This window comes from Pseudoalteromonas sp. T1lg10, from assembly GCF_002964545.1.
Classification (GTDB): Bacteria; Pseudomonadota; Gammaproteobacteria; order Enterobacterales; family Alteromonadaceae; genus Pseudoalteromonas.
Map to the genome: position 1 here is coordinate 1 of NZ_PQBV01000018.1, position 56,623 is coordinate 56,623.

General features: G+C 49.7%; 56 protein-coding genes (1 of these 56 cut by a window edge). 41 read left to right on the forward strand and 15 right to left on the reverse strand.

The features are described from left to right. From C2M17_RS06140 to C2M17_RS06150, 3 genes are all read left to right on the forward strand, one after another. The coding region (locus C2M17_RS06140; protein WP_267894409.1) for an EF-Tu/IF-2/RF-3 family GTPase at positions 1-505 on the forward strand (505 nt) is incomplete at its 5' end. A gap of 845 nt (positions 506-1,350) precedes the next feature. After that, the gene (locus C2M17_RS06145) at positions 1,351-2,124 is read left to right on the forward strand and encodes a hypothetical protein (protein ID WP_105199972.1); all 774 of its coding nucleotides are present in this window, start codon (positions 1,351-1,353) and stop codon (positions 2,122-2,124) included. A 1,029-nt stretch (positions 2,125-3,153) separates the two neighbouring features. Beyond that, positions 3,154-4,044, forward strand: coding sequence for an Abi family protein (locus C2M17_RS06150; protein ID WP_105199973.1), 891 nt, complete (start codon positions 3,154-3,156; stop codon positions 4,042-4,044). A gap of 390 nt (positions 4,045-4,434) precedes the next feature. On the opposite strand, the gene C2M17_RS06155 is transcribed toward C2M17_RS06150, so the two are convergent. Continuing rightward, positions 4,435-4,956 carry a PaaI family thioesterase gene (locus C2M17_RS06155; RefSeq protein ID WP_105199974.1) on the reverse strand — a complete coding sequence of 174 codons (522 nt, stop codon included), beginning with the start codon at positions 4,954-4,956 and terminating at the stop codon, positions 4,435-4,437. Between the two features lie 231 nt (positions 4,957-5,187). On the opposite strand from C2M17_RS06155, the gene C2M17_RS06165 reads away from it, so the two are divergent. Further along, entirely contained in the window at positions 5,188-5,718 is a 531-nt protein-coding gene (locus C2M17_RS06165) for a DUF924 family protein (protein WP_105199976.1), read from the forward strand. On the opposite strand, the gene C2M17_RS06170 is transcribed toward C2M17_RS06165, so the two are convergent. Further along, positions 5,715-6,083 (reverse strand): STAS/SEC14 domain-containing protein, encoded by a 369-nt coding sequence (locus tag C2M17_RS06170; protein ID WP_105199977.1) that lies wholly within the window; start codon positions 6,081-6,083, stop codon positions 5,715-5,717. The genes C2M17_RS06165 and C2M17_RS06170 overlap by 4 nt on opposite strands. A gap of 206 nt (positions 6,084-6,289) precedes the next feature. Between C2M17_RS06170 and lexA the strand changes: the two genes are divergently transcribed. The 5 genes from lexA to C2M17_RS06195 all read left to right on the forward strand — a co-directional run bounded on the left by lexA (position 6,290) and on the right by C2M17_RS06195 (position 11,366). Beyond that, positions 6,290-6,907 (forward strand): transcriptional repressor LexA, encoded by a 618-nt coding sequence (lexA, locus tag C2M17_RS06175; RefSeq protein WP_105199978.1) that lies wholly within the window; start codon positions 6,290-6,292, stop codon positions 6,905-6,907. A gap of 317 nt (positions 6,908-7,224) precedes the next feature. Next, positions 7,225-8,358 carry a cytochrome c oxidase subunit II gene (gene coxB, locus C2M17_RS06180; RefSeq protein WP_105199979.1) on the forward strand — a complete coding sequence of 378 codons (1,134 nt, stop codon included), beginning with the start codon at positions 7,225-7,227 and terminating at the stop codon, positions 8,356-8,358. After that, a complete protein-coding gene (ctaD, locus tag C2M17_RS06185) occupies positions 8,355-9,929 on the forward strand; it encodes a cytochrome c oxidase subunit I (protein WP_105199980.1) in 1,575 nt (524 codons plus the stop codon). Before coxB ends, ctaD begins: the two co-directional genes overlap by 4 nt. Further along, a complete protein-coding gene (locus tag C2M17_RS06190) occupies positions 9,930-10,472 on the forward strand; it encodes a cytochrome c oxidase assembly protein (protein WP_105199981.1) in 543 nt (180 codons plus the stop codon). An 18-nt stretch (positions 10,473-10,490) separates the two neighbouring features. Next, positions 10,491-11,366 carry a cytochrome c oxidase subunit 3 gene (locus tag C2M17_RS06195; protein WP_105199982.1) on the forward strand — a complete coding sequence of 292 codons (876 nt, stop codon included), beginning with the start codon at positions 10,491-10,493 and terminating at the stop codon, positions 11,364-11,366. Here the strand turns inward: C2M17_RS06195 and C2M17_RS06200 are convergent. Further along, positions 11,266-11,568: a DUF2909 family protein gene (locus C2M17_RS06200; RefSeq protein WP_267894377.1), complete on the reverse strand. Its 303-nt coding sequence runs from the start codon at positions 11,566-11,568 to the stop codon at positions 11,266-11,268. The genes C2M17_RS06195 and C2M17_RS06200 overlap by 101 nt on opposite strands. 29 nt (positions 11,569-11,597) lie before the next feature. Between C2M17_RS06200 and C2M17_RS06205 the strand changes: the two genes are divergently transcribed. Genes C2M17_RS06205 through C2M17_RS06225 form a run of 5 tightly spaced genes read left to right on the forward strand, consistent with a single transcriptional unit; the run spans position 11,598 to position 15,341 of the window. Beyond that, a complete protein-coding gene (locus C2M17_RS06205) occupies positions 11,598-12,329 on the forward strand; it encodes an SURF1 family protein (protein WP_105199984.1) in 732 nt (243 codons plus the stop codon). Continuing rightward, positions 12,316-12,819 carry a transmembrane cytochrome oxidase associated protein gene (locus C2M17_RS06210; protein ID WP_105199985.1) on the forward strand — a complete coding sequence of 168 codons (504 nt, stop codon included), beginning with the start codon at positions 12,316-12,318 and terminating at the stop codon, positions 12,817-12,819. Before C2M17_RS06205 ends, C2M17_RS06210 begins: the two co-directional genes overlap by 14 nt. A gap of 10 nt (positions 12,820-12,829) precedes the next feature. Continuing rightward, positions 12,830-13,819: a COX15/CtaA family protein gene (locus C2M17_RS06215; protein ID WP_105200288.1), complete on the forward strand. Its 990-nt coding sequence runs from the start codon at positions 12,830-12,832 to the stop codon at positions 13,817-13,819. A gap of 18 nt (positions 13,820-13,837) precedes the next feature. Next, entirely contained in the window at positions 13,838-14,746 is a 909-nt protein-coding gene (gene cyoE / locus C2M17_RS06220) for a heme o synthase (protein ID WP_105199986.1), read from the forward strand. After that, positions 14,736-15,341, forward strand: coding sequence for an SCO family protein (locus tag C2M17_RS06225; RefSeq protein ID WP_105199987.1), 606 nt, complete (start codon positions 14,736-14,738; stop codon positions 15,339-15,341). Before cyoE ends, C2M17_RS06225 begins: the two co-directional genes overlap by 11 nt. Here C2M17_RS06225 and C2M17_RS06230 read toward each other — a convergent pair. Continuing rightward, a complete protein-coding gene (locus C2M17_RS06230) occupies positions 15,319-16,359 on the reverse strand; it encodes a polysaccharide deacetylase family protein (protein WP_199776000.1) in 1,041 nt (346 codons plus the stop codon). The two genes, C2M17_RS06225 and C2M17_RS06230, sit on opposite strands and share 23 nt — an antisense overlap. Between C2M17_RS06230 and dinF the strand changes: the two genes are divergently transcribed. Next, on the forward strand, positions 16,339-17,673 hold the full coding sequence (gene dinF, locus C2M17_RS06235) for an MATE family efflux transporter DinF (protein WP_105199988.1): 1,335 nt from the start codon (positions 16,339-16,341) through the stop codon (positions 17,671-17,673). The two genes, C2M17_RS06230 and dinF, sit on opposite strands and share 21 nt — an antisense overlap. A 96-nt stretch (positions 17,674-17,769) precedes the next feature. Here the strand turns inward: dinF and nfuA are convergent, their stop codons facing one another. After that, the gene (nfuA, locus tag C2M17_RS06240) at positions 17,770-18,345 is read right to left on the reverse strand and encodes a Fe-S biogenesis protein NfuA (protein WP_105199989.1); all 576 of its coding nucleotides are present in this window, start codon (positions 18,343-18,345) and stop codon (positions 17,770-17,772) included. A gap of 149 nt (positions 18,346-18,494) precedes the next feature. Here nfuA and C2M17_RS06245 point away from each other — a divergent pair, with 149 nt between their 5' ends. Beyond that, entirely contained in the window at positions 18,495-21,050 is a 2,556-nt protein-coding gene (locus tag C2M17_RS06245; RefSeq protein ID WP_105199990.1) for a M14 metallopeptidase family protein, read from the forward strand. An 81-nt stretch (positions 21,051-21,131) separates the two neighbouring features. On the opposite strand, the gene C2M17_RS06250 is transcribed toward C2M17_RS06245, so the two are convergent. Beyond that, complete coding sequence (locus tag C2M17_RS06250; protein WP_105199991.1) at positions 21,132-21,821, reverse strand: ComF family protein; 690 nt, start codon at positions 21,819-21,821, stop codon at positions 21,132-21,134. Positions 21,822-21,908: 87 nt separating this feature from the next. On the opposite strand from C2M17_RS06250, the gene bioH reads away from it, so the two are divergent. Further along, entirely contained in the window at positions 21,909-22,655 is a 747-nt protein-coding gene (gene bioH / locus C2M17_RS06255) for a pimeloyl-ACP methyl ester esterase BioH (RefSeq protein WP_105199992.1), read from the forward strand. Between the two features lie 48 nt (positions 22,656-22,703). Here bioH and C2M17_RS06260 read toward each other — a convergent pair whose 3' ends face one another. The 3 genes from C2M17_RS06260 to C2M17_RS06270 all read right to left on the reverse strand — a co-directional run bounded on the left by C2M17_RS06260 (position 22,704) and on the right by C2M17_RS06270 (position 26,097). Then, the gene (locus C2M17_RS06260) at positions 22,704-25,031 is read right to left on the reverse strand and encodes a Tex family protein (protein WP_105199993.1); all 2,328 of its coding nucleotides are present in this window, start codon (positions 25,029-25,031) and stop codon (positions 22,704-22,706) included. Positions 25,032-25,166: 135 nt separating this feature from the next. Beyond that, positions 25,167-25,745 carry a CBS domain-containing protein gene (locus C2M17_RS06265; protein ID WP_105199994.1) on the reverse strand — a complete coding sequence of 193 codons (579 nt, stop codon included), beginning with the start codon at positions 25,743-25,745 and terminating at the stop codon, positions 25,167-25,169. Positions 25,746-25,782: 37 nt separating this feature from the next. Then, the gene (locus tag C2M17_RS06270) at positions 25,783-26,097 is read right to left on the reverse strand and encodes a hypothetical protein (protein WP_105199995.1); all 315 of its coding nucleotides are present in this window, start codon (positions 26,095-26,097) and stop codon (positions 25,783-25,785) included. Between the two features lie 77 nt (positions 26,098-26,174). On the opposite strand from C2M17_RS06270, the gene greB reads away from it, so the two are divergent. The 3 genes from greB (at position 26,175) to envZ (ending at position 28,797) form a co-directional block, all read left to right on the forward strand. Next, positions 26,175-26,657 (forward strand): transcription elongation factor GreB, encoded by a 483-nt coding sequence (gene greB / locus C2M17_RS06275; protein ID WP_105199996.1) that lies wholly within the window; start codon positions 26,175-26,177, stop codon positions 26,655-26,657. Between the two features lie 100 nt (positions 26,658-26,757). Further along, positions 26,758-27,477, forward strand: coding sequence for an osmolarity response regulator transcription factor OmpR (gene ompR, locus C2M17_RS06280; RefSeq protein WP_105188058.1), 720 nt, complete (start codon positions 26,758-26,760; stop codon positions 27,475-27,477). Further along, a complete protein-coding gene (gene envZ / locus C2M17_RS06285) occupies positions 27,478-28,797 on the forward strand; it encodes a two-component system sensor histidine kinase EnvZ (RefSeq protein ID WP_105199997.1) in 1,320 nt (439 codons plus the stop codon). Between the two features lie 163 nt (positions 28,798-28,960). On the opposite strand, the gene C2M17_RS06290 is transcribed toward envZ, so the two are convergent. The 3 genes from C2M17_RS06290 to hslR form a co-directional block, all read right to left on the reverse strand. Further along, entirely contained in the window at positions 28,961-30,499 is a 1,539-nt protein-coding gene (locus C2M17_RS06290) for a phosphoenolpyruvate carboxykinase (RefSeq protein ID WP_105199998.1), read from the reverse strand. Positions 30,500-30,770: 271 nt separating this feature from the next. Next, positions 30,771-31,619 carry an Hsp33 family molecular chaperone HslO gene (gene hslO / locus C2M17_RS06295; protein WP_105199999.1) on the reverse strand — a complete coding sequence of 283 codons (849 nt, stop codon included), beginning with the start codon at positions 31,617-31,619 and terminating at the stop codon, positions 30,771-30,773. An 8-nt stretch (positions 31,620-31,627) separates the two neighbouring features. Next, entirely contained in the window at positions 31,628-32,029 is a 402-nt protein-coding gene (gene hslR, locus C2M17_RS06300; RefSeq protein WP_233997924.1) for a ribosome-associated heat shock protein Hsp15, read from the reverse strand. A 267-nt stretch (positions 32,030-32,296) separates the two neighbouring features. Here hslR and gspC point away from each other — a divergent pair, with 267 nt between their 5' ends. The 13 genes from gspC to C2M17_RS06365 are packed head-to-tail and all read left to right on the forward strand — an operon-like array spanning position 32,297 to position 44,295. Beyond that, entirely contained in the window at positions 32,297-33,166 is an 870-nt protein-coding gene (gspC, locus tag C2M17_RS06305; RefSeq protein WP_233997925.1) for a type II secretion system protein GspC, read from the forward strand. 24 nt (positions 33,167-33,190) lie between these two features. Further along, positions 33,191-35,257: a type II secretion system secretin GspD gene (gene gspD / locus C2M17_RS06310; protein ID WP_105200002.1), complete on the forward strand. Its 2,067-nt coding sequence runs from the start codon at positions 33,191-33,193 to the stop codon at positions 35,255-35,257. A gap of 52 nt (positions 35,258-35,309) precedes the next feature. After that, on the forward strand, positions 35,310-36,806 hold the full coding sequence (gene gspE / locus C2M17_RS06315; RefSeq protein ID WP_325034846.1) for a type II secretion system ATPase GspE: 1,497 nt from the start codon (positions 35,310-35,312) through the stop codon (positions 36,804-36,806). After that, complete coding sequence (gene gspF / locus C2M17_RS06320) at positions 36,806-38,038, forward strand: type II secretion system inner membrane protein GspF (protein ID WP_105200004.1); 1,233 nt, start codon at positions 36,806-36,808, stop codon at positions 38,036-38,038. The genes gspE and gspF overlap by 1 nt, the downstream gene beginning before the upstream one ends. A 44-nt stretch (positions 38,039-38,082) precedes the next feature. Continuing rightward, entirely contained in the window at positions 38,083-38,505 is a 423-nt protein-coding gene (gene gspG, locus C2M17_RS06325; RefSeq protein ID WP_105200005.1) for a type II secretion system major pseudopilin GspG, read from the forward strand. 2 nt (positions 38,506-38,507) lie between these two features. Next, entirely contained in the window at positions 38,508-39,092 is a 585-nt protein-coding gene (gspH, locus tag C2M17_RS06330; protein ID WP_105200006.1) for a type II secretion system minor pseudopilin GspH, read from the forward strand. Next, positions 39,089-39,496, forward strand: coding sequence for a type II secretion system minor pseudopilin GspI (gene gspI, locus C2M17_RS06335; RefSeq protein WP_233997926.1), 408 nt, complete (start codon positions 39,089-39,091; stop codon positions 39,494-39,496). The genes gspH and gspI overlap by 4 nt, the downstream gene beginning before the upstream one ends. Further along, positions 39,496-40,269: a type II secretion system minor pseudopilin GspJ gene (gene gspJ / locus C2M17_RS06340; RefSeq protein ID WP_105200291.1), complete on the forward strand. Its 774-nt coding sequence runs from the start codon at positions 39,496-39,498 to the stop codon at positions 40,267-40,269. Before gspI ends, gspJ begins: the two co-directional genes overlap by 1 nt. After that, on the forward strand, positions 40,262-41,254 hold the full coding sequence (gene gspK, locus C2M17_RS06345; RefSeq protein ID WP_105200007.1) for a type II secretion system minor pseudopilin GspK: 993 nt from the start codon (positions 40,262-40,264) through the stop codon (positions 41,252-41,254). The genes gspJ and gspK overlap by 8 nt, the downstream gene beginning before the upstream one ends. Then, on the forward strand, positions 41,251-42,456 hold the full coding sequence (gspL, locus tag C2M17_RS06350) for a type II secretion system protein GspL (RefSeq protein WP_158683989.1): 1,206 nt from the start codon (positions 41,251-41,253) through the stop codon (positions 42,454-42,456). The genes gspK and gspL overlap by 4 nt, the downstream gene beginning before the upstream one ends. Continuing rightward, positions 42,453-42,923, forward strand: coding sequence for a type II secretion system protein GspM (gene gspM, locus C2M17_RS06355; protein WP_105200009.1), 471 nt, complete (start codon positions 42,453-42,455; stop codon positions 42,921-42,923). The genes gspL and gspM overlap by 4 nt, the downstream gene beginning before the upstream one ends. 2 nt (positions 42,924-42,925) lie before the next feature. Then, positions 42,926-43,690: a type II secretion system protein N gene (locus tag C2M17_RS06360; RefSeq protein ID WP_105200010.1), complete on the forward strand. Its 765-nt coding sequence runs from the start codon at positions 42,926-42,928 to the stop codon at positions 43,688-43,690. Continuing rightward, positions 43,690-44,295 (forward strand): UPF0149 family protein, encoded by a 606-nt coding sequence (locus C2M17_RS06365; RefSeq protein WP_105200011.1) that lies wholly within the window; start codon positions 43,690-43,692, stop codon positions 44,293-44,295. Before C2M17_RS06360 ends, C2M17_RS06365 begins: the two co-directional genes overlap by 1 nt. A gap of 35 nt (positions 44,296-44,330) precedes the next feature. Here C2M17_RS06365 and C2M17_RS06370 read toward each other — a convergent pair whose 3' ends face one another. Next, entirely contained in the window at positions 44,331-44,528 is a 198-nt protein-coding gene (locus C2M17_RS06370) for a hypothetical protein (RefSeq protein ID WP_105200012.1), read from the reverse strand. A 6-nt stretch (positions 44,529-44,534) separates the two neighbouring features. Then, complete coding sequence (locus C2M17_RS06375) at positions 44,535-44,876, reverse strand: hypothetical protein (protein WP_105200013.1); 342 nt, start codon at positions 44,874-44,876, stop codon at positions 44,535-44,537. A gap of 213 nt (positions 44,877-45,089) precedes the next feature. On the opposite strand from C2M17_RS06375, the gene ccoG reads away from it, so the two are divergent. The 4 genes from ccoG to C2M17_RS06395 are packed head-to-tail and all read left to right on the forward strand — an operon-like array spanning position 45,090 to position 48,806. Further along, positions 45,090-46,523 (forward strand): cytochrome c oxidase accessory protein CcoG, encoded by a 1,434-nt coding sequence (ccoG, locus tag C2M17_RS06380; RefSeq protein ID WP_105200014.1) that lies wholly within the window; start codon positions 45,090-45,092, stop codon positions 46,521-46,523. A 1-nt stretch (position 46,524) separates the two neighbouring features. Continuing rightward, positions 46,525-47,502, forward strand: coding sequence for a serine/threonine protein kinase (locus C2M17_RS06385; RefSeq protein WP_105200015.1), 978 nt, complete (start codon positions 46,525-46,527; stop codon positions 47,500-47,502). Positions 47,503-47,536: 34 nt separating this feature from the next. Next, the gene (locus C2M17_RS06390) at positions 47,537-48,157 is read left to right on the forward strand and encodes a thiol:disulfide interchange protein DsbA/DsbL (RefSeq protein ID WP_105200016.1); all 621 of its coding nucleotides are present in this window, start codon (positions 47,537-47,539) and stop codon (positions 48,155-48,157) included. A 16-nt stretch (positions 48,158-48,173) separates the two neighbouring features. Next, a complete protein-coding gene (locus C2M17_RS06395) occupies positions 48,174-48,806 on the forward strand; it encodes a thiol:disulfide interchange protein DsbA/DsbL (protein WP_105200017.1) in 633 nt (210 codons plus the stop codon). 52 nt (positions 48,807-48,858) lie between these two features. Here C2M17_RS06395 and trmA read toward each other — a convergent pair whose 3' ends face one another. Beyond that, a complete protein-coding gene (trmA, locus tag C2M17_RS06400) occupies positions 48,859-49,956 on the reverse strand; it encodes a tRNA (uridine(54)-C5)-methyltransferase TrmA (protein WP_105200292.1) in 1,098 nt (365 codons plus the stop codon). Positions 49,957-50,627: 671 nt separating this feature from the next. On the opposite strand from trmA, the gene C2M17_RS06405 reads away from it, so the two are divergent. From C2M17_RS06405 to C2M17_RS06420, 4 genes are all read left to right on the forward strand, one after another. After that, positions 50,628-51,683, forward strand: a complete 1,056-nt coding sequence (locus C2M17_RS06405) for an OmpA family protein (protein WP_105200018.1) — start codon at positions 50,628-50,630, stop codon at positions 51,681-51,683. A gap of 259 nt (positions 51,684-51,942) precedes the next feature. After that, positions 51,943-54,540 (forward strand): bifunctional aconitate hydratase 2/2-methylisocitrate dehydratase, encoded by a 2,598-nt coding sequence (acnB, locus tag C2M17_RS06410; protein ID WP_105200019.1) that lies wholly within the window; start codon positions 51,943-51,945, stop codon positions 54,538-54,540. Positions 54,541-54,773: 233 nt separating this feature from the next. After that, on the forward strand, positions 54,774-55,406 hold the full coding sequence (locus tag C2M17_RS06415) for a 2OG-Fe dioxygenase family protein (protein ID WP_105200020.1): 633 nt from the start codon (positions 54,774-54,776) through the stop codon (positions 55,404-55,406). Between the two features lie 9 nt (positions 55,407-55,415). After that, on the forward strand, positions 55,416-56,623 hold the 5' portion of the coding sequence (locus tag C2M17_RS06420; protein WP_105200021.1) for a cysteine desulfurase-like protein. The gene runs 31 nt beyond the window's last position; 1,208 of the gene's 1,239 nt are visible here — the first part of the coding sequence; the start codon lies at positions 55,416-55,418; its stop codon lies off the right edge, out of view.

The window sequence follows — 56,623 nt, forward strand, 5'->3', positions numbered from 1 at the left end:
TGTAACTGGTCGTGTTGAAGCCGGTATCATCAACGTGAACGACGAAGTTGAAATCGTAGGTATCAAAGAAACTACGAAGACAACTTGTACAGGTGTTGAGATGTTCCGTAAGCTTCTAGACGAAGGTCGTGCTGGTGAGAACATCGGTGCCCTTCTACGTGGTACTAAGCGTGACGAAGTTGAGCGTGGTCAAGTACTAGCAGCTCCTGGTTCAATCAACCCGCACACTAAGTTCGAAGCAGAAGTATACGTACTATCTAAAGACGAAGGTGGCCGTCACACGCCATTCTTCAAAGGCTACCGTCCACAGTTCTACTTCCGTACAACTGACGTAACTGGTGACATCCAACTACCAGACGGCGTAGAAATGGTAATGCCTGGTGACAACATCAAGATGACTGTTGAACTAATCTGCCCAATCGCGATGGACGAAGGTCTACGTTTCGCGATCCGTGAAGGTGGTCGTACAGTTGGTGCTGGTGTTGTAGCATCAATCGTAGAGTAATAGTTACTCTCGAGAAAAAAGGCCGCTTTTAGCGGCCTTTTTTGTGCCTGAAAGTTGAGAAGACCAGCTTCACGGCCGTGAATTGTAGGTCAGGCTTCAGCCTGACAATCCCTGTATCTCCCCACACAGCTTTTTAAGCGTGTTTATGTGAACTCTCACTAACCTTTTCAATTAAAACTCCCCACAGCTTTGCACAGTGAGTTCTTGTCGCGTTGGCGACGGCAACCAAAGGGAGAATGATACGATTCCCCCTTTGGAATCCCCCCGTACCCCGAAGCATTTGCTATTGCTTGCGCGTGTTGGTGCTGTTAACGCACCCTGCGAAACTCGACGTCCTGTCTCGATTCGCTTAACTCGGCATCCATGCCTCGTTGTACTATCAGCACCATCATGCTCAGCGCAAATGCACGGGGAATTGGGCAGAGACATCGGTGTAATGAGGCACTTTTATTTTGTTTCGAGCTCTTTGGAAACTCCAGGAACCCGTAATTCGCCAATGCTTACGAACTCAGGTTTTTGCTAAACGCTTAGCTTAGGCTGCGACACCTGCGCTTCAATTTAGGTTAACTTAAACTGTAAATTTGATTAGAGCTTAGTGGCCGTTGATAATTTTCGAATAAACCGTTTATGACGCAAATTGCGTACATATTCGGGAAAACGACCGAAGCGCTCGTTTTTATCCCATACACAATATTCTTATAGTGAATGAATCCTAAAAGTGGCAGCAACTTACATTGTTTGGTACAAATAGACCAATCATAAAAGCGAGCAATGTTTCGGTAGAAAAACGCGCGATTAGCTCGCTATAAACATGTTAGCTTGCAATGCCGTCACAAGGAGAGTTTGTGCATTTAAACGATAGACAAAAAGGCACTTTTGATTGGTGGCAGCAGCGTGTAATTGAATTAGAGTCAAAACGATTGCAAAATCAAGGTTCACTGGCTAGACATGACTGGTGGAGATTAGCTTACTACAAGCAACCATACCTTTTACTTGAAGATGATAAGGATATACTCGAACGATTTTCCGATTTGTTTACCAATAGCTTAGATATTAATCATGACGGTAAAATAGACTTCAGCCCAATGATGGAAGATGATGCTAGGCTTGCGCGGCTGTTTACTGAGGTTATCGAAGAAACAAACACCAGAGGAATATTGCATAGAGGCTCAATGGGGGAAGGGAAAGAGCAAATTCAAGCGTATTTTGAAAATGGCACTCCTTTAGGTGTCGAAATGTTCAAAGGATTTGAAAAAACAGAAGATAGTTGGTTGTTGAAATTTTCTCAAAAAGAATTCATAGATGACATGTATAAATATGGACGATTCAGGATTTCTCCAGCTTCATATTATGCAAAAGGAAGTCATATTCGAGCGGTGAAAGATCTAGAAACTGCACGAAATTATAGACTTAAAGCTATCAATGATATTCTGAAAGGAAATTCAAGTTTTGAATTTCAAGGGCAAAAAATCGACATCAAAAATGGCGTAGTACCCATTAAGTTTACGGTGAATGACTATTACTTATTTTGCACTTGTAAAGAAATTAATAGACGAATGCCAACTGATTTTGAAGCAGACTCAGTTTTGATTATTAAAAATAAAAAAGAGGTTTATTGAACGATTAAAGAATGAAATATTAATAAGTTACCCTGATTGGGAATTTCTTGAAAGAGATGTTCATTACTATGACCCTTATAATGATTTACCAACCGACCCAAATCAGGAATTTTATAAACATTTAGCATATGCCTACCAGAAAGAACATAGGTGTATTCTAAGACCTAAACGTCCAATCTCCGAGCCTCTTAAAGCCTTTTTTGTAGAGATTGGTTCTTTGGAAGATATAGCAGAAGTAGTTACGGTGTAATATTCATCGAGCAAGCTAACAAGCTACTGAAAAGGACGCAAAATGCTTGGCTTGTGCTTCTTCTTCGCTAATTTTAGCCAAGCATTTTGCGTCCATTAGTAGGGCGTTACTATAGTCCGCTTTTGGCACTTAGCACCTTCTCGGACACCTCACAACTAACAGGTATCGATCCCCCGTTTTGATTCGCGCTGTAGAAATCGGCTTTTGTTGTGGAGTGTGCTAGAGACAGCGAGATAGGGATATTGAGCTAGGTTTACCGAGGTAGGACACCTCGTTAAACCGTGTCGAAAGCTAAACGAAACGCTTAACAAAAACCCGAGTTCGGAAGCATTAGCGAATCACGGGTTCGCGGGGTTTCCAAAGGGGGAGTCGAATCACTCTCCCTTTGGGTGTTGTCGCCACCGCGACAAGATCTAAAATCAAAGCGCCTTTCGCAAGGCTAAAGCCTCGCCTATTTATTGTCAGACTGAAGTCTGACCTACAGGTAAACAATCCCGCATTAAAGGCCGGTGCCTTTTGACCTCTTCTCAACCACAGCTGCGGTCATCCTTGAAATACAACACAAATCGCCGGCGCTATTATAAATCTTAATCTCCCACACCGATGAGCGCTTGCCTAGGTGTGCGAGTTAGGTCACGGCTTTGAGCGTGCTGATACGCGATGCACTCAACTCAAATTGCAAAAGGCGATACACACTGTATAATTATCGGTAACAACACCCCTCCCGCTACCCATAAGAACAGCGCCCTGTGAGGGGTTAATTTTTTGGTGTGACGCAAATGGAATTTGATAAGCCACCTTTATCTTTCGAGCAGCAACTAGACCGTCTTATAGAGCGAGGTATGCGTGTTACCGATCGCCCTCGGGCACTTGCCTACCTTCGCCATATTAATTACTACCGTTTAGGTACTTATTGGTGGTCTTTTATTGGTGACCACAACACTCACCAATTTAAATCCGATACCAGCTTTGAAAGCGTTCTGAATCTGTATGTATTTGATCGGGAATTAAGGCTGCTTTTGCTTGATGCAATAGAAAGGGTTGAAGTATCGCTACGTACTCAGTGGGCCTATCACGTGGCCAAAGAGGGTGGGTCACACGCGCATCTAAACAAAGAACTGTTTAATGCGAAGGATTTCGCTCATGACTCCTTCTTGGATAACTTGCTCAGTGAAATAAATCGAACTTCCGACAGGAATATTAAGAAGCAGGCCCAAAAATACCAAGAAGCCACACCTGCTATCTGGATTATCAGTGAAGTTATGAGCTTTGGGTGGTTATCGCGTTGTTACGGCAATCTTAAGCGCCGCCGTATACGTATGGACATTGCGCAGGTTTATGATCTTAATGAAGCTGTGCTTGCTTCGTTCCTTCACCATCTAACCACTGCGGGAAATATCTGTGCCCATCATGCTCGGCTATGGAACCGAGATTTCACCTTTCGCATGAAATTGCCACATAATGGCCCTGATTACCTAATACAGAGCCTCAACGCTCATAGTCCCCGCGAGTTATACAACACACTGGTAATGCTAGCCTTTTTGTTGGATAAAATTAGCCCTGAACATAGTTGGAAGAGCAGGTTAAAAGCGTTGATAGATAATCATGATATTGACACAGCCCCTATGGGTTTTCCAGAACATTGGCAACAACTGCCAATGTGGCAATAGTTAAATAATTTACGCAAATCTCACCGCCATGCTGAGCCCCCTTACATTTGCGCTGAGTATGGTGGGGCGGGTAGCACAACGAGGCTGGACGCCGAGTTAAGCGAATCGAGACACGACGTTGAGTTTCGCTGTGTGCGTTGGCCGCCACAGCACGCGCAAGCAACAGGCAAATGTGGGGGTGTCCTAGGAGTTCTTAGAGGAAATGGACAAGCATTTCCTCTAAGTCGTAGTCGGCGACCCGACAAGATCTAAAATTGAAAACCCTAGCTAACAGAATGCAAGCAATTCGTCCCTGAAGCACTGTGTCGGCTCGTAACGAAGTTATCGACATCCGTTGTCTCGCGTTCGAGCCTAAAATAGCTCCACGTTTTCGCTATTTTCGGGCGGCTCTCACCCCTTTGACCGCTTCTCCACCACAGCCGCCGTCATCCTTGAAATACAACACAAGTCCCCGGCGCTGTTGTAGATCTTAATCTCCCATACCGATGAGCGGCCTCCCAGGTGCACGGGTTTGGTTACGGCTTTGAGTGTGCCGGTGCGTGAGGCTTTGAGGTGGTTGGCGTTGATCTCCTGGCCGACGCAATAATATTTATTGATGTCGACGGCGAAGTTGGCGGCGTAGCTGGCGACGGTTTCGGCCAATACTACGTATGCGCCGCCGTGGACTATGCCGATGGGGTTGTAGAGCTCGTTGTCGATCGGCATGGTGGCCACCAGGTAATCCGGGCCGATTTCGCTGATTTCAATGCCGAGTTTGGTCATAAGCGTGCCCTTGGCGCCGACGCCCAAGTCGAGCTTACGACACAGCTCAAAATCGATTTCCTGAGCCCAAATACTTTGGGTGTTTTCGCTTACACTCGAGTCTGGCTTTTCGGCGACCGGCAAATCGTTTTCGTGATTCTGAACACTCATACAGATTCCTTATACGGCAACATTTTATAAATGGGGTTATCTTACATCGCTTGGCAAGTTCGTCCACATAGTGCTGCACTTGCCTGGGCTTCTGCAAGCCTTTTACGATGGTTAGCGAGCGCAAACAGAGGAACAGGGCGGCGATATCTTCGGCGGCCTAGCTATCACCTGAGGGCCGGATTTGACTAGACTGTCAGTAACGACCTGGGTGTGAATGTTGAAGGAGGGTCTATGGACTTTCAATCCGTGTATGATTTTTGGTTTAACCAGTGCAACAGCGAGGACTGGTTTAAAAAGAGTGCGACCTTCGATGCCAGGGTTACCGAGCTGTTTGCCAAGACTCACCGCGCCGCCAGTCGGGGGGAGCTCTATCATTGGCGTAGCAGTGCCCACGGTGCCCTGAGTGAAATTATCGTGCTCGATCAATTCTCCCGTAATATCTATCGCGATACCGCCAGCGCCTTTGCCCAGGATGCTCAGGCCTTATGCCTGGCTCAGCATGCGGTAGAAAAGGGCTACGACCTGCTGCTCAATGAGCAGGAGCGTGGCTTTTTATACATGCCTTATATGCACAGCGAAAGTGCCGTCATTCATATGCTTGCCGAGCACCTGTTTCGGCCTTTGGAGAGTTATTCCTATGAGCTGACCCATAAGGCGATCATCGACCGCTTTGGTCGCTACCCGCATCGCAACGCTATACTCGGGCGTCGGTCGACACCAGAGGAAATAGCATTTTTAGAAACGCCCAACAGCAGTTTTTAATCGGCCTCACTCACCCAGTTACGTGCTTGCTCCATCTGGTCATATTGAAAGGCTCTGATTTCGGCACTGATAAAATGCGCCGTTAAATGCTCGCCGAGCATGGCCAGGGGAGAGTCGGTAACTACGGCTATCCTGCTGATTCTCTTGTGGTGGTCGCGGGCAAAGCGCAGGTGCGCCGACAAGGCTGCAAACGAATCCCAGCCGGGAAAGTGACGGGTGGCTATCATCAGCCCCTTGAGTCCACCATGACGCTCTATATAGGGATCTATAATACGTACGGCGGCTATAAAGTCGGCGGCAGACAACTCGCCATGGGGGGTAAATACGCCAATATCATGTTCATTATCTAGGCTGATACAGAGCATATTGGGTTCCTTCTTTCATTTAAAATGCTTCGATGCGAAATCGGCTACCTATAACTGTAGGCGCTTTTTTAAGTATTTGCGCAGTCGCTGATACAGCTTAGAAATAACTCCTGACTGTGGCAGCAGCAAAATCATTGAATATATTTGCGATTTTCTGACAACTGTATATACTCACAGTTAAATGTACTGTATGGAAAACCAGTTGTATGCGCCCTTTAACTAATCGCCAATCGCAAATTTTAGAGCTGATCAAAGTCTTTATTAAAGATACCGGCATGCCGCCGACGCGCGCCGAAATTGCACAAACATTAGGTTTTCGCAGTGCCAATGCCGCCGAGGAGCACCTTAAGGCGCTGGCCAAAAAAGGGGTGATCAGAATGAAACCCGGTGCCAGCCGCGGTATTCAGCTGGTTGAGGAAGAAGAGCCGGAGCAATTAGGCCTGCCGTTAATCGGTCGGGTTGCCGCCGGTGAGCCCATTTTGGCGCAGGAGCATATCGAGAGCCACTGCCAAATCGACCCCATGTTGTTTAAACCGGCGGCGGATTATCTGCTACGGGTTAACGGCATGAGTATGAAGGATATCGGCATTCTTGATGGCGATCTGCTGGCGGTACACCGTGCGCAAGTGGCCGAAAACGGTCAGGTGGTGGTAGCCCGAGTGGGTGACGACGTAACCGTGAAGCGCCTGGAAAAGGCCGGTCGCAAGGTTTTCCTGCATGCGGAAAACGAAGAATTTGCTCCCATCGAAGTCGATTTAGAACATGAATCCTTTGATATTGAGGGCTTAGCGGTTGGTGTAATTCGAAACGCCGACTGGATGTAGGTTTTATTCGGTATTTTTGCCCCCGATACGCCGTTTATTGGGGGTTTTACGGCGCTTTTCTCCTTTCTTTCCTTACGCGCTAACAGTTTGAATATCCCCCAAATATTTATTTAAAAAAGAAAAACAAAAACGCTTCATTTCTTGCTATTCGTTAAAATCTTGACTAATTGGTTATATTACAGGCTTTGCTGGTTGCTTTTTGCGCACTTTGTTTGCAGAAAATTGAATCGGCCAGTCCAAGCATAATAATAACGAAGATTGGCTAGCAGTAATTGCCTCTTCCCTTTTTGCGTTGCGCGTAGTTAAGGAGATGGTACATGAAGCAGCTTTGCTCCCTCATGTTGCTGTGTTTGTTTGCTCCCCATCTGGCCTTGGCCAACAGCAAGTACAACTTGCGCCCCGGGGTGACGGATATCAGCGAGAATGTTTACCAATTGCATATGACGATATTTATCATCTGCTGTGTGATTGGGGTGATCGTATTCTCGGTCATGTTTTGGGCCTTGCTCAGGCACCGTAAATCCAAGGGCGTTACCGCCGCCACCTTCCATGAAAGCACTAAGGTCGAAATTCTTTGGACCGCTATTCCCTTTCTTATCCTTATCGGCATGGCGGTGCCGGCGACCAAGACCTTGATCGCCATGGAAGACACCAGCAAGGCGGACATCACCATTAAGGTGACCGGCTCGCAGTGGAAGTGGCATTACGAATACATGGGCCATGATCTGGGCTTTTATTCGCTGCTGGCCACCCCTCAGGAGCAAATTCAAAATGCCGAGAATAAAGGCGAAAACTACCTGCTGGAAGTGGATAAGCCGCTGGTGATCCCAACCGGTAAAAAAGTGCGTTTTCTGATGACCTCGGACGATGTTATTCACTCCTGGTGGGTGCCGGACTTTGCGGTGAAAAAAGACGCCAACCCAGGCTTTATCAACGAGGCCTGGACCAAGGTTAACGAAGCGGGTATCTATCGCGGCCAATGTGCTGAGCTGTGTGGTCAGGACCACGGCTTTATGCCCGTGGTGGTTGAAGCGAAATCCCCTGAGGAGTTTGATATCTGGCTGGCGGCGCAAAAACAAGCGATGTTGGACCAGGCCGATGCCGATGCTGCCTTACTCGACCAAACCTTGTCTCATGACGAGCTCATGAGCACTGGTGAGAAGATCTATATGACCCGCTGCGTAGCCTGTCACCAACCGACTGGTCTCGGCGTTCCCGGAGTATTCCCGGCAATCAAGGGCAGCCCAATCGCGACCGGCGAAATCAAAGACCACATCGATATCGTGGTACACGGTAAACCTGGCACCGCCATGCAGGCGTTTGTTAGCCAGCTCACTATTAAAGAGCTCGCGTCCGTTGTTACTTACCAGCGTAATGCCTTTGGTAATGACACCGGCGATACGGTGCAACCAAGTGCGATCCAGGCCTTTATTGATGGGGAAGAACAATGAGTACAGCAGCTGCAACACACGAACATCACGGGCCTGCGACTGGCATTAAACGCTGGCTCTTTACCACTAACCATAAAGACATAGGCACGCTATACCTGCTGTTTTCGCTGCTGATGTTTTTAACCGGCGGCGCCATGGCCATGGTGATCCGCGCCGAGCTGTTTCAGCCGGGATTACAATTAGTCGACCCGCACTTTTTTAACCAGATGACCACGGTGCATGGCTTGATCATGGTCTTCGGTGCGGTGATGCCGGCCTTTACCGGCCTAGCCAACTGGATGATCCCCATGATGATCGGGGCGCCGGATATGGCCTTGCCGCGCATGAACAACTGGAGCTTCTGGATCCTGCCCTTCGCCTTTGCGATCTTGCTGATGTCGCTGTTTATGGATGGGGGCGGCCCGGCGTTTGGTTGGACCTTCTACGCGCCGCTGTCGACCACCTACAGCAACGACAATACCGCGCTGTTTGTGTTTGCCATCCATATTATGGGTATCAGCTCCATTATGGGTGCCATTAACGTCATAGTGACTATCGTCAACCTGAGAGCGCCGGGCATGAAGTGGATGAAGCTGCCGCTGTTCGTATGGACCTGGCTGATCACCGCCTTCCTGCTGATTGCGGTAATGCCTGTGCTGGCCGGGGCGGTGACCATGGTACTGACGGATAAATACTTTGGCACCGACTTCTTTAATGCCGCCGGTGGTGGCGATCCCGTGATGTTCCAGCATATTTTCTGGTTCTTCGGTCACCCCGAGGTGTACATCATGATCTTGCCGGCATTTGGTATTATCTCCACCATAGTGCCCACCTTCTCGCGTAAAAAACTCTTTGGCTACTCCTCAATGGTGTATGCCACTGCGTCCATTGCCTTGTTGTCCTTCGTGGTCTGGGCGCACCATATGTTTACTACCGGCATGCCGCTGGCCGGTGAGCTGTTCTTTATGTACTCCACCATGCTGATATCCGTGCCCACCGGGGTCAAGGTGTTCAACTGGGTGGCGACCATGTGGCGCGGCTCCATCAGTTTTGAAGCGCCCATGATGTTTGCCATCGCCTTTATCGTGCTCTTTACCCTGGGCGGTTTCTCCGGCCTGATGCTGGCGATTACGCCGGTGGATTTCCAATACCATGATACCTACTTTGTGGTGGCGCACTTTCACTATGTGCTGGTTACCGGTGCGGTGTTCTCCATTATGGCCGCGGCCTATTACTGGCTGCCGAAATGGACCGGGCATATGTACAACACTAGGCTGGCGAAGTGGCACTTCTGGATGTCGCTGATCAGCGTCAACGTGCTCTTCTTCCCCATGCACTTTGTTGGCTTGGCTGGCATGCCCCGTCGTATCCCAGACTATGCGCTGCAGTTTGCCGACTTTAACGCCATTATCAGTATCGGCGGCTTTGCCTTCGGTCTATCGCAGCTGCTGTTTGTGGCCGTGGTGTTTAAGTGCATCAAGGCTGGCGAAAAGGCCCCGGCCAAGGTGTGGGACGGAGCCGAGGGCTTAGAGTGGCAGGTGGCTTCACCGGCGCCTTATCACACCTTTGAAACGCCGCCCGAGGTGAAATAAATGAACCATATGCCGCTGTTAAGAAAGCTCTTATTAGGCACCCTGGCGATGTTCGCCTTTGCCTTTGCGCTGGTGCCCTTGTACGACGTGTTCTGCGATGTCACCGGCCTTAACGGCAAACCCTCCATGGAGCAGGCGCAACAAAGCGAGCGAGTGGATAACAGTCGTGAGGTGACCGTGAGCTTTACCACTCATGCCCAAAGCGGTGCGCCCTTTAAGGTCAGCGCTAAGCAGCAGTCTGTGGTGGTTAAGCCTGGCGAGATGAACCTAGTGACCTTTGCGGCGGTCAATACCAGCGATCAAGCCCGGGTGATGCAGGCCATTCCGTCTGTCTCTCCTGGGTTAGCGGCAAAATACCTACATAAACTGGCGTGCTTTTGCTTTGACCAGCAAACCTTGCAGGCCAACGAACAACAAGAATATCAATTAAGATTTTATGTCGATCCGGCGTTGCCCCCCGAATACGAGGAGCTAACGCTGTCATATACGCTTTTTGATATCAGCGCCAAGCATAGCGAGTCGTTAGTGGCGGCGGCGCGATAACCCAAATGAGGCATGAATATGAGTGAAGAGTATCAAAAGTACTATGTGCCGGCGCAAAGTCCCTGGCCTATAGTCGGTGCAGTGGCCTTGTTCTTTATTGCCGCCGGTGCCGGTTTAACCGTGATGCAAATGGAGCAGGAAAGCAGCCATGGCCATTACCTGTTATTTGCCGGTATTGCCGTGTTGCTGTACATGCTGGTGGGCTGGTTTCGTAATGTCATCAGCGAGTCCCATGGCGGTCTCTACTCGATGCAGATGGATCGCTCCTTTAGACAGGGCATGAGCTGGTTTATTTTCTCCGAGGTGATGTTTTTTGCCGCCTTCTTCGGCGCCTTGTTCTACGCCCGTATGTTGGCGGTGCCCTGGCTCGGTGGTGATGGCAATAATGTGATGACGGGCGAAGTGTTATGGCCGGAATTCACATCTGCATGGCCGCTGGAAAGCACTCCGGATGGCACCAGCACCCAGGCCATGGGCTGGCAGGGGCTGCCGCTTATCAACACCATTATCCTCTTGGTGTCGTCGGTAACCTTGCAGTTTGCTCACACCGCCATAGAAAAAGATAAGCGCACGCCACTGACCCTCTTCCTGCTGTTGACCATAGTTCTTGGTATCTGTTTCTTGGGCCTGCAAGCCTATGAATATGTGCATGCCTATCAGGATTTAGGACTGAAGCTGGATTCCGGCATTTACGGCAATACCTTCTTCTTGCTTACCGGCTTTCACGGCCTGCACGTAACCCTGGGCACCATAATGCTTATTGTGGTCTGGATCCGGGTGTTAAAGGGCCACTTTAGCAGCGAAAAGCATTTCGCCTTTCAAGCGGCGGCCTGGTACTGGCACTTTGTAGATGTGGTGTGGCTGTGCCTGTTTGTATTTGTGTATGTGTTGTGATCGGTGATTGATTAAAGCGCAGCAGACCAAACTGCTGCGCCAGCAAAATAATAATAAGTACCAGGATGCACAGGGCAACGCGTTTGCCCAAATAGCGCGACATAGGCACCTTGTTATCGGCTTTTATCATCGCCAGTAAGGCGCGGAAAAGGGTGTAAATGACGGTCAGCAAGAGCGCAATAATTATAATTTTAATAAGCAAGATACGGATACTCCGAGGTTGGTGGTTGAGTGTTTACAGCTAAGCTTAGCGCAATTTTATGGATAGGGCTGGTTATCCTCGCGGTAACTGTTTGTACTCGCTTGGGTTTTTGGCAACTTGAACGGGCAGAACAAAAACAGCAAAGACAACAGCTGCTGGATTCCTGGTCGGCTCAGGGCGTTATGCCTTTGACCAAGGCGCTGCGCTATATCGAAAGCGAAGATGCCACCGGTTTGCAGGTGCGCTTTGATGCTCAGTTGCAGAGCGATTACTGGCTGCTGGACAATCAGGTGTATCAGGGCCGGGTCGGCTATGATTTGCTGGTGCTGGCCTTGGCGCCTGGCGCCAGTCACTGGCTGTTGGTCAATCTCGGCTTTGTGCCGGCACCCAGCAAGCGCAATGAACTGCCCACTATAACCTTGCCATCAGGGATCACCCTGACTCAGGCGTTGGTCAAAGAAGGCCCACTGGCGCAGTTTACCCTGAGCGAAACTCAGGCCCCGCAAGGCTGGCCCAAACGTATTCAAGAGATCGCTATCACCCAGATGAGCGAGCAAACCCGCAAACCCATATATCCCTTTATGGTCTATGCCCAAGATGCCATTGATGGCATAGGCGCCATCCCCCATTACCAGCCGGTCACCATGTCCGCAGACAAGCACAAGGCCTACGCCTGGCAGTGGTTTTTAATTGCCCTGGCGGCCTTGGTGATTGCTTTAAGTGCCTATTGGCGAGCAAGGAGAACGCATGCAGCTACCTAAACCCCTTATGTTATTTATCGGCTGCTTTTTGCTGCCCATTGTTGCCGCTGTGGCGGTTTTGTATTCCGGCTGGCTGCCCGGCCATAAGAGTAATCAAGGGCGGCTGATGAGCGAGCAGGTAGAACTGAGTGATTGGCAGCAATACCCGCCATCGCCCTGGACCATAGCCCTGGTTAATACCGAGCCCTGTCAGGGCTGTGCGCAGCAATGGCAGGACCTGCAGTCGCTCTATGTGGCTCTGGGTAAAAATAAAGACAAGGTGCGCATTGCCGTCTTGGGCGAAGCAGCACCCAAGGCGCAAGACATGCCCAGTATTCATATTAACAGGGCTCCGGCGCAGCTGAATGCCGGCAGTCTGTATTTAATCGACCACCATGGTTTGGTGGTGCTGGAGTATGACTTTGCTCCACAAGCCGACGCCAATCGCTTGGTACACAAGGGATTGTTGAAGGACTTAAAAAAACTACTTAATTATGCGCGTAGCAGTTAAAGAGGCCAGTATGACAAAAAACTATAAATTTCTGGTGTTAACTACGGCTTTATTGGCCGTGTTGGTGGTGGGCCTGGGGGCCTATACGCGATTGAGCGATGCCGGTCTGGGTTGCCCCGACTGGCCCGGCTGTTATGGCTTTTTAACCGTGCCCGATAAGGCCCATGAAATCGCCGCGGTGGAGGAAAACTTTCCCGGTATGGAGGTGGATCAGGGTAAGGCGTTGAAGGAAATGGTGCATCGTTACTTTGCAGGCACCCTGGGGCTGTTGATCCTCGCCATTGCCCTGTATGCGTGGCGTTATGGCAAGCAGGTCCGTATGCCAGTGCGTTTGCCCATGGTGCTTGTGCTCTTGGTGATCTTCCAGGCCATGTTGGGTATGTGGACGGTGACCATGAACCTGCAGCCTCTGGTGGTGATGGGCCACCTGCTCGGTGGTTTCTCCATTGCCAGCCTGTTATGGCTCTTGTATTTGCGCAACCACAGTCGCCCCGTGCCCGGTGGCGACCCAGGTGCCAAGAGCTTGCAGGGTTGGAGCATGGCAGCCTTGAGTATGGTAGTGGTGCAGATTGCCTTAGGGGGCTGGCTGGCGGCCAATTATGCCGCCGCCCATTGTGTTGGTTTTCCCCTGTGTGAAGGCAGTGAGGCCTTTTCCCTGGCCGAGGTGTTCCACTTGCCTATGGAGCACGCCAATTACGAGTATGGGGTGCTCTCCTACGAGTCGCGCATGTCCATTCACCTGCTGCACCGCTTTGGCGCCCTGATGACACTCTTGATTGTCGGTGCGGCCATGTGGCGGGTATATAAAGCTGCCTATTCGCGCACCATTAAAAACGCGGCCTTAGCGGTCGGTGCCGCCCTGGCGACCCAACTCACCCTGGGAATTGCCCTGATCTATTTGCAGATCCCCTTGTTGATGGCGCTGGCGCATAACCTGATGGCCCTGCTGTTGCTGCTGACCCTGGTGCGGTTGTGCTATTTACAAAAACGAAAATGTTAGGCGCGAAGGAGAATAATTATGAGTAAAGCAATAACCTTAACCCCCTCTCTGTCGCACTGTGCAAGCTGGCGCGATTATCTGGCCATGTGCAAGGGCAAGGTGGTACTGATGCTGGTACTGACCGCCTGGGTTGGCCTGGCCCTGGCGCCGGATATGGGGCGCTCCTGGGTGCTGCAGCTGATCAGCCTGATCGGCATTGGCCTGCTATCGGCGGCGGCGGCGGTGATCAACCATATTGTCGACCGCGAAATAGACTCCAAGATGGCGCGTACCCGCCATCGCCCGGTGGCCCAGGGTAAGGTCAGTGAAGGACGGGGCTTTGCCTTTGCCGCGCTGCTCGGTGGCATTGGCTTTGTTGCCCTAGTCGGCGCTGCCAACTGGCTGACCGCCTTGTTAACCCTGCTGGCGCTGGTGGGCTATGCGGTGGTTTATACCCTGTTTCTTAAGCGGGCAACGCCGCAAAATATCGTCATTGGTGGTTTGGCCGGCGCCATGCCGCCGTTATTGGGCTGGGTGAGTGAAACCGGGCAGCTGGCCGCCGCGCCTTGGCTTTTGGTGATGATTATTTTTGCCTGGACGCCGCCGCACTTTTGGGCTCTGGCCATTGCCCGTGAAGCGGATTACCGCCGCGCCAATATTCCCATGCTGCCGGTCACCCATGGTATCGATTTTTGTAAAACCTGCGTGCTCGGTTATACCGTGCTCTTGGCTCTGGTCTGTGTGTTGCCCTATCTGATCGGCATGTCCGGGCTCTTCTATCTGCTGGCGGCATCGGCGCTTAACCTGATGTTTATCGCCTATGCCTGGCGCTTAAAGCGCGAGCCTCAGCATCAATCGGCAATGCGTGTTTTTAAGTTCTCTATCCTGCATTTAATGTTACTCTTTGTCGCATTATTTATTGATAAGTGGGTATTTTATGTCGCTTAAGTGGTGGCTGATTGGGGCGCTTACAACCTTGACTCTGGGTTGTAGCAAGCCGGAATTGCAGGTGGAGGCCTTGGTGTATGAGCAGCCACGGGTGATAAATGCCTTTAGTCTGGAAGATCAGCATGGCGAGCGAGTTGGTGTGGCCGATTTACAAGGGCAGTGGGATCTGCTGTTTTTAGGCTATACCAGCTGCCCGGATGTGTGCCCCATGACGCTGGCGAAATTGCGTCAGGTCGAGACGCAAGTAAAAGATCATAACCTGAATGTGTGGTTTGTATCTGTGGACCCTCAGCGGGATACGGCGGCGAAACGTCGCCAATATATCACCTACTTTAACCCTCAGTACAAGGCGGTTTCGGCCCCGCATCAGGACCTCTATCCCTTTGTGCAAAACCTCGGGCTGATGTACGCCATTAGCGAGCAGCAGGAAGGCGACTACCTGGTGGATCACAGTGCTTCCGTGGTGCTGGTGGACCCGCATGGGAAGATCCGCGCCATCTTTAAGCCAGAATTTGTTGCCGGCTCGGTACCGACCATCAATACCGAGGTCATGGTACGCGAGCTAAAGGCGATTATTGATTATTACCCTGGGTGATCACCCAGGGTTGGGAGAACCACAAATAACGCCCCGATTTGTGCAGCGACGGGGCGGTGCAGTTATAGCGGGCGCGGCCGGGTTTTAAATCCTGTTTGGCCTGCACGGTCACGTGATTGCCGTCGATCCACTTGATCTCTGCTTGACCCTGGCCGGAGACATAGCAAGCAAACTGATTGTTATGAAAGCCCTTTTCGGCAAATTCCAGGGTGACCTTGGGACGCGGTTCGGCGGTTACAGTGTCGCTATAGTCGAGCTTGGCCAGGGCAAAGGGCAAGGACTCCAGCTTGGTCGCCAGGGTTTCCAGGTCGGCATAAAAACCAGAAGCAGGGAAGCGCGGCAGGCGGGTAAAATCATTGCCCGGGCCCAGGGCACCCGAGTGCTGACCTATGCCTATATAACCTAACTCTTTCACCACCTGCTGCAGTGCCTTATCGAACTCGCCATAAGGGTAGGCCAGGTATTTCAGGCTGTAGCCAATTTCCTCTTCGATGCGTTTTTCGGCACTGGTGAGGTCGGCTTTAATGCGGTTGCGCCATTGCTCTTCGCTTTCTCCTTCAAGGCGATGATGGAGATAATCATGACGGCTGCTGTGGTTGGCAATCAGGGCACCCTGTTTGCTGAGCTCCTTGAGTTGTGCCCAGGTCATCACATAGCCTTTTTGTTCGTCGATCAAAGCCGGATTAACAAAGATGGTGTAGGGGTAGCCAAATTCCGCCAGTATAGGGGCGGCCTGCTCGATATTATTGTCATAGCCGTCATCAAAGGTGATAGCCAGGGTTTTATCGTCAAAGGTTTGCCCTTGTTGCAGACCGCTTAGCAGGGTATCCAGGGCAACTACCTTAAATTCATGCTGCTGCAAATACTGTAAATGGGCGCGAAAGGTGTCGGCTTCGACACTGGTTACCTTGGGCAGGGTTTTACTGACGTGATGATACTGTAAAATAACCGCTGCCTGGGCAGAGGCGCCAAACAGGGCGCATAAAGAGAAGAATAAATGGGACAATTTTCTATACATAACAACACTCACCATAAAAGCTTATTGCTGCTTGCCGGGCCCATGATTCTATCTAATATCACGGTGCCTTTGCTAGGCCTGGTTGATACCGCGGTTATCGGCCACCTCGGCAGCGCCCATTATTTAGCAGGTATTGCTCTGGGTGCAACGGTTATTTCCATCTTGTTTTGGCTCGCCGGCTTTCTACGTATGAGCACTACCGGGCTTATCGCCGCCGCCTTTGGCGCCGAAGACAAGCAAGAGCTGGTGCAGGCGCTGCAAAAAAGCTTAATGCTGGCGCTGGCGGTGGCGCTGCTCTTGTTGCTGTTACAAAAACCTTTGGGGTCGCTGATGGCGCTGCTTGCCGATGCTTCGCAGCCAACCATGGAGCAGGCCTTTAATTATTTTTATATTCGTATTTATAGCGCCCCGGCGGCGTTGGCGAATCTGGTGCTGCTGGGCTGGATGCTTGGCGTGCAATACGGGCGTGGTCCATTTTTACTGGTGCTGCTCACCAATGTCATCAATATCGCTTTGGATATTCTCTTTGTAGTCGGCTTTGGCTGGGGCGTTAAGGGCGCGGCCCTGGCCTCGGTGATCGCCGATTATTGCGCTTTGGCCTTTGCCCTGTGGTTGGTATCGGGTTTGTTTTCCCGGCTGGAGTTGCACTGGTGTTGGTCTTTCGGCGCCCGATTGCTGCAACTGGGTGCCCTGCTGCGCCTCAATGGCGATATTTTCCTGCGCTCTTTAATGCTGCAGCTGTGCTTTAGCTTTATGACCTTTTACGGTGCCCGCTTAGGGGATGTGGTGCTGGCCGCCAATGCGGTACTACTGAACTTTCTGCTGTTGATCAGCTTTGCCATGGATGGCATTGCCTATGCCGCCGAGGCCAAGGTGGGGCAGGCGCGTGGGGCGCAATCCGTGCATCGTATTAGAATGTGGGTAAGTATTAGCTTACAGTGGGGTGCTGTATTTGCGGTGCTTTATGCCGTGGGCTTTTATGTTTTTGGGGAGCAGGTGATCCGCTTGCTCACCGATGTGCCCGAGGTTAACAGCCTGGCTATCGCCTATTTGCCCTGGCTGGTGCTGATGCCGCTTATTGCTATGAGTTGTTTTTTATTCGACGGTATTTTTGTCGGTCTTATGCGTGCCAAGGATATGCGCAACACCATGATGCTGTCTGCCTTAGTGGGCTTTTTCGGGGTCTTTGTGTTAACCCAAGGCTGGGGAAATCATGCCCTGTGGGCAGCCATGACCGCCTTTATGGCGCTGCGTGGCATTAGTCTGGCGGTGCGTTATCGTCAATTGCTAAAGGCGGATGCCTTACTGCAATAACAAGACGAAATGATTGGCAAAAATGCTGAGGCCGATAAGAAAGGGTTTGAGGTTGCGCTTGGGCTTGGCGCCCAAGCGCTAATCAGCGTCGCAAACTTAGTAGTAAGAGTGGTCGCCATGGCTGTGTTCGGTGATATCACGAACGCCTGTGATTTCGCTGAATTTAGCGACCATTTCCTTCTCGATGCCTTCTTTTAGCGTGACATCGATCATGGAACAACCATTACAGCCGCCGCCAAACTGCAGCACGGCAATGCCTTCGGCGGTGATTTCAACCAATTGTACCTGGCCGCCGTGGTTAGCCAACTGAGGGTTAACCTCGGTTTGCAGCATGTGCTCAACCTGCTCTTCCAAAGTGGCATTGTCCGACAGTTTACGGGCCTTGGCATTAGGCGCTTTAAGGGTCAGTTGGGTGCCCATTTTATCGGTTACGAAATCGATTTCCGCCGCTTCTAGAAAAGGTGCACTTTCCTTGTCGACTACCGCATCAAAACCGTTGAAGTTAAGACGAATATCATCTTCTTCAACCGCATCGGCCGGGCAGTATGACACGCCACATTCGGCCCCTGAGGTACCAGGATTAACAACGAACACTCGGATGTTAGTGCCATCTGCTTGTTCTGAAAGTAGTTTTGCAAAGTGACTTTGCGCGGTTTCTGAAATTGTGATCATAGTAACAACACTATACTTGACTGTTTTACTCGGTTAATGGCTATGATACTCCGCTCATCGCGTTGTCGCCAGTGTTGAACGTAAAAAGTTGGCTTAATTTTAAGCCAATGGTAGCGTGAGAATATGGTTTTTAACTCACTGTTATCCTAATGCGCCGAATTTTACTTTTATTATTAACTGCCTTTGCCTCATCCCTGAGCGCGCAACCGCTCAGCTACTATTTTGGTGACGAGGTTCAATTTGACCCTAAGGTGCCCACGCCGGCATCGGTACTGGGTTATGAGGTTGGTCAGTGGCATGTGCGTCACGACCAGCTGGTTTATTATATGCGTGAGCTGGCTGAGCACAGCGATCGTGTGCAAATGCAAACCATAGGCTACACCCATGAGCAGCGCCCTTTGGTGATGCTGACCATAGCCGCACCCGAGCGACTGGCCAATATTGAGCAGGTGCGTCAGGCTCACCTGGCCCGAGTGACGGGCGAAGACAAGGGCTCATCGAAAACCGCTCCGGCGATTATGTACATGGGTTACAGCGTCCATGGTAATGAGCCTTCCGGCAGTAACGCCGCGCTGTTAGTGGCTTATTATCTGGCCGCGGCGCAGGACCAGCGCGTTGAACGCCTGTTGCAGGAAACAGTGATCCTGCTCGACCCCTCGTTAAACCCGGACGGGCTGGCACGTTTTGCCAACTGGGCTAACTCTAACCGCGCCATGGTGCCCAGTGCCGATCCCAATACCCGCGAGCACAATGAAAACTGGCCAAGCAGCCGCAGTAACCATTATTGGTTCGATCTCAACCGCGACTGGTTGTTATTACAGCACCCTGAGTCGCAAGCCCGTATCGCCCAGTTTCAGCGCTGGCAGCCCAATGTGCTGACCGACTTTCATGAAATGGGGCCAAACAGCACCTTCTTCTTCCAGCCCGGTATCCCCAGTCGTAAAAACCCGCTGACGCCTGACGAAAACGTGGATCTGACCAAGGCCATAGCCGAACATCACGCCCGTATTCTCGACAGCCATGATCGCCTGTATTTTACCGAGGAAGCGTTCGATGACTTTTATGTGGGCAAGGGCTCGACCTACCCGGATGTAAATGGCAGCGTCGGTATTTTGTTTGAGCAGGGCAGCAGTCGCGGCCATGTGCAGGACACCATCAATGGCCGTTTGGAGTTTCCATTTACCATTAAAAATCAGCTGCTAACCAACTTTTCGACCTTTGATGCCGTGGTCGAAAAGCGCCAGCAGCTGCTCGATTATCAGCAAGATTTCTTTGCCCAGGCGAGTCAACTTGCCGATAAAGACAAGATAAAGGGTTATGTGGTCGGTGCGCCAAAAGATTCAACTCGGTTGCGTTATTTCCTCTCTATCCTGGCCCAACATGAGATAAAGGCGTATGCGCTGCAAGAAGATGCGACCGTGGAAAAGCAGCAGTTTGCAGCCCAAAGCAGTTATCTGGTGCCCTTGTCACAGCGCCAATATCGCTTGATCAAGGCCATTTTTAGCGAGCAGCAGAACTTTGTCGATAATACCTTTTATGATGTTTCCGGCTGGACCTTGGCCCATGCCTTTAACCTGGAATTTAAAGAGCTAAATAGCGTTCGCGGCTTAGATGTGGCGTCGCAGCCTTGGTCACCAAGCAGCAGTGCCTCGCAACAGGTATTGCAGCCTCATTATGCCTTTGCCTTTGAGTGGTTCGATTATCACGCCCCTAAACTGCTAACCAAGCTATTGCAGCAAGGCATAGAAGCGCGTGTCGCCCTGGCGCCATTTACCGCCAGCAGCGACGGCCAAAGTCGTGAGCTGGCCGCCGGTTCAATCGTGATTGCTGCAGGATTGCAGCAGCGCGACGACTGGTTAAGGGTACTAAACCAGGTCAGTGCCGAATTTGATATTGATGTGCATGGTATCGATTCAGGGTTAACCCGTCGTGGCGCCGACCTGGGGTCGCGCCAGTTAGCACCAGTGAAGTTACCCAAGGTGCTATTGGTAGGCGGTGAGCAAAGCAGCCAGTATGAAGTGGGTGAGCTTTGGTATTACCTTGACCGCCATGTGGGTTTAACGCCGAGCATTATCGAGGCCGACGAGCTAACTAAGGTCGATTTGAATACCTACACCCATATCGTTTTTGCCAACGGCCGTTATGCCAGCTTGGCAAAGTCATTCAAAGCCGAGCTGCACACCTGGGTACGTAATGGCGGTGTGGTCTGGGGCCATAAGGGCGGGGCGCAATTCCTGGCCGATGAACAGGTATTAAAGGCCAGCTATTTGTCCCGTAAAGACATGGCGGCGGCTTTTTCAACCCAAGGCCTGACTTATGGCGACAGGGATATGCTGGCGGGTAAGCAGCGTATTGCTGGCGCGATTTTTAATACCAAGGTCGATTTGAGCCATCCGCTAAGTTACTCATTAACCCGCGACGAGTTGCCGGTATTTAAGAACGGCACCTTCTTGCTGGAGCAAGCGTCCGTGCCCTTTGTGAATGTGGCGACCTATACGGAAAAACCTTTGCTTGCCGGTTTTACTCATGAGCAAAACCTGGCACAAATCGCCAACGGTGGTGCCATCCTGGCCCATAGCTATGGCCGTGGTGCCGTGGTGGCCATGACAGACAACCCGGTATTCAGGGGCTTTTGGTATGGCAGCAGCCGTATTTTCAGTAATGCCTTATTCTTTGGCGCGCATATTGATGCCAGCGGCGAGTAAAGCTTCCGCTTGCAAATAGCAGTTTTCTCCCAAGCAAAAGCCGGCGTTTTAGTCGGCTTTTTTATATTAAGTGAATTGGTATTATGTTTTGGCGGTGAGGCAGACGACCCAGGCGGACACCGAGCGGGCTCCTGCTTTTTTTAGTAGTTTTGCGGCGCTATCCAGGGTCGCTCCTGTGGTCAGCACATCATCCACCAAGGCAATATCTAGATTATGCACATCGGCCTGAAGGTTAAAGGCCTGAGCCAGGTTTTTACGTCTTTGCCTGGCCCCAAGTCTGGCCTGAGCCCGAGTACCATGGTGGCGCTCCAATAGGTTAGTGACAAACAGCTGGGGCGGCAGGGCGTCTTGCCAGAGCCGCACCACCTGATTAAAGCCACGCCACACCAGCCGCGAAGGCGCTAAGGGGATAGGAGCGACGAGATGCGGCCAGTGCCAGTTTGGTTGGGTCGACAGCTGTGCAAAATAATGGCTAAGCAGGCTGGAGATGGCCACTTGGCGATACATGCGTTGTTGATATTTATACTGTTTTAACCAGGCCGACAGCGGCGGGCGATACCAGTCCAAGGCCTGCAAGCTGTCTATATAACGCAGTGGAAACTGGCGTTGAATATCGGCGCGCAGCAGCAAATCTTCCTCTAGGTCGGCGTTGATGCCGCGAAAAGCGCGGATGCAGTGAGCGCATACTTGTTGTCCGGCACAGAGGGGTTGAGCACAGAGCTGGCAGTATTGCGGGAAGAGCCAGGCACAGGCTTTTGTGAATGCGTCCATTGCATAAGCCTTTATTCGCGTTAATAATGCAGGTGTCGGCGTATGGCGCGACAGGGCTTTAATAATAGTGGATGCGGAACAGGTTAAATGCAAAAACAACTGGTGTTGCTTCATGGTTGGGGTATGAACCGTGAGGTATGGGAGTTGGTTCGTCCAGAGCTTAACTTTATTTTTGACGGCGAGGTGCGGGCCCTGGATTTGCCCGGCTATGGTCATGCCCAGGCGTTACAGGGCGAGGGCACTCACTCGGATCTGCCGACCATGGCCAAACAATTATCGGAGCAGTTACAAGACGGCTCCATCCTTGTCGGCTGGTCGCTCGGTGGTCTGGTTGCCTTGTATCTGGCGCACTTTTATCCGCATAAGGTCAGCAAGGTGATCTTGGTTGCCTCGACGCCATTTTTTAGCCACAGCTCGAACTGGCCGGGAATTAAGAATGCGGTGTTAGAGCAGTTTAATCAGCAGCTGGTGGAAAACAGCAATAAAACCATAGAGCGTTTTCTTGCCATTCAGGCCATGGGCAGCGAGTCGGCACGTCAGGATATTAAACAGCTGAAGGCGTTGATACAACAGGCGCCCAGTACCTCGGAGCAGGTGCTTAAGCAGGGGTTAGAGATCCTTGAATATCAGGATTTAAGACAAGAGTTTGCTCATCTTAAGCAGCCCATAGGTGCTATCTTTGGGCGCTTGGATGCCTTGGTGCCTTATAAAGCCATAGAGCAGATGCAGCGCTTAAGGCCACACTTGGATATAGAAGTGTTGGATAAGGCATCTCATGCGCCTTTTATTTCCCATAAGGACGAGTTTGTAGCGGCATTAAAAGCCATGCTGTAGGCGAATGCCAGTCAGCTTAACTGACTGGCATTACAGCCAATAAAGGCATTACTTTTTCAGCTTGGCAAAGGCCTCGGCAAAAGCATTACCCATGGCGGCATTGCCTTGATCCTTGCTGCGGTTATTGCCTTTCTTACTAGGTGCTGCACTTTTCTTTGCCGCCGGTTTAGCTGTGCTCTTAGCGCCTGCACCCGCGCCTGCAGCAGGCAGCTCGTCATTAAGGCGCATGGTAAAGCTGATGCGCTTGCGGGCACTGTCGACTTCCATCACCTTGACCTTAACGATATCGCCGGCCTTAACGACCTCGCGGGGATCGCTAATAAACTTGTCGGTTAGCGCCGAGATATGCACTAAGCCATCCTGATGTACACCCACATCGACAAAGGCACCAAAGTTAGCAACGTTGGATACCACGCCTTCAAGCACCATGCCGGGCTTTAAGTCGTTAATGGTTTCTACGCCGGCCTTAAATGCCGCGGTTTTAAACTCAGGACGTGGATCGCGACCCGGCTTATGCAGCTCGCTGATGATGTCGGTGACCGTGGGCAGACCAAATTGCTCGTCTGTATAGTCCGCGGCTTTGAGGTTTTTCAACACCTCGGCATTGCCGATCAAATGGGCGATATCCTGATCGTTGGCGGCGCAAATATTCTTAACCAAGGGATAGGCTTCTGGGTGAACCGCAGAGGCATCCAATGGATCGGCACCACCGACAATGCGCAGGAAGCCGGCGCTTTGCTCAAATGCTTTTGGTCCTAAACGCTCAACCTTTTTCAATTCGCTACGCTTGGCGAAGGCGCCATTGCTATCGCGGTATTTGACGATATTTTGGGCCAGGGTTTTGTTTAAGCCGGAAACGCGTGTCAGTAGCGGCACCGAGGCAGTGTTCACATCAACGCCAACGGCATTTACACAGTCCTCTACCACTGAGGTCAGGGTTTGTCCTAGCTGGCTTTGCGATACATCATGCTGGTATTGACCCACACCTATGGATTTAGGCTCGATTTTTACCAGCTCTGCCAAAGGATCCTGCAGACGGCGGGCGATGGATACAGCGCCACGCAGAGAAACGTCAAGATCCGGGAATTCCTGAGCGGCAAACTCGGATGCCGAGTACACGGAGGCACCGGCTTCGCTGACCATTACCTTGCTTAATTTCAATTCTGGCGCCGCTTTAATTAGCTCGGCAACCAGTTTATCGCTTTCGCGGCTGGCGGTACCGTTACCTACGGCGATCAGCTCGACCTTGTGCTGGCGGCATAATTGCTCAAGCGTGCGCAAGGACTTATCCCATTGGTTTTGTGGCGCATGAGGGAAAATGGTGGCGGTGCCAAGCAGCTTGCCCGTGCTATCAACCACGGCAATTTTACAGCCGGTACGCAGACCCGGATCCAGACCCAGAGTTACCTTGGCGCCCGCAGGGGCTGCCATGAGCAGGTCTTTAAGGTTCTTTGCGAACACATCTATGGCGCCGGCTTCGGCCTGCTCACGCATATTGGCAAGAAACTCATTTTCAAGATGCAGAGCCAGTTTCACCTTCCAGGTCCACTGGGCTACCTGTGCCAGCCACTGGCTGGCCGCCTTGCCTTCGATGGCGAGATTGAAATGACGGGCAACCATGTTAACGCACAGAGCCTGACCATCTTCGCTTTGCGCATCCGGGTTAATGCTCAGCGCTAGCACCCCTTCGTTACGGGCTCGTAGCATGGCCAGGGCGCGGTGCGATGGAATGCTGGCAATGGCTTCGCTGTGCTCAAAATAATCCTGATACTTGGCGCCGGTTTTTTCCTGACCGGCGATCACTGCACTGCTAATATGGCCATGTTGTTTTATATGGCTGCGCAGCTTGGCCAGTAGCTTGGCGTCTTCGGCAAAGCGTTCCATCAGGATATAGCGGGCTCCTTCGAGGGCCGCTTTGCTATCCGCTACGCCCTTATCGGCATCAACAAAACGAGCCGCTTCACTTTCTGGATCCAGGTTGGCATCGTTGAGTAAGGCATCAGCCAGGGGCTCAAGGCCGGCTTCAATGGCGATCTGGCCCTTGGTGCGACGCTTAGGCTTAAAGGGAAGATACAGGTCTTCAAGTTCGGTTTTGGTCGCGGCGGCGGCAATATCTGCGCTCAGTTGCGGCGTTAACTTATCTTGTTCGCTAATGGTTTTAATGATGAATTGACGGCGCTCTTCAAGCTCGCGTAAGTAGCCTAAGCGCTGCTCTAACGTACGTAATTGGGTGTCGTCCAGGCCACCTGTTACTTCTTTACGGTAGCGGGCAATAAATGGCACCGTGGCGCCTTCATCTAAAAGCTTGGTTGCTGCTAGCACTTGATGTTCTTGCGCTTGTAATTCCTGCGCCAGAATCGTGGTGAGATTAGCCATTAATAACCTTATATCTTGGTGCCCAAAGCAGGGCTAATACGAGTAAAATTAACTGGATAATATCACAGCTGGTCACGAACGACAGGGCAAATTTGTCGTTCGTGACCCGCATCTTAAGAGCCTTAAAACGGCTTGTTAGTGAGGGTGTTCTACGCTGGCAACCACATCCTGAAATGATTGTGCGACCGGGGTAATATCCAAACCAATATTCAGGGTTTTGGCTATCTTACGGGCGCAGAGAATACCGCGAATTTGCTCATTCTCGGTCACCAGCAGATAAAAGCTACCGGTTTGCTCCATGGTGCTAAGCACATTGCCTAGAGAAGTATTGCGTACCGCCAACATGGTAATGCACGGCAATGCATGCAGGGAGCGCATAACGTCGTGCACCATCAGCTCATTGGGTTTAAGACCAAGCTGCAGTGCTTGGGTGGTCACGCGAATACTTTGTAGCTCAACGCTTGAGGTGACTCCTATCACTTGGCCTTGCTCATCAAGCACCATGAGCGCATCTGTCGGTGTGCTGCTGGCCAATTTACGCGCCGCTGTCAGCGGGGTGTTGGCCTGCACACAAATGGGGCTTTGCAGGGTGAAGTCTTGCAACAGGCTTAAGGCGCCACTGCTGGTATCTAGCTGTAAGTGTGACTCGTGTGCGCTCGCCAATTGAGCACCATCAAGAATATGGTGTGTACGTAATGAATTAAAATTAGTCATGATATTTCTCCAAAAAAATTGTAAATAAAACAGTTTTTTAAGAGAGGTGTGGCGGTGCTCTTTGTTGTGCTGCCGTGAGCACTCGACGGTTAAGCGGCGCGCTGGGCGCTATCGACACTGTATTTTTTGCTAAGGCAGCTTGCTTAATTGCAGGGCTTAGCGGATGCTCAGGGTCGTGATCATTATCGCTATCATGATTGATATTTTGTGCCGTATCGACACTAACGGTAAGGCTATACTGGTCACTGGAGTTGGCAGCTGAGGTGAATAAGTGTTGGCTTGCGAATAGGCCGCATAGGGCAAACAAGGCAAACACAAAAAGCAGGTTGTACTTCAAGTTGTACTTTTGCATACCATCACCTGCCTATAAAATTACTACCTAGGGGTAAATATGACCCTGTTTATATGAACGAAAACTGAACATTATTTATGAAAACGAAATTAATCACCCGCCGTGGTTATCTGCAATTACAAACTGAACTCGATCATTTATGGCGAACCGAGCGTCCTGAAGTAACAAAAAAAGTGGCCTGGGCGGCGAGTTTGGGCGATCGCTCTGAGAATGCCGATTACCAATATAATAAGAAGCGTCTGCGGGAAATTGACCGCCGAGTCAGATACTTAAGAAAGCGATTGGACGAGCTTAGAGTCGTAGATTACAGCCCACAGCAAGAAGGTAAGGTGTTCTTTGGTGCCTATGTGGAGGTTGAAGATGAGCAAGGCGAAGTGCTGACCTTTCAAATCGTCGGCCCAGATGAAATTTACGATAACAAGGCCGTGGTTTCCATTGATGCCCCTATGGCTCGCGCTCTGTTGAAAAAGGAAGTCGATGACGAGGCTTGGGTGAACACGCCTAATGGTCGAAAGTTGTGGTATATCAATAGTATTCGCTATCAGCAAGGTGAAGAGTAAGGCGGAAAACAAATGTAACAATCTTCTTAACCTTGGGCGTTTCCCAACTCGGGTATTTCGCATATAGTTAAGGCTACAACAAGAAAAATTAAGCAAGAAGATGGGACAAGAAACCACCAAAATCCTCGTTGTCGATGATGATATGCGTTTACGCAGCCTGTTAGAAAGATATCTGGTTGAGCAGGGCTTTATCGTTCGCAGTGCCGCAAACTCAGAGCAAATGGATAAATTGCTGGAGCGGGAAAACTTCCACCTCATGGTGCTCGATCTAATGCTGCCCGGTGAAGACGGCTTGTCAATTTGTCGTCGTTTACGACAAAAGGAAAATGAAATTCCGATTGTTATGTTGACCGCCAAGGGTGATGAGGTAGACCGCATTATCGGTTTGGAACTCGGTGCCGATGATTATATCCCTAAGCCTTTTAATCCCCGTGAATTGCTGGCCCGTGTAAAGGCCATTCTGCGCCGCCGCGCCAAAGAGGTGCCCGGTGCCCCTTCTGCCGAAGAGAACCTGGTAAAATTCGGTGAATTTGCCCTTAATCTGGCGACCCGGGAAATGACCCGAGGCGATGAGGTGATCTCCCTGACCAGCGGCGAGTTTGCTGTATTGAAGGCGCTCGTTTCGCACCCTCGCGAGCCGTTAAGTCGGGATAAGTTAATGAATCTGGCTCGGGGCCGTGACTACAGCGCCCTAGAGCGCAGCATCGATGTGCAGGTGTCGCGCCTGAGGCGGATGATAGAGGTGGATGCCGCTAATCCTCGCTATATTCAAACCGTTTGGGGACTAGGTTACGTATTCGTACCCGACGGCAATAAATAGATGCACTTACTTCCTCGAAGCGCTTTTGGACAAACGGTTTTCCTGGTTGGCGCCCTGCTGCTGATCAACCAGGTGGTGTCTTATGTAGCGGTGAGCTTCTATGTGGTTAAGCCGACCATAGAGCAGGTCAATATCATGCTCGCCAAGCAGGTAAAAACCGTGTTTATCGGCGTTAATGACGGCGTTGAGGTGAGTGATCAAGTGTCCAAGCGTTTCCTTGAGGAAACCGGTATTGAGATATTAACTCAGCGTGATGCCTACATTAATGGCTTAGGCGAAGCGCGAGAGTACTCCATGCTCTCGAATATTATGTCGCAGCAGCTCAATGGCTCGGCCCGGGTGCGCATCAGTCAAACCGATCCTCTGGTTTATTGGATAGAGCCACCGCAGGCACCGGGTTATTGGGTGCGGGTGCCGCTGTCGGGCTTTACCGAAGCCAATATTGAATTCCTCACCTTTTACCTGACCAGTATCGGTTTTCTCAGTGTGCTGGGCGGCTGGCTCTTTGCCCGTCACCTCAACCGCCCGTTAAAGGCCTTGCAGGAAGCGGCGATTAAGGTGAGTAAGGGGGATTTCAGTACCGAGGTCGATGAGCAAGGTTCGACGGAAATGGTGGAAGTGACCCGGGCCTTTAACAAGATGTCCCGTGGCATTGCCGCCCTTGAGCAGGACAGGCGCTTGCTTATGGCTGGTGTCTCCCACGATTTGCGTACCCCCTTAACCCGTATTCGTCTGGCGACGGAAATGATGTCTGACGATGAGGACTACCTGCGAGAAGGCATTATTCATGATATCGAAGACATGAATGCCATTATTGATCAGTTTATTGAGTACCTGCGCCACCATGATAAGGGCGATTATCAAAGGGAAGATCTGAATGCCCTGGTGGAAGAAGTAGTGCATGCGGAGCAGCAGCATGGGCGCGTGCAGGGGCGGGAAATTAGTGCCCACCTCAACCCCAGCTTACCCAATGTGCCTATGAGCCATGTGGCCATTAAGCGGGTGCTGACCAATATGATTGAAAATGCTCTGCGTTACTCCAGTGCCGATATAGATGTGGTAACCCACTATAACGCCCGTAAAACTCATGTTTGTGTGAGCGTAAAAGACAGAGGTCCGGGCATTCCCGAGTCTGAGCTGGAAAAGGTGTTTGCGCCTTTTACCCAAGGAGATCAGGCTCGTGGCAGCGAGGGCAGTGGTTTAGGCCTGGCCATTATTAAGCGCATTATTACCATGCATAACGGCCGGGTGGAATTAAGAAATCGCAAGGAGGGCGGTTTGTGTGCCACCATCTACCTACCCATAAAAACGCCGGCATAAAGCCGGCGTTGCACCCTGTTTGTTTCCTTTTGCCCTTGCGCTAGGTATCTGTCTGTTGATTGAGTTATAAGCTCACTGCTAGGCTCTAGTAACAAAAACGCCAGCATAAAGCTGGCGTTGGTGCGAATTCTCAGCGCTATGGCTAAGTTAAAGAAGTTGACCCTTAGCTATTAGGGCCAGCTTGTTTAATGGCGTCAGATACGTCGTACTTAGCAAAGTTCTCGTTAAAGTCGTTCGCTAGTTTCTGTGCGTATTCTGCGTATTTCTCTTTGTCGTTCCAAGTGTTGATTGGGTTTAGAACCGCGCTATCAACGCCAGGTACGGCTACCGGTACGTCTAGGTTTAGTACGTCGATATGTTGAGTTTCAACGTCGGCTAGTTTGCCAGATACGATAGCATCAACAACGGCACGCGTAGTCGGGATGTCGAAACGCTTACCAACGCCGTAAGGACCACCAGTCCAACCTGTGTTTACTAGGTATACCTTGGCACCGAACTCACGTACGCGCTTCATTAGAAGCTCTGCGTAAACGCCAGCTGGGCGAGGGAAGAAAGGTGCGCCGAAACAAGTAGAGAAGGTTGATTCGATATCAGAAGTTGAACCGATTTCGGTTGAACCTACTTTCGCTGTGTAACCGCTTAGGAAGTGGTATGCAGCTGCTTCTTCGCTTAGTACAGAAACAGGAGGTAGTACGCCACTTACGTCACAAGTTAGGAATACCACGGCCTTAGGCTCACCAGCGCGGTTTTCTTCTTTACGCTTGGCTACGTGCTCAAGTGGGTACGCGGCACGAGTATTCTGGGTAAGTGATGAATCTGTGTAATCAGGAGTACGTGTGTCATCCAGAACAACGTTCTCAAGGATGGTGCCGAAGCGGATAGCATCCCAGATTACCGGCTCATTCTTCTGAGACAGGTCGATACATTTCGCGTAACAACCGCCTTCGATGTTAAATACGCTGCCAGGTGCCCAGCCGTGCTCGTCATCACCGATTAGGAAACGGCTTGGATCCGCAGAAAGAGTTGTTTTACCAGTACCAGATAGACCGAAGAACAGGGCAGTGTCGCCTGCTTCGCCTACGTTTGCAGAGCAGTGCATAGGTAGCACGCCTTTAGCTGGAAGTAGGAAGTTCTGTACTGAGAACATAGATTTTTTCATTTCGCCAGCGTAGTGCATACCAGCAAGTAGTACTTTACGCTCTGCGAAGTTGATGATGACCGTTCCGTCACTGTTTGTACCGTCACGCTCTGGCTCACATACAAACGAAGGTACATTTAGGATTTGCCACTGTGGCATGTTGGCCTTGTTGAAGTGCTCAGGCTGGATGAACATGTTTTTAGCGAAAACATGGTGCCAAGCAGTTTCAGTGGTTACAACGATTGGTAAGTAGTGCTCTGGATCCGCACCTACTTCAAGGTGAGAAACGAAGTGGTCGTTTTGCGATACATGATTCTCAACTCGCTCCCAAAGGGCGTTGAATTTATCAGCATCGAAAGGACGGTTAACGTTACCCCATTGGATATCGTTCTCGGTGCTAGACTCTTTTACGATAAAACGATCGTTAGGAGAGCGGCCGGTACGACGACCAGTTTTAGCCACGAAAGCTCCGTTAGCAGCAAGAGAACCTTCACCACGGCGAATTGCCTGCTCGATTAGTTCTGCAGTTGTAAGATCAACAAAACGAGTAGCGCTTGAAGTCATGTTTTTACCTAAAAGTTGTGAGAGATTGAACGGTTAATCTAAAGCGGTGTGAGAGTGCTTTGATATGCAAATTATAGTAACAGATGGTTTGTGCATATACGAGCTTTGAAGTCGCTAAAAATGCCCGTTTTAGGTGAAAAAACATGAATAATTACAGTGATACCGGTGTCATGAAAAATGCATGTTCTTATGATACCGGTGTCATTTTTATTCATAAAAAAACTCGGGCGTTAATAACCCGAGTTTTTTATCGCCTTCGTTTAGGCCTATATTAATTAAAAATCGCTTTAATCTGCTCTTCGTTAAAGCGGTAATCAGTCAGGCAATAATGACAGCTGATCACTATCTCGCCATTTTGATGGACGTCGGCGAGCAACTCTTCCTGGCCTATATTGACTAGGGCATCCATGGTCTTTTCACGGCTACAGGTACATTTAAAGCGAATAGGCTGCGGCTCGAACAACTGGGGGTTGTCTTCGTGATAAAGGCGCGTTAGCACTGTATGGGCATCGAGGTTGAGCAGCTCATCGTTAGTAACCGTGTCGCTCAGTGTTTCCAAATGGCTGAAATCGGCTTCCGATTTCTCCCCTTGATGCACAGGCAATACCTGCAAAAATAAACCTGCGGCGCGCTCTTGGCCTTCGGTGACATCGGTGGCAAACCACAGACGCGTACGCAGCTGCTCCGACTGGGCAAAATACTGCTCAACACATTTTGCCAAGGTGTCATGCTCTAACGGCACTATGCCCTGGTAGCGCTCGCCTTTGACAGGAGTGATGGTGATGATCATATGACCCTTACCCATCAACTCAAGCAGGTTGTCGCTTTTTATTTCACCCTGCATACGGGCTACACCGCGCATATTTTGTTCATGGTCACCATTTATTGCGGCAAATTTAACCGGGCCATCGCCCTGGATTTGCACATTAATATGGCCTTGAAACTTTAAGGTTGCTGTGAGTAAAGAAGTCGTTACAAACAGCTCGCCCAAGAGTTTTTTAACCGGGTCAGGGTAGTCGCGTCCTACCACCATTTGGGTGAAAGCGTCACTTACTTGCACTAACTCGCCGCGCACGTCGAGTTGTTCAAAAATATAACGATATAGTAGATCTTGCTGCATGTGTTTCTCTATCTGGCTTTAAACTTGATCAGTTCACGGCGCTGTTTTTTATCCGGCTTGTGATCTGGATGCGGTGCAAAGAAGGCGTTATTTTTCCGGGCTTGCGCGTTTTCTTCGCGTTTTTGCTTACTTTGCTCTGTTTCCTCATAGCAAGTCACAGCAATGGGGGCGGCAACGCGTTTTTCAAGTAATTTAATTACCGTAATTTGCTTTTCATCGAAGCCCTGAGCGAGACGAATTTGCGCACCTACCTCAACCTGTTTGCTGGGTTTACAGCGTTGTCCATTGTAATGTACTCGGCCGCCTTGCACCATCTCGCGAGCCTGGGCGCGGGTCTTATATAAACGCACCGCCCAAAGCCACTTATCTAAGCGTACCGGGTCGGGTTTTTGTTCGGGGGTTTTGGTCACGATGTTTGGCCTTATTGCAAGCCCATATATAGAGGGGCAAAGTTAACATATAAGCAAGTGTAAAAAAAGTTGGCAAGATTGTAATACAGATGCCTTACTTAGCTTATATAGTCCTTGCCCGATTTTACATATTGCTACAGTACGCGCTTGTTGAACGCAGGTGATGAATGTACTATGTGGCGTTAGTTAACAGAATGATAATAGTGAACAGTTTTGGATTTAGCCCAACTACAACAAAGGCTTAAACAGCTTCCACAGACGAAGATTGTGACTGCTATAGTGCTGGCTACGACAATATATTGTGGCTATTTAGCGGCTTCGTTGGTGTGGTTACTGTGGCCACAACCGCAAGTTACGGCGGTCATGCCGCCGGCGACGGCCTCGTCGACGGCAAAAAATGGCGTCAATATTGCCGCTATTAAGGCAGTTAAATTATTTGGTGATGCTGCAGCGGTAGTGCAGGAGCAGCCCAAGCAAGAAGTGACCAGCGATGCTCCTGAGACACGTTTAAGCATCAACCTTACCGGGGTTGTGGCGGCCACCGATGATAACAGTGCTGGCTTGGCCATTATCGAATCCCAGGGTAGCCAGGAAACCTACGGCATAGATGATGTGATCAAGGGCACCCGAGCAAAACTGGCTAAAGTTTTGCCCGATCGCGCCATTTTGGACGTTAACGGTCGTTTTGAAACCCTGATGCTCGATGGCGTCAGTTTTACTAAAACGGTCAGTATGCCGGTGCCGGCCAGCAAGGAGCCAGAAAAATCCGGACCCAGCCGACAACAGGCTAAGCAAAGCGTGAATGTCACCGCCGATCCCGAACTCAAAGCAGAGTTACAACAAAAACGCGAAGAGGTATTGGCGGATCCTGGCAAGCTGACGGATTATATTCGTGTTAGTCCGGTGCGCAACCAGGGACAGTTGCAGGGTTACAAGTTAAGTCCGGGTAAAGATCCCCTGCTGTTTAAGCAGATGGGCTTAGAGAATAATGATATTGCTGTTGCGATTAATGGCTATCAACTCACCGATATGAAACAAGCAATGGCGGCTTTGCAGGAGCTTCGTTCAAGTACAGAAGCGGCGATTACGGTGAACCGTAATGGCCAGCTTATCGACGTGCAATTTAGCCTGCAATAATCACAAAGTGTGGAGAGAAGAATAATGGGCGCGAAATTTCGCACAAAAGTTTTAAAAGGGCTGGCCAAATATGGTGCGCTCTTTTTTGCCGCTGGTATTAGTTTAAACCTGTATGCAGTTGAGTATGCGGCAAATTTTAAAGGCACGGATATTAATGAATTTATTAATATCGTCGGTAAAAACCTCAATAAAACCGTAATCATCGATCCCAATGTGCGCGGTAAAATCAATGTCCGCAGTTATGAATTGATGGACGAAGAATTGTATTATCAATTCTTCCTTAATGTGCTGGAAGTGCACGGTTTTGCCGCGGTAGAAATGCCTAACGGTATTCTTAAGGTTGAAAAAAGCTCAGACGCGAAAAAGACGAATGTGCCTGTGATAGGCGAAGAAGACGGTTACGGCGGCGATATGCTGGTGACCCGCGTAGTACGAGTTAAAAACGTAACTGTGCAAGAGCTCGGCCCGCTTATTCGTCAGTTCAGCGATCAAAAAGACGGCGGCCATGTAACCAACTTTAACCCATCAAACGTCATGATGCTGACCGGCCATGCCGAGTCGGTTAACCGTCTCGTAGAGATCATTCGCCTGGTTGACCAAGCCGGTGATAAGAGCGTTGATATCGTTCGCCTGAAACATGCCACCGCTGCGGATGTGGTATCGGTAGTCGATAATATTTTTAAAGATACCGGCAAGGGCAGTGTGCCTGAGTTTTTGATCCCCCGCGTGGTCGCCGATGAGCGTACCAACAGCGTGATCGTCAGTGGTGAAGGCCAAGCTCGTACTCGTGCCATCGAATTAGTGAAACGTCTTGATAACGAGTTGGAAAGCACGGGTAATACCAAGGTGTTTTATCTTAACTACGCTAAAGCCGAAGACTTGGTCACAGTACTACAGGGTGTAAGTAAATCACTGACCGAAGAACAACAGGGCGCCGCTGCCACTCAACGAACATCGCGTCGCTCTCGCAGCGATATCAGCATCGAAGCTCATAGTGACTCCAACTCACTGGTTATTACCGCCCAGCCGGATATGATGCGCTCGCTTGAGAAAGTGATAGAGCGTTTGGATATCCGCCGTGCTCAGGTATTGGTCGAAGCCATTATCGTTGAAGTATCGGAAGGCGACGGCATTAATTTTGGCCTGCAGTGGATCACCGAAGAAGGCGGCATGCTGCAGTTTAATAACGGCACCACAGTGCCCGTGGGTTCATTGGCCGTGGCCGCAGAGCAGGCTCGTGATGAAACCATTATTGATAATGTTATCGGCTCTGAAAATGGCACGGTAACACCAATCGAACGTACTCAAGAAGGTGACTTAGGTCCATTAGCCGCGTTGTTAGGCGGTATCAATGGTCTGGCCATGGGTATTGTCCGCAACGACTGGGGCGCTATTGTTCAGGCGGTATCAAATGATACTAACTCGAACATTCTAGCAACGCCTTCGATCACCACCATGGATAACGAAGAAGCTTCGATGATCGTGGGTCAGGAAGTGCCAATTATCACAGGTTCATCGACTGGCAGTAACAACGATAACCCATTCCAGACCGTTGAGCGTCAGGAAGTGGGTGTGAAACTGAAAGTAACGCCGCAAATCAACGATGGCTCGGCGGTACAGCTTACAATTGAGCAGGAAGTATCGAACGTTGCCGGCTCTACCGCGGTGGATATCTCCATCAACAAGCGTGCCATTACCACAACAGTTCTAGCCGATGACGGCGGCATGGTGGTGTTAGGTGGCTTGATCGACGAAGACGTACAAGAAAGTGTTTCTAAGGTGCCATTGCTGGGTGATATTCCTGTGCTGGGTCACCTGTTTAAGTCCACTAGTACGGCCAAGCGTAAGCGTAACCTGATTGTCTTTATTCGCCCGACGATTCTTCGCGACAGCGAAAGCATGAACCGTCTTAGCCACAGCAAGTATAACTTTATCCGTGGCGAGCAGTTAAAGCAGGATGACGATGGTATCGACCTTATGCCATTTGAGAAGGTGCCAATGTTGCCGGAGTGGGACGACGCCCTGGTATTGCCTCCTACGTACGAAGAATACCTGAGAGAACAGAATAAGGCTGAGCGTAACAATGACTGAGCAAGTGGCCAATGATGCCTCTCCTGAGCTGCCGGTAAGCGACGAAGAGCTGATGGAAGTATCGGAAGTGCTTGCCGCAGCGCCGTTGCGACTGCCTTTTGCCTATGCTCGCCGTTTCCAGGTTTTGTTGGTCGACAAGGACCAAAAATTGGTGTTGTACTACGCCAATGAGCTAGACGCGCAGGTGATGTTGGAAGTGCGCCGTTTCGCGGGACGCGGCTTCGTAGTGGAACAGCTCGCAGAAGATAAATTTGAGCTGCTATTGGAAGCTTCTTATCAAAGAGACAGCTCCGAAACCCAGCAGATCATGGAAGATATCGGCAACGAGGCGGATCTTTTCTCCCTTGCCGAAGAACTGCCGCAAACCGAAGATCTCTTGGCGGGTGACGATGATGCGCCTATCATCAAGTTGATCAATGCCATGCTCGGCGAAGCCATTAAAGAAGGCGCCTCGGATATACATATAGAAACCTTTGAGCAGGATCTGGTGATACGTTTTCGTGTCGATGGCGTGCTTAAAGAAGTGCTTAAACCAAACCGTAAATTGTCGTCGCTTTTAGTGTCGCGTATCAAGGTTATGGCCAAGCTGGATATCGCCGAAAAGCGAGTACCGCAAGACGGTCGTATTAGTTTAAGAATTGCCGGCCGCGCCGTTGATGTGCGGGTATCGACCATGCCATCGAGCTTTGGTGAGCGTGTGGTACTGCGTTTGTTGGACAAAAACAACGCCCGCCTTAACTTACAAGACCTAGGCATGACGCAGCACAATCAGGAGCTGTTTGCCGAACTTATCCGCAAGCCTCACGGTATTATCCTCGTTACCGGTCCTACGGGCTCGGGTAAGAGCACGACCTTGTATGCCGGTATGAGCGAAATCAACAGTAGAGATCGTAATATCTTAACCGTTGAAGATCCGATCGAATATGAAATTCCAGGCATAGGCCAGACTCAGGTGAACCCCAAGGTGGATATGACCTTTGCCCGCGGTTTACGGGCTATTTTGCGTCAGGATCCGGATGTGGTGATGGTCGGTGAGATCCGTGACTTGGAAACGGCACAGATCGCCGTGCAGGCATCTTTAACCGGTCACCTGGTATTGTCGACCCTGCACACCAACACCGCCGCTGGTGCCATTACCCGAATGGAAGATATGGGCGTTGAGTCCTTCTTACTTTCTTCATCTTTACTTGGGGTCTTGTCGCAGCGTCTGGTACGTACCCTGTGTAAATCGTGTAAGCAGCCGCATCAGGCCGATGCCAACGAGTGTCAGATGCTCGGCGTTAGTGCTGAATCGGCGCCAATCATCTACCGCGCCGTGGGTTGTGAAGAATGTAACTACAATGGCTATAAGGGCCGAACCGGTATTCATGAGCTGTTGATCGTGAACGACCATATTCGCGAACTTATTCACAATGGTAAGGGCGAGCAAGCGGTTGAGAAATACATTCGTCAGCATAGTCCGAGTATTCGTGGCGATGGGTGTACCCGTGTGCTGGCAGGCAAAACCACTCTCGAAGAAGTATTACGGGTTACCCGTGAGGAGCAATAGTGGCGGCGTTTGAATATCGAGCTCTGGATGGCAAAGGCAAAGAAAAAAAGGGCATTTTAGAGGCCGATACGGCAAAACAGATACGTCAACAATTACGTGATAAGGGCTTGATGCCTTTAGCCGTTGAGCTGGCAGCCTCGCAGGAGAAGGCCAGTGCCGCAAAAACCGGCCTGTTTAGCGGCCTGTTTAAGGCGAAAATCGCGACCTCAGATCTGGCCTTGATCACCCGCCAGTTGGCGACCCTGATCCAATCTGCACTGCCGGTAGAAGCCGCGGTGATGGCGGTGGCCGAACAGTGTGAAAAGCCTCGCCTCAAGAAAATGTTGATGGCGGTACGCTCCAAGGTGGTCGAGGGTTACACCCTGGCCGATGGCCTGGCGGAATTTCCTCATGTTTTCGATAACCTCTATCGTTCTATGGTGGCGGCAGGGGAAAGATCCGGGCATTTGGATCAGGTATTAAATCGCCTAGCGGATTATACCGAGCAGCGCCAGTATATGCGTTCGCAGATAGTGCAGGCCATGGTGTACCCCACCATACTTGTGGTGTTCGCCATTGCCATAGTTTCTATCTTGCTTGGTACAGTCGTTCCCGAGATCCTAAAGACGTTTGAGAAATCCAAACAGGCTCTCCCCTGGACCACAGAATGGGTAATGGCGGCCAGTGCCTTTGTACAAAACTACTGGTTTATTACCCTGGTCGTGGTGATAGCCTTGGTGGTCGCTATTAAGCAGGCGTTGAAGCGTCCCAATATTCGTTTTTGGTACCATTCCCGGTTATTGTCCATGCCTGGTTTAGGCAAGGTCAGTCGTGGCCTGAATACAGCGCGTTTTGCCCGTACCCTAAGTATCCTTTCTTCCAGTTCTGTGCCCTTGCTTGAAGGCATGAAGATTTCCGGTCAGGTATTGGAGAACGATAAGATCAAACAGGCGGTGGCCGAGGCGGCTACTCGGGTCAGTGAAGGTGCCAGCCTGCGTGCTTCTTTGGAACAGTCTAAACTTTTCCCACCCATGATGCTGCACATGATTGCCAGCGGTGAAAAGTCCGGTGAGTTGGAGCAAATGCTTGAGCGTGCTGCAGACAACCAGGACCGCGAGTTTGAGACCATGGTGAATGTGTCATTAAAACTCTTAGAGCCGGCAATGATAGCGAGCATGGCACTAATTGTGCTATTTATCGTAATGGCAATATTGCAGCCAATCATGGCAATGAACAAGGCAATTGGCTTATAGTGGCCAAGTAAACACAGATTTCAGTAAATTTAGAGGTACGAACAATGAGAAAGCAGTCTGGTTTTTCATTACTTGAAGTGATGGTGGTATTGGTCATCATAGGCATGATCATGTCGATTGTAGCCCCGAATATCATGGGACAAAAAGAAGAAGCCGATCTTGATAAGGCGCAGTTGGACATTCAGCAAATTGAAGATGCGCTAAGCATGTACAAGTTGCGTGTTAATACCTACCCAACTACAGAGCAGGGTTTGGAAGCACTCGTGACCAAGACCAGCATAGAGCCAATTCCAAAGCGTTTCCCTGAGGGTGGTTTTATCAATGAATTGCCATTGGACCCTTGGGGTAACCCTTACCAGCTAATCTATCCGGGTGAAATCGGTAAGATTGATGTATTTTCTATGGGCCCTGACGGCGAAGCAGGTACCGAAGATGATATCGGTAACTGGGACGAAGAAGAGCGCTAAGCATGAAGGCGGTGAATCATCGATCCGGTTTTACCCTAATCGAAATTCTGGTGGTGCTGGCAATTATTGCGTTTAGCGCCAACCTGATAGTTTATAGCATTGATGATTCACGCCACGACGAGTTAGAGCAAACGGCCTTTGCCTTGCAAACCAGCATTAACTTTGCGTCCGAATACGCCATCCTTAATCAGCGTCAGCTCGGTTTATTTGTAGATGACGAAAATGGTTATGAGTTTATGGTCTATGGGGAGCAAAAATGGCAAGCATTGGATGACAGCGATGGTGTGCTAAAAGGCAAAAAGCTGGAGTCCGACTTTTCCCTGACCCTGAATCAAGAAGATCTCCCTTGGGCGCAGGATAGTCTGCTGAATGAAGTGGATTGGCAAAAACTATTGGGAGCCGATGACGATGACTTTCTTGAACTGCAAAAAATGCAGATCCCCCAAGTGATGATCCTATCCTCAGGCGAAATCAGCCCGTTTCAACTACGTCTTGCCTTGCAGGATGCGGACGAAGATCTGGCTCCCTTTATTATCGAAGGGGAATTTATGGCGCCGGTTAGCCTTTACCAAGAAGAGCTGCAATGATGGCTCAGCATAGATCTCGCTCAGGTAAGCGCAGCGCTGGCTTTACCCTTATCGAAGTTTTAGTGGCGCTCAGTATTTGTGCCATGGCCGGGATCGCTGCCATGCAGATCAGTGGCGAACATATTAATCATTTAGGCGCCATTCAAGAACAAACCTATGGCTCCTGGGTCGCGGAAAACCAGTTGGTTGAAATTCGCGCCCAAGGAGATAAGTGGGATGCCAAAAATGGTGCCAAGGGCAAAACTGAGTTGGCCGGAGTAACCTGGTATTGGCAACAGGAAGTGATACGCACCGCCAACAGCAGCTTTGTGAAAGTGGTGATATCCGTATTTACCGATGAAGAGCGCGAACAATTTGCCTATGAGCTCGCGACCTATATAGATAAAGAGGCGAGTAAAACATGATGCGTAGCCGCTTTGCTAATGTGTCTCGCCAACGTGCTTTTACCCTGGTTGAGGTGCTTGTAGCCTTGGCCGTAATGGCCTTTATTATCGGCGCCACCCACCAGATTTTTGAGGTAAGCACCCGAACCAAGGAAATGTCGGAAGAGACATTGGATAACCTATCACGTTTGCAGACGGTTTTTCGGGTGATGGAACAGGATTTTAGTCAGATAAGTAAGCGCAAGGTGCGCAATGAGGCTGGCGATTTTCAGGAAAAATACCTGTTACACGAGCGCTTTTTATTTGGCAGTGAACTAGATGGCATTGCCTTTATACGCAACGGCTGGACCAACCCGGGCTACTTGTTGCCGCGCAGTGAACTACAAGCCGTAGCCTATCGGGTGCAAGAAGGGCGTTTAGAGCGTTTGTATAGTCTTTATGTCGATCAGTTAGACAGCAGTGAGCCTAGAGTGCAGGTGCTGTTAAATGATGTGGAAGATTTTAGGTTTGAGTTTTTTAACGGCCAGGCGCAAAAGTGGCAGGAGCAATGGCAGCAGGAACTGTTACCTAAGGCCGTTGCCGTGGATCTGACCTTAAAAGAAGGCGACCCAATTCGTCGCCTATTTTTACTGGCAGGTCAGGGCGCCGATATCCCGGTGCAGCAAGGCGGTTCAGGAAATAATTCAGGCGGTGGTTCAGCTGGTTCCCAGGGCGGTAACCAAGGTGGAAATAATAATCAAGGCGGCAACAACTCGGGTGGCGGCGGTTCGACGGGGAGCCCTAATCATGGTTAATCGTAATCAAGGCGGGGCGGCCCTTATCATTGTTTTATTTATTGTTGCCCTAGCCGCAACCATTGCCGCGCAGATGAGTATGAATCTTATGGTTCAGGTGCAAAAGTCATCGAATCTTAACGATTTTCGTCAGGCTAAATGGTATGCCTATGCGGCGGAGGCCCTAGCGCAAAAGGTGCTGCGCGAAAGTATCGAAGAAGAGCCGGACAAAATGCACCTGAAACAGAGCTGGGCTTTGGCAGCTAATACGCCGTTTCCTGTGGAAAATGGCACCATTGCCGGGGAAATTAAAGACTTGCAAGCCTGTTTAAATCTTAATGCGCTACGGGCTGAGCCTCAAACGCAAAACGGCGGCTATGTAAAATCTAACCCGGCTCATCAGGCTCTGCTAGCCTTATTAAAGGAAATCGATGATTTGCCAAGTGATGAGTCTGAAGAGGCTATGGCCGACAGCGTGTTTGACTGGGTGGATGAAGACAGTATTACCATGCGTTCCGGCGCCGAGGAAGACGAGTATTTATCCCGGGATGTGCCTTATTTAACCGCCAATAACTTCTTTGCCGATTTTTCCGAGTTACGCCTGGTAAAAGGGTTTAACCCGCTGGCGATGCGTAAATTGGCTCCTTATGTTTGCGTGATCCCCGGCAGTGAGGTGTTTGCATTAAATGTAAATACCATTACCGAAGATCAAGCCTTGCTTCTGGCTGCTATGATTGAAGGGTTGGACGAGTCATCGGCGCAGTCGGTGATCAGTGCACGCCCGGAAAAAGGCTTTGATTCGCTGAGCGACTTTGTTAACGAGGTAACCCAGCAGGGGGGCCGTGATGTTAAAGAGGACGATGGTCGGTTTGTGCTGAAAAGTTCGTATTTTCAATTGCAAACAACCGCAACTTTTGTCGAGTTTGAGTTTACTATGACCTCGCTATTACAAATAAATAATAAAGAAATTTCCATTATGGCGCGAAAATTTGGAGGCCTGCAGTGAGAGAATCCTTACTGATCCACGTGGGCGAGCGCCCAGATCAGCCTATTCATTGGCTGGTATATAATCCCGCAGAGGACGAAATTATCGCCAGCGGCCACCTGGCCGAGGCAACCGCTTTATCCGGACTCACGGACAAGGCGCGCAATCGCGATTGCACCTTAGTAGTGCCCTGCGCTCAGGTGCAACTGCAAAGCGTGAAATTGCCCGCGAAGTGGAATCGCAAGCTGGCTCAGGCCTTACCCTTTATGGTGGAAGAGCAGGTGACGGTCGATATCGACAGCCTGTTTATCGCCCATGGCAATGCCTACAGCGAGGCGGATAATCATTTTATTAATATCGCCCTGGTTAATAAACAGTGGCTGCAAAACTGGCTGGAGCTATTTGCTGAAGCCGATATTGCCGTAGTGAATGTGTATGTTGATGCCCTCTTGCTACCCGAGCCTGAACCGCAAAGAGCCAGCGCTATTGCCATTAATGATGACAGTTTTTTGGTGCGTTCCAGCCAGTGGCAAGGCGCTCAGCTGGAGCCGGATTGGGCAGCGGCCTATTTAATCTCGGCAGGCATCGAGACCTTAGACTTATACAGTCCATTACCCAGTGGCGAATTGGGAATTGAAACCTATAGCCACGAAGATAAGTTTGAATTGCCTTTAGCCATGTTTGCCAAGGCCATCTCACCTATCAATTTGCGCCAAGGCACTTTTGCCTACAAGAAAAAAAGCAGTGGTTGGATTAAGGTATGGCGTCCGGCCATGGTTGCCGCGGGTGTGGCTCTGGTCTTTATGCTGGGCGTCAAGGGGGGGCAGTGGTATCACTATTCTTCTCAGGCCGAGTCGGTGAAAGAGCAGGTAGTGAGCAGTTATGAGTCGGCTTTCCCCGGCACCAAGGTGCGTCCGCATCTTATCCGTAACCAGATTAATACCGCACTGGGCGGACAGAGTCAGGGCGGCGGCGCCGAATTCCTGATGATGTTGCAGGATTTTGCCGATATCGTGCAGCAAAGCAATGAGTTTGTAACGCAAACGCTGCGTTTTGATCAGCGTCGCAATGAATTACGGGTTGGCGCCAGAGCCAAAGACTTCCAAAGTTTTGCACAAGTAAAGGCGCGCTTGGAACAGCGCGGTTTCAGTGTCGACCAGGGCTCATTAAACAATGATGGCGAAACCGTGGTGGGTGAATTACGCATAAGGGGCGAACAATGAGCGCATTAACGAATTATTGGCAATCATTGAAGCCACAAGAGCAGCGTTTGCTAAGCATCGCCGGCGTTATTTTTATCATCTTTTTCTTTGTTATGGTGATCTATCGGCCGTTAAATAACGCCGTTGCTGAGGCCAAACAAGAGCTGAGCAAACAGCAAGAATTGCTGCAATTTGTGCAGCAAAGTGTGGTGCAAATTAAGGCCCAGGGCGGCTCCGTAAAAGCTGTCTCCAGTGGTAATGTCACCCAGGTGGTGAACAGCACCCGTTCACGCTATCAAATTGAGATCGCTCGCATGCAGCCCAGTGGTGAAGGTTTGCGTTTAAATATTGATAGTGTGCCCTTTAATCAACTCTTGTCTTGGTTGGACGACATAGTCAAAAACCATGGCGTGACCATTAGTAATATCGAGCTGTCTTTAGATCCAAAACCGGGCCATGTCCGTGTTAGTCGTATCGTTCTGGAGTAACTATGTCTGTGAAGAAAATCAGCGGTCTAGCCGTTGTATTTGTTGTTTTTTTGCTGGTTTTCGCCATTGCCCTGCTGCCCGCTTCGGTGGCCTTGGACTGGTTTAAAAAAGATCTACCACCTGGCTTACAGTTGGGTCCGGCCACGGGCACGGTCTGGCAAGGCCAGGTGCACGGGGCGCGTTATCAGGGCCAGTATGTCAGCCAGGTGAAATGGCAGGTTAAGCCGCTGGCGCTGTTGCAGGCGCAGTTGAATATGGACCTGGTGCTAGGTAATAAGCGCAATACCAATGAAATTTCGGCCCAGGGTCAATTAGTCTATGGCCTGTTTAACAAGCAGCTGCAGCTTCACGATACCCAGGCACGACTTTCTCTTGAGCAAGTTTTACAGCGAGTGCGTCTACCCATACCTACAGAGGCCAAGGGGCGGGTGTTTGTCGAACTGGATAACTACCAACTTGGTGAGCCTCACTGTCAGGCATTAGCCGGCACCATCAGCTCTGCGGATATCAGCGTGAAGGGTCGTAATGGCTGGTTTAGCATTGGCGAGCTGGAAGGTGAGCTTAGCTGCGTAAATAGTGCTGCTAAGGTGACGGTTACCAAGGAAAACCGTCTGGGTTTACAGGTTGATGCCAGCTTTAACGACCGTGGTCAGTTTAGCGTTAAAGGCTTTATTAAACCGGATGCCAGCCTGCCTAAGGACGTGCATGATGCGGTGCAGTTCCTGGGAGCGCAGGGAGCCGACGGTCGCTATCGGATCGATTTCTAATGAGTGGGCAAGCGCTAACCTCTTTGCGTGACTACCTGGAGGAGGCTGGGAATGCTATGCCCTTGGCTCAGGTTCAGGGTTATCTTTTTGCACTTATCTGTGCTCCTGCTCCCATAGAGGAAGAGCAATGGTTGCAAGAGGTGCTTGGTGGCTATGCCGCCGATTGCGATGAAAGTGTTTTATTTGCACTGCTGAGTCTGCATCAGGATATAAGTGAGCAGGTGTATGAGACCGGTTTTAAGCTTACTAGCAATGTCGCAGTTGCACAGCGCTGGCAGGATAATCTAGCTGCCGATGCCGAGTTGCATCAATGGGCACAAGGCTTTGTGCTGGGTGTCAGCAATTACCTTGAACCCCTGCTAAGTGCCCCATCGTGCCCCGAAGAAAGTAAAGACATGCTTGCTCAGGCGGTCACTGTACTTGGATTATTTGCCGATGCTGAGCAATTCAGCATACATGCGGCAAACTCTGGTCAGGGTGAGCAGGCATTTAACGATGCGCTGGTCGATATGATGGCCGATTTTAGCCTGGGGTTTGCCGAACTGATTGAGCTTACTGCGGTGCAAAGTGGTTTATTCGACGATGAGCCGCACTGGGAAACCTAACCCCCGCCATTTTCGCTATGCCTTCTTGGGTGAGCTTAGCCGAGTTGCAATAGCAGGTCGGTGCAGCCCTTGGTGCAACGGGCTCTGGCATAGCCAGGTTCGGCGAGTTGCAGATTTATGGCGCCTTGGCAGTGCTTGCATAACACGGTTTTGCCCTTGCTCAGTTGCTGCAGCAGGCGTTTGTGCTCGGCAAAAGAATCGCCTTGCTTTTTATTGAGTGCTGAAAAGTCCATAGCTTACTAGTGGGTGGCCGCAATAATGGTGCAGGTCTGCAGTAAATCGTCACCATAAAAATACTGATTAAGTTCTCTGTTTTTACAGTATTTTCTCTCCCAGTCATGCATACCGCGAACCGTTTTAAAAATGTCGGCGAGATGGGCGTCCTGATCTTTGTTTAATTTAAGTTGAGAGCGGACCTCAGCTAGGGCATGTTTTGCCTTCACTTCCCTTTGTACCTGAGTGGAATCACTTAAATCCGACACCACAGAGCCAAGAATTTTGTCACGGGGATTTTTTATCAAAGGATGATCAACACTTAGCAGTGCTAACAGAATAACGACCAACAGTAATAACTTCTTCATGAGTAAACCTTGATCTAGGTGGCAACAGGGACGCTGATAGTGTAGTAAACTCTGGGTTTTAAAAGCAAGCCTATTAAGGCGCTTAGGGTTAAATATAATCTTCTGGTTACATCATTTTGGTGGCCGAATTGATATACTTGCCCGAAACGACAAACCTAATAACCAATTAGGTAAGTTTGCCCATTCCTAAATCCCTGGCGTTGAGGAACTAAGATGGAAAAAGAGCAGCGGATCAAGGTAAAAAACATACCCAGTGACGTGAAAATCGAAAAGCCCAGCGGGGCCGAGTACGATAGATTTAATCCCCGTAACCGCATTTATGTCCGAGCCGTCACCGGATTACACCAGTTGCTAAGACAGCGTATCGGCTTAGTCGGTATGCTCGCCTTTATGTTGTTGCCTTGGATTAACTACAACGGCCAGCAAGCGGTTTTATTCGATATAGGTAATCAGCAGTTCAGTATTTTTGCCCTGACCTTTTGGCCGCAAGACTTAACCATACTCGCTTTTATTTTTATGATTGCCGCCTTTGCGCTGTTTCTGGTGACCACCTTCTACGGCCGTGTCTGGTGCGGTTATACCTGTCCGCAAACGGTGTGGACCTTTATCTTTATCTGGTTTGAAGAGAAGTTTGAAGGCACCGCCAACCAGCGTAAAAAGCTGGATCAGCGTCCCATGGACTTTGATAAGTTTTGGCGCAAAACGGCCAAACATGGCAGCTGGTTGCTTTTCTCCTTGTATACCGCCATTACCTTTGTCGGCTACTTTACGCCCATGCGTGAGCTGGTGTTCGACTTTGTGACCTTTTCTGTGGGCGGCTATGCGCTGTTGAATATTGTCGTATTTGCCCTTTGTACCTATGGTAATGCGGGCTGGATGCGGGAAATTATGTGTTTGCATATTTGCCCTTATTCGCGCTTCCAGTCGGCCATGTTCGATAAAGACACCTTTACCGTAAGTTATGATGCCAAGCGCGGCGAAAACCGCGGTCCGCGTGGGCGCAAGCAAGATCCTATAGAGTTGGGGTTGGGCGACTGTATCGACTGTAACCTCTGTGTACAGGTGTGTCCTACCGGTATAGATATTCGTAACGGCTTGCAGTACGAGTGCATTAACTGTGGCGCCTGTATTGATGCCTGTGACGGCGTTATGGACAAGATGAATTATCCTCGTGGCCTGATCTCCTATACCACGGAACGTAACCTGGAGGCTTCCGCCGAGAAAACCAAGCCGGTGCGCGGTAAGTTAATTGGTTACTCTATTATTCTCTTTATCCTTATCGGCGCGCTGGCGGCTAATATAGCCATGCGGGTGCCTATGGATCTCGATATTATTCGTGACCGTAACCAGTTGTTCCGTATCAATGTTGATGGCTTGGTAGAAAACACCTACACATTGAAGGTATTGAATAAGGCTCAGGTAGCGCAGCAGTTCCGAGTTGAGGTTGAGGGGCTGGAGCATTATCAGGTGATTGGTCAACTTGAGTTTAGCGTCGCACCGGGACGCTCTCACGATCTGCCCTTGTCTGTGATTATCGACCCTTACGATCTGAAAAAGCCGATGACAGAGTTTAATTTTGTGCTTTACCCGGTGACCGATCCCGAGACGCAAATTAAGCAAAGCAGTAATTTCTTTAAGGGTCGTTAAGGTGAGTGAATTTAGTTTTGCTTCCTTAACCCCGGATACCATTTTAGATGCCCTCGATGGTGTGGGCATCTATGCTGAGTCTGGGCTCTTGGCGCTTAATAGCTACGAAAACCGTGTTTATCAGTTTATAGCTGAGGATCAGCGCCGCTATGTGGCAAAATTCTATCGCCCTGAGCGCTGGAGTAATGAGCAGATCCTCGAAGAGCATAGCTTCAGTGCCGAGCTGCAAGAAGCCGAGGTACCTGTGGTGGCGCCGTTGCGTATTGATGGTCAGACACTGTTTGAGCATCAAGGCTATCGCTTTACGCTGTTCCCCAGCGTTGGTGGCCGCCAGTTTGAGATGGATAATCTCGACCAGCTAGAACAGCTTGGCCGTTTAATTGGCCGCATGCACAAGGTGGCGGCGGCAAAACCTTTTACCACGCGGCCTGTGCTAGGCTGTGATGAATATCTATATCAAGCCAAGGTTCATTTGCAGCACAGTAACTTGGTAAGTGAGGCAATGTCTTTACCTTTTTACACCGTGCTCGATCAGGTTATCGACAAAGCTAGCCGCTTATACCAGAGTGTTGCTACTATACGCTTGCATGGAGACTGCCACGCTGGCAACATTCTCTGGTCCGGCGATGATATGCTAACCTTTGTTGACCTTGATGATAGCCGTCAGGGCCCAGCAATGCAGGATTTATGGATGATGCTCAGTGGCGATCGGCAAAATCAGCTGGTCCAGCTTGATACCCTGGTGAATGCCTATGAGGAGTTTGCCCATTTTGAGCATGGCCAGTTGCGTTTAATAGAGCCGCTGCGGGCGATGCGCATGGTGCATTATATGGGCTGGATTGCCAAACGTTGGCAAGACCCGGCATTTGAGCGGAACTTTTCTTGGTTCGCACAAGACAAATACTGGGAGCAGCAAACTCTGGCATTAAAAGAGCAACTGGCGGCGCTGGATGAGCCAGCGTTGAAATTGATGCCATAAGCGCGCAGCCAAATTGAATTTAAAAGAGACGATTATGATAAAAACACTAACAGGTTCGTTATTACTACTTTGTTTACCTCTGGCCTCTTGGGCAGCCGACTTTAAGGCCGGCGAGCATTACCAAGTGCTTGATACTAAGGCCTCTGAAAGTGACAAGGTAACCGAGTTCTTTTCTTTTTACTGCCCTCATTGCTATCGTCTTGAGCCGGCGGTCGGTGCGCTTAAAGATGCCTTGCCAAAGGATGTGCCCTTTATTAAAAGCCATGTAAACTTTTTACGTTTGGATAAGGCTGCGCAAAATCGCCTAACTACGGCGTATCTAATCGCTCAGCAAGAAGGTAAAGGCGAACAGGTATCTGAGGCCATCTTCAAGAGTATTCATCTGCAACGCGAGCCACTGCAATCGCAGCAAGCGGTAGAAAAATTATTGGCGGAGCAGGGCATTGGCGCCGAGCGTTATAGCATGTTAGCAAGCAGCATGCCGGTATTGGCCGGTGAAAAGGCCGCTCTGGAAGCGCAAGAAACTTATACCAAGGCCGGCGCTCTAACGGGCGTGCCTACCATTATTGTTAACGACAAATACAAGGTGCATGTACACACTGTGAAGTCGCAACAAGAGCTTAATGAGCTCGTTAACCATTTATTAGAAAAATAACACGGAGAATAAAGGTATGAAGAAGTTTATTGCCCTAGCGCTAATGGCGCTGGCATTACCTTTGACAGCAGTGGCAGCACAGTTTGAAGAAGGTACTCACTATGAAGTCGTTTCTGAGCGTGCTAGCCGTAAGCCGGAAGTAAAAGAATTCTTCTCTTTCTACTGCCCAGCCTGTAACGCTTATGAAGGTTTACTAAGAGACGTTAAGCCTAAGCTTAACGAAGGCGTGAGCTTTAAGCGCAGCCATGTAAACTTTATGGGTGGTCGCACCGCAGAAAACCAGGACATGTTGTCGCAAGCCTTGGCAACGGCCAGTGTGTTACCTGAAAAAGAGCTTTTGGTTGCTGCCATCTTTAACCACATTCACAATAAACGTTCGCAGTTTAACGAAATGGCTGACGTAAGAGACGTGTTTGTTGCCAATGGCGTTGATGCACAAAAGTTCGACAAGTTATTCGAAGGCTTTGCGGTACGCACTAAAGCCTCAAAGATGCAGCGCGATCAAGAATACTATAAAGAAAAGGGTGCCCTGAAAGGTGTACCTACCTTTATCGTTAACGGTAAGTATCGTTTGATCTTAGGCCGTGATTCTGGCGTTACCGAGCCAGATGATATTGCAGCGCTAATCAACTACTTGGCCAAGAAGTAAGTACGGCCAATGACAAAAAAACCGCATCTTTTGATGCGGTTTTTTTATGTTCTTATTTGCGCTTTAGGTAGACCCCGGATTCAATATGATGGGTGTAGGGGAACTGATCAAAGATAGCAAAGCGGGCTACTTCGTGGGTTTGCGTCAGTATCTCCAGATCGCGCTCTAGGGTCTCCGGGTTGCAGGAAATATAGATGATGTTGTCGTACTCGCTGGTAAGCTTACAGGTCAGTTCATCCATACCGGCTCGTGGCGGATCGACCAAGATGGTTTGGCAATCATAGCTGTGTAGGTCTATGTTACCTAAGCGGGTAAAGGTGCGTTCTTTACGCATTGCCTGGGTAAATTCTTCGCTGCTCATGCGGATGATATCCAGGTTTTCAACCTTATTGGCGGCAATATTATATTGCGCCGAGTGTACCGATGACTTGGAAATTTCCGTGGCCAGCACGCGATTAAAGGAACCCGCCAGGGCGATTGAAAAGTTGCCATTACCACAGTAGAGCTCGAGCAAATCATTGCTCAAGGGGGCACAGATATCCTGAGCCCAGGCCAGCATAGACTCATTTACCTTGGCATTGGGTTGGGTAAAGCTGTTTTCCACCTGCTGATAGGTATAAGTGCGGCCATTTACTTCAAGTTGCTCAATCACATAATCCGTGGCCAGTACCTGCTTTTGTTTGCGGGCACGGCCAATAAGCTCAACATTAAAACGCTGTTGCAGTCGTGCTTGTAGATCCTGTGCCGCTTGCAACCACTGCTCATCTAACTGTTTGTGATAGAGCAGGCTGATTAAGGCGTTGCCACTTAACGTGGTCAGATAATCGATTTGGAACAGCTTACGACGCATCAGCTCGTTATCTTTTAACTCGGCGATCATGGCACTCATCAGTTCATTGATCAGCTCGGCACCCGGGTCGAAGCGCTCGACGCGGACTTTTTCTTTACTCTGTTGATCGAACATAATGTGGTAGAGGTCATCGCCATCATGCCAGACACGAAATTCCGCACGTTGCCGGTAATGTTTCGGGGTCGAGGCAAACACTTCTAACTTATTGACACCAAAGCGAGAAAATTGCGCAATAATACGCTCTTCTTTTTCTGCTAATTGCTGGTTGTACCCGGACGCGTCGATTTCTATTACTGGCATGCAAACCTCTACTAATTTATGTGCGCCGCTATTGTAGGTAGCTGCGTCCAATTGTCCAGTAACAAGTGCCATATTCTTGTTTGTTTTTTCTACAGCTCGATGCATTGCTCGGGTTATGAGTGCCAGGGCCATTATAAAATTTAGCTATTGCGCCGGGAAAAACTACATGTCGCGATTCGGGTAATAAAGAAACCTTGGTAAAGAGGTTGGATGGATGCAGGGTTTTATTGCAGATGCGGTGAGTATTTTTCAGCCTAGCTCCCGTAAGTTTAAAGATGTGGGTTAATTAAACCACAATATCTTGCCAGGGCTGGTTCAGAGGGCTTTTTCTGCTGTGTTGTAATTTGCAAAGTGGCAGAAACTTTACTACTTTAATACTAAAATCATCTTATATTCAGGAACATAATGCTTTAATATAGCGTACCTGATTAAGTTAAGGCGCGAACTTGCTTAATTAGACTACAATGTAGATGTGTTGAAACCTGTTAGCGCGGATCTAGACCTGGTGCTGTATAGCACCTGCGATAAAAGCAAGAAATGTCGGCTGATAGATTAATGAATCATCGGAATATAACTAAGTAAGAGGCACAAGATGGACCTTTTACTTGGCGCATTAAGGACTAATTTACCTTGGTGCGCATAATCGATAATCGTAAAATGGGATGGAAACAATGAAAATCAAATCACTTTCTGCTGCTATCGTTTTGGCAATGGCATCACAAGCTGTTGTTGCTGAAGAACAGAAAAACCCTCACGAAGGTATTCACATTGGTGTGTTTGGTGATTACTTCTGGGCTGACTGGGACAACATCAAGGGCGCAAACCCTGCGAATGTTGCGCTAGGTGAGTCTTTCGGTTCAGGTATCGAAGTAGGTTACCGCTTTAACGAATACTGGACAGCTCGTCTAGAATTTGCAGCCCTTGAGCTTGATAAAGAAAATTCAGACAACCACAAAACAGGTGAGCGTTACGGTGCTGATGTATTGTACCACTTCAACGACACTTTCTACGGTGTACTAGGTGCAAAGAAATTTGACGTATACGATGACTTCAATGCAGCTAACCTAGGTTTTGGTTTCCGTAGCCACTTCCGTTACAACTGGGCATTCTTCGGTGAAGCCAACTATTACGAAGGTCTTAACCAGAACCATTCTGATTTCGGTCTTAAGCTAGGTGTTAGCTACCACTTTGGTGACAAGCCTGAGCCTAAGAAAGTTGAGCCAGCACCAGTAGTTGTTGCTCCTAAGCCAGAGCCAAAAGACACAGACAAAGACGGCGTACTTGATGCCAACGATAAGTGTGCAAACACACCTATGGAAGATGCAGTAGATGCGTCTGGTTGTACTCGTTACATGGAAAAAGGCGACAAGGTTAGCTTGTTAGTACGTTTCCCACACGATAACTCTGACGTTAACCAGCGTTACTTGGATGATATCCAAAAAGTTGCTGAATTCATGACCAAGTACCCGCAAACAAACGTACTACTTGAAGGTCACGCTTCAGCGGTAGGCGATGCAGGTTACAACAAAAAGCTTTCTAAAAAGCGTGCAGACGGTGTTGCTAAGCAACTAATCAATGATGGTATCTCAGCTTCTCGCGTAGAAACTGTAGGCCTAGGTGAAGAGCGTTTATTGAACACAGAAAACACCAAAGAAGCTCACGCTGAAAACCGTCGCGTTGAAGCGCACATCTCAGTTACTGAGCGTGTAAGCATCAAACGTAACTAATAGTAGGTTATTACCAACCTATGATGAAAAGCCCGGCTGATGCCGGGCTTTTTGCAAATAATTATTACTCAACATTCACCAGCCTATAGTTTTAAAGCCCTTACATTCATTGTATTTATATTGACTATTTTGCCTCTAGGCGGCGACGCCAATTTTCTTCTATCTTTAAAGCCTTTATAATTGTTATCGTGTCAAAATTCTATAAGTAGTATGGACGCGTCGAAGTCTGCTACTTTCACGTCACCAAGAGGGCATAATTGTGCTTCAAGAATATCGTAAACATGTTGAAGAGCGTGCAGCCCAAGGTATTGTGCCTGCACCATTAGATGCTCAGCAAACTGCTGACCTGATCGAATTAATCAAGAATCCACCTGCCGGTGAAGAAGAGTTTATCCTAGACCTTCTAGTTAACCGTGTACCGCCTGGCGTAGATGACGCCGCCTATGTAAAAGCGGGCTTCCTAGCCGCCGTTGCAAAAGGTGAAGCGCAGTCGCCACTAATCAATAAAGAAAAAGCGGCCGAGCTACTTGGCACCATGCTAGGTGGCTATAACATCGAGCCTATGATTGATCTGTTAGACGATGCTGAACTTGCACCGTTCGCAGTAAAAGGCCTATCGCACACCCTGCTTATGTTTGATGCTTTCTACGACGTAGAAGAAAAAGCCAAAGCGGGTAACGAATTTGCTAAGCAAGTTATCGAGTCTTGGGCAAACGCAGAGTGGTTCCTTGAGAAGCCGGCGGTGCCAGAGAAGATCTCTGTAACCGTGTTCAAGGTAACCGGTGAAACTAACACAGATGACCTTTCACCAGCTCCAGATGCCTGGTCTCGCCCGGATATCCCACTGCACGCACTGGCTATGCTTAAGAACGAGCGTGACGGTATCAACCCTGATAAAGCCGGTGAAATCGGTCCAATCGCCCAACTTGAAGAGCTTAAAACCAAAGGTTTACCACTAGCGTACGTAGGTGACGTTGTAGGTACTGGCTCATCACGTAAGTCGGCAACTAACTCGGTACTTTGGTTCATGGGTGATGACATTCCTCACGTACCAAACAAGCGCGTTGGCGGTGTATGTTTAGGCGGTAAGATCGCTCCTATCTTCTTCAACACCATGGAAGACTCAGGTGCACTACCTATCGAGTTGAACGTTGACGACATGAACATGGGTGATCAAATCGATATCTACCCGTATGAAGGTGTGGTTAAGCGTCACGGTACCGATGAAGTTATCTCTACGTTCAAGATGAAGTCAGACGTGATCCTTGATGAAGTACGTGCCGGTGGCCGTATTCCTCTGATCATTGGTCGTGGTTTGACCGACAAGGCTCGCACCTCATTGGGTATGGAAGCCGAAGACATCTTCCGTAAGCCTGCTCTTGTTACCGATTCTGGTAAGGGCTTCACCCTGGCTCAGAAGATGGTTGGTAAAGCATGTAACATGCCAGGCGTTCGTCCTGGTCAATACTGTGAGCCTAAGATGACCACGGTTGGTTCGCAAGATACCACAGGTCCTATGACTCGTGACGAACTGAAAGACCTTGCTTGTCTTGGCTTCTCTGCTGACCTAACTATGCAGTCTTTCTGTCACACGTCTGCGTATCCTAAGCCTATCGACGTAAACACGCACCACACACTACCTGATTTCATCATGAACCGTGGTGGTGTATCGCTACGTCCAGGTGACGGTGTAATCCACTCATGGCTAAACCGTATGCTTCTTCCTGATACCGTAGGTACAGGTGGTGACTCGCATACTCGCTTCCCTCTTGGTATTTCATTCCCAGCGGGTTCTGGTGCGGTTGCATTCGCAGCGGCAACAGGTGTTATGCCACTGGATATGCCAGAGTCGGTACTAGTACGTTTCAAAGGCGAAATGCAGCCGGGCATCACACTACGTGACCTAGTACACGCAATTCCTTACTACGGTATCAAGCAAGGCCTGCTTACCGTTGAGAAGAAAGGTAAGATCAACGAATTCTCTGGTCGCGTACTAGAGATCGAAGGTGTTGAGCACCTAACCGTTGAGCAAGCGTTCGAGCTGTCAGATGCCTCTGCCGAGCGTTCAGCCGCGGGTTGTACCGTTAAGCTAAGCAAAGAGTCTATCTCTGAGTACCTAGAGTCAAACATCGTTATGCTTAAGTGGATGATCGCTGAAGGCTACGGTGATGTACGTACTATCGAGCGTCGTATCAACGCGATGCAAGAGTGGTTGGCTAACCCAGAGCTTATGGAAGCCGACAAAGACGCAGAATACGCGCACGTAATTGAAATTGACCTGGCGGAAATCAAAGAGCCAATTCTTTGTGCTCCTAATGACCCGGATGACGCACGTCTTCTTTCAGATGTAACAGGCGAGAAGATCGACGAAGTATTTATCGGTTCATGTATGACCAACATCGGTCACTTCCGTGCCGCTGGTAAGCTACTAGACAACTTCGGTGGTCGTCTACCAACCCAACTTTGGGTTGCACCACCTACTAAGATGGATAAAGACCAGCTTACCGACGAAGGCTACTACGGTATCTTTGGCCGTGTAGGTGCGCGTATCGAAACTCCGGGATGTTCATTGTGTATGGGTAACCAGGCACGTGTTGCTGATAAGGCAACGGTTGTTTCTACCTCTACGCGTAACTTCCCTAACCGTCTAGGTACAGGTGCAAACGTATTCCTAGCGTCTGCCGAGCTTGCAGCGGTAGCCGCAATTCTAGGTAAGCTACCTACAGCTGCGGAATATCAAGAATACGCGGAGAAGATCAACGCAACAGCGGCTGATACTTACCGTTACTTGAACTTCCACAAGATGCCTCAATACACGAAGAAAGCGGATAACGTGATTATCCAGCAAGCCGTGTAATCAGGATTTGTGATAAAAGCCCGCCTACCAAGCGGGCTTTTTTATGTTTAAAATTCGTTAAAATGGAATATGGGTTTTAGTAATTTTTCATATTTTTAATGTGTAATTCCTTAAACTAAAGATTAAAGGTTTTTTTATTCAATTTGATATCAAAATTGTCGCTAAATGAAATCAAACCTGCGACGGAAATAGCTTAAAATCCCCGCCAATTTTCTTATCAAGGCAGGATCTTTATGACTTCGTTAAATAACCAGAACCTTCTGCAACTTCGTTTCATTGACCAGTCTCATATTGACGCGGTAAAGCCTTCTTTTGACCACCTTCCCGATAATCCCTATGCCGATGGTGCCTTCCGTAAGCGTCGTTATTCTGTGATCAAGGTGCAACAGGGTAAACTCACCCTTCAGCCTACTAAAGCCTTTGTACAAGATGATTCCATTAATACCTTCCAGGGCAATGTTGAGCGTACCTACGAAAACCTCGACGCAGACTTGCTCGCCAGTGAAGGCATGAAGCGCATTGTGGCCGAGTTTATTGCCATGACAGGTATCGACGCCGATCGCGATATCGAAATTCACCAGTTCCGTATGCTGGCCATCGACAGCGATACGCCGCCGGCACCGGAAGGTATTCATCAGGATGGCTTTGACCACGTCTGTATATGCGGTGTGTCTCATGAAAACATCGCCGGTGGTGAGTTATTGGTGTATGAGCACAAAGAAGCCAAGCCGTGTTTCAAGATGGAAATCAAAGACGGCATGTTCGCACTTATCGATGATCGCCAGGTGTGGCACAACGCCACCCCCATGAACAAGCTGGATGAGTCGAAGATCGGCTATCTTGATTGTTTTGTACTGACTGCGTAAGGAAGAATGATGAATCTAGTCTCTCTGCGTAGCCAGTTCCCAGCCTTAATGCAGCAAGTAAACGGCGAGTCGCCAATCTTTTTTGATGGCCCCGGTGGTGCACAAGTACCGCAATCGGTATTGGATGCCATGGCGGCTTACCTGGGTTTTTACAATTCAAACCTGGGTGGCGCGTTTTTCTCCAGCGATAAAACCGTGGCGGTGATGAGCCAAGCCCGTCAGGCCATTGCCGACCTGCTTAACAGCCCAAGCCCGGAGCAAATCGTCTTCGGCGCTAACATGACCAGTTTAACCTTTAGTTTTAGTCGCGCTATTTCACGCGGCTGGCAAAGTGGCGACGAGATCATAGTGACCAATGCGGATCACTTCTCCAATGTGTCTTCGTGGCGACAGGCCGCCGAGGATAAAGGAGCCACTGTGCATGCGCTGCGTATTAACGAAGCGGATTGCACCCTGGATATGGCGCACTTCGAGTCATTGCTTAACGCCAATACCAAGCTGGTCGCCGTAACCTATGCGTCGAACACCACGGGCTCAATCAATGATGTGAAGCGCATTATCGAGTTGGCGCATCAGCATGGCGCCTTGGTGTATGTGGATGCGGTTCACTATGCTCCACATGAGCTGGTGGATGTGCAGGCACTGGATTGTGATTTCCTTGCCTGCTCGGCCTATAAGTTCTTCGGCCCCCATGTAGGCATTGTTTATGGTAAGCGTGAGCATTTGGAAAACTTCACCCCATACAAGGTAGAGCCGGCGAAAGATGTAGTACCGGGTCGTTGGGAAACGGGTACGCAGAGCTTCGAAGGCCTGGCCGGTGTGGTTGCCGCTGTTGACTATATCGCCTCTTTGAGCGGCCTGGATGCGCAACTGCCGCGTCGTCAGCGTCTTGAAGCGGCATTTGCCAACAGCAAAGAGCACGAAATGGCATTAAGCAAGCACTTCCTTACACGGCTAAAAGAATTTCCGCAGATCTCGCTATTCGGTATTGATGATATGGAGCGTTTGGCCGAGCGTACGCCGACCTTTGCCCTTACCTTTGATGGCTTAGAGCCACGTCAGGTATCCGAGTTCTTAGGCAAGCAGCATGTCTGTGTATGGGACGGTAACTTCTATGCCCAGGGCTTGTGTGAGCAATTAGGTGTAATGGACAAAGGTGGTGTGGTGCGTATCGGTTGTATGCACTACAACAGTATCGAAGAAATCGATCGCTTATT

What these genes read in the sequence shown, in the direction of transcription:
- gspG (WP_105200005.1), top strand. Translation starts at nt 38,083, where the DNA reads ATGAGAAAGCAGTCTGGTTTTTCATTACTTGAAGTGATGGTGGTATTG.
- C2M17_RS06360 (WP_105200010.1), top strand. Translation starts at nt 42,926, where the DNA reads ATGTCTGTGAAGAAAATCAGCGGTCTAGCCGTTGTATTTGTTGTTTTT.
- C2M17_RS06415 (WP_105200020.1), top strand. Translation starts at nt 54,774, where the DNA reads ATGACTTCGTTAAATAACCAGAACCTTCTGCAACTTCGTTTCATTGAC.
- C2M17_RS06260 (WP_105199993.1), bottom strand. Translation starts at nt 25,031, where the DNA reads ATGGCTAATCTCACCACGATTCTGGCGCAGGAATTACAAGCGCAAGAA.
- C2M17_RS06230 (WP_199776000.1), bottom strand. Translation starts at nt 16,359, where the DNA reads ATGTATAGAAAATTGTCCCATTTATTCTTCTCTTTATGCGCCCTGTTT.
- C2M17_RS06405 (WP_105200018.1), top strand. Translation starts at nt 50,628, where the DNA reads ATGAAAATCAAATCACTTTCTGCTGCTATCGTTTTGGCAATGGCATCA.
- trmA (WP_105200292.1), bottom strand. Translation starts at nt 49,956, where the DNA reads ATGCCAGTAATAGAAATCGACGCGTCCGGGTACAACCAGCAATTAGCA.
- C2M17_RS06170 (WP_105199977.1), bottom strand. Translation starts at nt 6,083, where the DNA reads ATGCTCTGTATCAGCCTAGATAATGAACATGATATTGGCGTATTTACC.
- nfuA (WP_105199989.1), bottom strand. Translation starts at nt 18,345, where the DNA reads ATGATCACAATTTCAGAAACCGCGCAAAGTCACTTTGCAAAACTACTT.
- bioH (WP_105199992.1), top strand. Translation starts at nt 21,909, where the DNA reads ATGCAAAAACAACTGGTGTTGCTTCATGGTTGGGGTATGAACCGTGAG.
- hslO (WP_105199999.1), bottom strand. Translation starts at nt 31,619, where the DNA reads ATGCAGCAAGATCTACTATATCGTTATATTTTTGAACAACTCGACGTG.
- C2M17_RS06250 (WP_105199991.1), bottom strand. Translation starts at nt 21,821, where the DNA reads ATGGACGCATTCACAAAAGCCTGTGCCTGGCTCTTCCCGCAATACTGC.
- greB (WP_105199996.1), top strand. Translation starts at nt 26,175, where the DNA reads ATGAAAACGAAATTAATCACCCGCCGTGGTTATCTGCAATTACAAACT.
- cyoE (WP_105199986.1), top strand. Translation starts at nt 13,838, where the DNA reads ATGAGTAAAGCAATAACCTTAACCCCCTCTCTGTCGCACTGTGCAAGC.
- C2M17_RS06155 (WP_105199974.1), bottom strand. Translation starts at nt 4,956, where the DNA reads ATGAGTGTTCAGAATCACGAAAACGATTTGCCGGTCGCCGAAAAGCCA.
- gspD (WP_105200002.1), top strand. Translation starts at nt 33,191, where the DNA reads ATGGGCGCGAAATTTCGCACAAAAGTTTTAAAAGGGCTGGCCAAATAT.
- gspJ (WP_105200291.1), top strand. Translation starts at nt 39,496, where the DNA reads ATGCGTAGCCGCTTTGCTAATGTGTCTCGCCAACGTGCTTTTACCCTG.
- ccoG (WP_105200014.1), top strand. Translation starts at nt 45,090, where the DNA reads ATGGAAAAAGAGCAGCGGATCAAGGTAAAAAACATACCCAGTGACGTG.
- C2M17_RS06265 (WP_105199994.1), bottom strand. Translation starts at nt 25,745, where the DNA reads ATGACTAATTTTAATTCATTACGTACACACCATATTCTTGATGGTGCT.
- C2M17_RS06225 (WP_105199987.1), top strand. Translation starts at nt 14,736, where the DNA reads ATGTCGCTTAAGTGGTGGCTGATTGGGGCGCTTACAACCTTGACTCTG.
- ctaD (WP_105199980.1), top strand. Translation starts at nt 8,355, where the DNA reads ATGAGTACAGCAGCTGCAACACACGAACATCACGGGCCTGCGACTGGC.
- C2M17_RS06365 (WP_105200011.1), top strand. Translation starts at nt 43,690, where the DNA reads ATGAGTGGGCAAGCGCTAACCTCTTTGCGTGACTACCTGGAGGAGGCT.
- C2M17_RS06150 (WP_105199973.1), top strand. Translation starts at nt 3,154, where the DNA reads ATGGAATTTGATAAGCCACCTTTATCTTTCGAGCAGCAACTAGACCGT.
- lexA (WP_105199978.1), top strand. Translation starts at nt 6,290, where the DNA reads ATGCGCCCTTTAACTAATCGCCAATCGCAAATTTTAGAGCTGATCAAA.
- gspK (WP_105200007.1), top strand. Translation starts at nt 40,262, where the DNA reads ATGGTTAATCGTAATCAAGGCGGGGCGGCCCTTATCATTGTTTTATTT.
- C2M17_RS06195 (WP_105199982.1), top strand. Translation starts at nt 10,491, where the DNA reads ATGAGTGAAGAGTATCAAAAGTACTATGTGCCGGCGCAAAGTCCCTGG.
- C2M17_RS06290 (WP_105199998.1), bottom strand. Translation starts at nt 30,499, where the DNA reads ATGACTTCAAGCGCTACTCGTTTTGTTGATCTTACAACTGCAGAACTA.
- C2M17_RS06395 (WP_105200017.1), top strand. Translation starts at nt 48,174, where the DNA reads ATGAAGAAGTTTATTGCCCTAGCGCTAATGGCGCTGGCATTACCTTTG.
- C2M17_RS06270 (WP_105199995.1), bottom strand. Translation starts at nt 26,097, where the DNA reads ATGCAAAAGTACAACTTGAAGTACAACCTGCTTTTTGTGTTTGCCTTG.
- gspE (WP_325034846.1), top strand. Translation starts at nt 35,310, where the DNA reads ATGGAAGTATCGGAAGTGCTTGCCGCAGCGCCGTTGCGACTGCCTTTT.
- gspI (WP_233997926.1), top strand. Translation starts at nt 39,089, where the DNA reads ATGATGGCTCAGCATAGATCTCGCTCAGGTAAGCGCAGCGCTGGCTTT.
- C2M17_RS06210 (WP_105199985.1), top strand. Translation starts at nt 12,316, where the DNA reads ATGCAGCTACCTAAACCCCTTATGTTATTTATCGGCTGCTTTTTGCTG.
- C2M17_RS06375 (WP_105200013.1), bottom strand. Translation starts at nt 44,876, where the DNA reads ATGAAGAAGTTATTACTGTTGGTCGTTATTCTGTTAGCACTGCTAAGT.
- gspH (WP_105200006.1), top strand. Translation starts at nt 38,508, where the DNA reads ATGAAGGCGGTGAATCATCGATCCGGTTTTACCCTAATCGAAATTCTG.
- gspM (WP_105200009.1), top strand. Translation starts at nt 42,453, where the DNA reads ATGAGCGCATTAACGAATTATTGGCAATCATTGAAGCCACAAGAGCAG.
- C2M17_RS06370 (WP_105200012.1), bottom strand. Translation starts at nt 44,528, where the DNA reads ATGGACTTTTCAGCACTCAATAAAAAGCAAGGCGATTCTTTTGCCGAG.
- ompR (WP_105188058.1), top strand. Translation starts at nt 26,758, where the DNA reads ATGGGACAAGAAACCACCAAAATCCTCGTTGTCGATGATGATATGCGT.
- C2M17_RS06245 (WP_105199990.1), top strand. Translation starts at nt 18,495, where the DNA reads ATGCGCCGAATTTTACTTTTATTATTAACTGCCTTTGCCTCATCCCTG.
- dinF (WP_105199988.1), top strand. Translation starts at nt 16,339, where the DNA reads ATGGGACAATTTTCTATACATAACAACACTCACCATAAAAGCTTATTG.
- C2M17_RS06390 (WP_105200016.1), top strand. Translation starts at nt 47,537, where the DNA reads ATGATAAAAACACTAACAGGTTCGTTATTACTACTTTGTTTACCTCTG.
- coxB (WP_105199979.1), top strand. Translation starts at nt 7,225, where the DNA reads ATGAAGCAGCTTTGCTCCCTCATGTTGCTGTGTTTGTTTGCTCCCCAT.
- envZ (WP_105199997.1), top strand. Translation starts at nt 27,478, where the DNA reads ATGCACTTACTTCCTCGAAGCGCTTTTGGACAAACGGTTTTCCTGGTT.
- C2M17_RS06190 (WP_105199981.1), top strand. Translation starts at nt 9,930, where the DNA reads ATGAACCATATGCCGCTGTTAAGAAAGCTCTTATTAGGCACCCTGGCG.
- C2M17_RS06165 (WP_105199976.1), top strand. Translation starts at nt 5,188, where the DNA reads ATGGACTTTCAATCCGTGTATGATTTTTGGTTTAACCAGTGCAACAGC.
- C2M17_RS06215 (WP_105200288.1), top strand. Translation starts at nt 12,830, where the DNA reads ATGACAAAAAACTATAAATTTCTGGTGTTAACTACGGCTTTATTGGCC.